At 67.1% G+C, this 56,957-nt stretch carries 51 protein-coding genes and 1 pseudogene (2 of these 52 cut by a window edge); 29 read left to right on the forward strand and 23 right to left on the reverse strand.

Annotated features, from left to right (window positions below):
- The 3 genes from FHS96_RS13085 to FHS96_RS13095 form a co-directional block, all read left to right on the forward strand.
- Positions 1–1,885 carry the 3' portion of a transglutaminase family protein gene (locus FHS96_RS13085; protein ID WP_429591937.1) on the forward strand. The gene continues 1,457 nt to the left of window position 1, outside the view, so the window shows 1,885 of its 3,342 coding nt (coding positions 1,458–3,342); the start codon falls outside the window, past its left edge; it ends in the stop codon at positions 1,883–1,885.
- Positions 1,886–1,965: 80 nt separating this feature from the next.
- On the forward strand, positions 1,966–4,368 hold the full coding sequence (locus FHS96_RS13090) for a hypothetical protein (RefSeq protein ID WP_429591940.1): 2,403 nt from the start codon (positions 1,966–1,968) through the stop codon (positions 4,366–4,368).
- Positions 4,365–5,420 (forward strand): DUF1176 domain-containing protein, encoded by a 1,056-nt coding sequence (locus FHS96_RS13095; protein WP_429591943.1) that lies wholly within the window; start codon positions 4,365–4,367, stop codon positions 5,418–5,420. Before FHS96_RS13090 ends, FHS96_RS13095 begins: the two co-directional genes overlap by 4 nt.
- A 9-nt stretch (positions 5,421–5,429) precedes the next feature.
- Here the strand turns inward: FHS96_RS13095 and FHS96_RS13100 are convergent, their stop codons facing one another.
- Together FHS96_RS13100 and FHS96_RS13105 are read right to left on the reverse strand one after the other, a co-directional pair.
- Complete coding sequence (locus FHS96_RS13100; RefSeq protein ID WP_429591946.1) at positions 5,430–5,735, reverse strand: hypothetical protein; 306 nt, start codon at positions 5,733–5,735, stop codon at positions 5,430–5,432.
- 312 nt (positions 5,736–6,047) lie between these two features.
- Positions 6,048–7,037 carry a MarR family winged helix-turn-helix transcriptional regulator gene (locus FHS96_RS13105; RefSeq protein ID WP_429591949.1) on the reverse strand — a complete coding sequence of 330 codons (990 nt, stop codon included), beginning with the start codon at positions 7,035–7,037 and terminating at the stop codon, positions 6,048–6,050.
- Between the two features lie 31 nt (positions 7,038–7,068).
- On the opposite strand from FHS96_RS13105, the gene FHS96_RS13110 reads away from it, so the two are divergent.
- Complete coding sequence (locus tag FHS96_RS13110) at positions 7,069–7,638, forward strand: hemerythrin domain-containing protein (protein ID WP_429591951.1); 570 nt, start codon at positions 7,069–7,071, stop codon at positions 7,636–7,638.
- A 35-nt stretch (positions 7,639–7,673) separates the two neighbouring features.
- On the opposite strand, the gene FHS96_RS13115 is transcribed toward FHS96_RS13110, so the two are convergent.
- On the reverse strand, positions 7,674–9,089 hold the full coding sequence (locus FHS96_RS13115; protein WP_429591953.1) for an NAD(P)(+) transhydrogenase (Re/Si-specific) subunit beta: 1,416 nt from the start codon (positions 9,087–9,089) through the stop codon (positions 7,674–7,676).
- A gap of 72 nt (positions 9,090–9,161) precedes the next feature.
- Complete coding sequence (locus FHS96_RS13120; protein ID WP_429591956.1) at positions 9,162–9,443, reverse strand: NAD(P) transhydrogenase subunit alpha part 2; 282 nt, start codon at positions 9,441–9,443, stop codon at positions 9,162–9,164.
- A gap of 266 nt (positions 9,444–9,709) precedes the next feature.
- Between FHS96_RS13120 and glmM the strand changes: the two genes are divergently transcribed.
- Together glmM and thiD are read left to right on the forward strand one after the other, a co-directional pair.
- Positions 9,710–11,050 (forward strand): phosphoglucosamine mutase, encoded by a 1,341-nt coding sequence (gene glmM, locus FHS96_RS13125; protein WP_429591958.1) that lies wholly within the window; start codon positions 9,710–9,712, stop codon positions 11,048–11,050.
- Positions 11,050–11,859 carry a bifunctional hydroxymethylpyrimidine kinase/phosphomethylpyrimidine kinase gene (gene thiD / locus FHS96_RS13130; RefSeq protein WP_429591961.1) on the forward strand — a complete coding sequence of 270 codons (810 nt, stop codon included), beginning with the start codon at positions 11,050–11,052 and terminating at the stop codon, positions 11,857–11,859. The genes glmM and thiD overlap by 1 nt, the downstream gene beginning before the upstream one ends.
- On the opposite strand, the gene FHS96_RS13135 is transcribed toward thiD, so the two are convergent.
- Positions 11,860–12,498 carry an SGNH/GDSL hydrolase family protein gene (locus FHS96_RS13135; protein ID WP_429591964.1) on the reverse strand — a complete coding sequence of 213 codons (639 nt, stop codon included), beginning with the start codon at positions 12,496–12,498 and terminating at the stop codon, positions 11,860–11,862. It abuts the gene before it with no gap.
- Between the two features lie 107 nt (positions 12,499–12,605).
- Here FHS96_RS13135 and rnhB point away from each other — a divergent pair, with 107 nt between their 5' ends.
- Entirely contained in the window at positions 12,606–13,199 is a 594-nt protein-coding gene (gene rnhB / locus FHS96_RS13140) for a ribonuclease HII (RefSeq protein WP_429591966.1), read from the forward strand.
- Positions 13,200–13,251: 52 nt separating this feature from the next.
- Here rnhB and FHS96_RS13145 read toward each other — a convergent pair whose 3' ends face one another.
- The gene (locus FHS96_RS13145; protein ID WP_429591969.1) at positions 13,252–13,686 is read right to left on the reverse strand and encodes a GNAT family N-acetyltransferase; all 435 of its coding nucleotides are present in this window, start codon (positions 13,684–13,686) and stop codon (positions 13,252–13,254) included.
- Between the two features lie 251 nt (positions 13,687–13,937).
- Between FHS96_RS13145 and FHS96_RS13150 the strand changes: the two genes are divergently transcribed.
- Together FHS96_RS13150 and folP are read left to right on the forward strand one after the other, a co-directional pair.
- Positions 13,938–15,056, forward strand: a complete 1,119-nt coding sequence (locus tag FHS96_RS13150; RefSeq protein WP_429591972.1) for a site-specific DNA-methyltransferase — start codon at positions 13,938–13,940, stop codon at positions 15,054–15,056.
- 52 nt (positions 15,057–15,108) lie between these two features.
- The gene (folP, locus tag FHS96_RS13155) at positions 15,109–16,182 is read left to right on the forward strand and encodes a dihydropteroate synthase (RefSeq protein WP_429591975.1); all 1,074 of its coding nucleotides are present in this window, start codon (positions 15,109–15,111) and stop codon (positions 16,180–16,182) included.
- Positions 16,183–16,191: 9 nt separating this feature from the next.
- Here folP and FHS96_RS13160 read toward each other — a convergent pair whose 3' ends face one another.
- Entirely contained in the window at positions 16,192–17,010 is an 819-nt protein-coding gene (locus FHS96_RS13160) for a LytTR family DNA-binding domain-containing protein (RefSeq protein ID WP_429591978.1), read from the reverse strand.
- Between the two features lie 172 nt (positions 17,011–17,182).
- Between FHS96_RS13160 and FHS96_RS13165 the strand changes: the two genes are divergently transcribed.
- The 6 genes and pseudogenes from FHS96_RS13165 to FHS96_RS13190 all read left to right on the forward strand — a co-directional run bounded on the left by FHS96_RS13165 (position 17,183) and on the right by FHS96_RS13190 (position 21,544).
- Entirely contained in the window at positions 17,183–17,716 is a 534-nt protein-coding gene (locus tag FHS96_RS13165; protein WP_429591981.1) for a DUF2306 domain-containing protein, read from the forward strand.
- Between the two features lie 72 nt (positions 17,717–17,788).
- A complete protein-coding gene (locus FHS96_RS13170) occupies positions 17,789–17,920 on the forward strand; it encodes an aa3-type cytochrome c oxidase subunit IV (RefSeq protein ID WP_429591984.1) in 132 nt (43 codons plus the stop codon).
- Positions 17,921–17,928: 8 nt separating this feature from the next.
- The gene (locus tag FHS96_RS13175; protein ID WP_429591987.1) at positions 17,929–19,053 is read left to right on the forward strand and encodes an NAD(P) transhydrogenase subunit alpha; all 1,125 of its coding nucleotides are present in this window, start codon (positions 17,929–17,931) and stop codon (positions 19,051–19,053) included.
- Between the two features lie 115 nt (positions 19,054–19,168).
- Positions 19,169–19,516: pseudogene (locus FHS96_RS13180) on the forward strand (YciI family protein); the annotation flags it as partial.
- Between the two features lie 130 nt (positions 19,517–19,646).
- On the forward strand, positions 19,647–20,906 hold the full coding sequence (locus tag FHS96_RS13185) for an RNA polymerase sigma factor (RefSeq protein WP_429591990.1): 1,260 nt from the start codon (positions 19,647–19,649) through the stop codon (positions 20,904–20,906).
- Positions 20,903–21,544, forward strand: a complete 642-nt coding sequence (locus FHS96_RS13190; protein WP_429591993.1) for a class I SAM-dependent methyltransferase — start codon at positions 20,903–20,905, stop codon at positions 21,542–21,544. Before FHS96_RS13185 ends, FHS96_RS13190 begins: the two co-directional genes overlap by 4 nt.
- Here the strand turns inward: FHS96_RS13190 and FHS96_RS13195 are convergent.
- Both FHS96_RS13195 and FHS96_RS13200 read right to left on the reverse strand, forming a co-directional pair.
- Positions 21,541–22,866, reverse strand: a complete 1,326-nt coding sequence (locus FHS96_RS13195) for an MFS transporter (RefSeq protein WP_429591996.1) — start codon at positions 22,864–22,866, stop codon at positions 21,541–21,543. The two genes, FHS96_RS13190 and FHS96_RS13195, sit on opposite strands and share 4 nt — an antisense overlap.
- Before the next feature lie 62 nt (positions 22,867–22,928).
- Complete coding sequence (locus tag FHS96_RS13200; RefSeq protein WP_429591998.1) at positions 22,929–24,131, reverse strand: TetR/AcrR family transcriptional regulator; 1,203 nt, start codon at positions 24,129–24,131, stop codon at positions 22,929–22,931.
- Positions 24,132–24,246: 115 nt separating this feature from the next.
- Here FHS96_RS13200 and FHS96_RS13205 point away from each other — a divergent pair, with 115 nt between their 5' ends.
- Both FHS96_RS13205 and FHS96_RS13210 read left to right on the forward strand, forming a co-directional pair.
- Complete coding sequence (locus FHS96_RS13205) at positions 24,247–26,544, forward strand: TonB-dependent receptor (protein ID WP_429592001.1); 2,298 nt, start codon at positions 24,247–24,249, stop codon at positions 26,542–26,544.
- A gap of 20 nt (positions 26,545–26,564) precedes the next feature.
- On the forward strand, positions 26,565–27,428 hold the full coding sequence (locus FHS96_RS13210) for a tyrosine-protein phosphatase (RefSeq protein ID WP_429592004.1): 864 nt from the start codon (positions 26,565–26,567) through the stop codon (positions 27,426–27,428).
- 55 nt (positions 27,429–27,483) lie between these two features.
- Here the strand turns inward: FHS96_RS13210 and FHS96_RS13215 are convergent, their stop codons facing one another.
- On the reverse strand, positions 27,484–28,335 hold the full coding sequence (locus FHS96_RS13215) for an MlaA family lipoprotein (protein WP_429592007.1): 852 nt from the start codon (positions 28,333–28,335) through the stop codon (positions 27,484–27,486).
- A gap of 418 nt (positions 28,336–28,753) precedes the next feature.
- On the opposite strand from FHS96_RS13215, the gene FHS96_RS13220 reads away from it, so the two are divergent.
- Positions 28,754–29,632: a DUF2306 domain-containing protein gene (locus tag FHS96_RS13220; protein WP_429592010.1), complete on the forward strand. Its 879-nt coding sequence runs from the start codon at positions 28,754–28,756 to the stop codon at positions 29,630–29,632.
- 131 nt (positions 29,633–29,763) lie between these two features.
- The gene (locus FHS96_RS13225) at positions 29,764–30,339 is read left to right on the forward strand and encodes a class I SAM-dependent methyltransferase (RefSeq protein ID WP_429592013.1); all 576 of its coding nucleotides are present in this window, start codon (positions 29,764–29,766) and stop codon (positions 30,337–30,339) included.
- Between the two features lie 53 nt (positions 30,340–30,392).
- Here FHS96_RS13225 and FHS96_RS13230 read toward each other — a convergent pair whose 3' ends face one another.
- From FHS96_RS13230 to secG, 6 genes are all read right to left on the reverse strand, one after another.
- The gene (locus FHS96_RS13230; RefSeq protein WP_429592016.1) at positions 30,393–32,558 is read right to left on the reverse strand and encodes a xanthine dehydrogenase family protein molybdopterin-binding subunit; all 2,166 of its coding nucleotides are present in this window, start codon (positions 32,556–32,558) and stop codon (positions 30,393–30,395) included.
- A 28-nt stretch (positions 32,559–32,586) separates the two neighbouring features.
- A complete protein-coding gene (locus FHS96_RS13235; RefSeq protein WP_429592018.1) occupies positions 32,587–33,255 on the reverse strand; it encodes an Isoquinoline 1-oxidoreductase subunit in 669 nt (222 codons plus the stop codon).
- On the reverse strand, positions 33,252–33,725 hold the full coding sequence (locus FHS96_RS13240; RefSeq protein ID WP_429592021.1) for a (2Fe-2S)-binding protein: 474 nt from the start codon (positions 33,723–33,725) through the stop codon (positions 33,252–33,254). Before FHS96_RS13240 ends, FHS96_RS13235 begins: the two co-directional genes overlap by 4 nt.
- Before the next feature lie 130 nt (positions 33,726–33,855).
- Positions 33,856–34,353 (reverse strand): GNAT family N-acetyltransferase, encoded by a 498-nt coding sequence (locus tag FHS96_RS13245; RefSeq protein ID WP_429592023.1) that lies wholly within the window; start codon positions 34,351–34,353, stop codon positions 33,856–33,858.
- A gap of 45 nt (positions 34,354–34,398) precedes the next feature.
- Positions 34,399–36,033 (reverse strand): CTP synthase, encoded by a 1,635-nt coding sequence (gene pyrG / locus FHS96_RS13250; RefSeq protein WP_429592026.1) that lies wholly within the window; start codon positions 36,031–36,033, stop codon positions 34,399–34,401.
- 103 nt (positions 36,034–36,136) lie between these two features.
- Positions 36,137–36,526 carry a preprotein translocase subunit SecG gene (gene secG, locus FHS96_RS13255; RefSeq protein ID WP_429592029.1) on the reverse strand — a complete coding sequence of 130 codons (390 nt, stop codon included), beginning with the start codon at positions 36,524–36,526 and terminating at the stop codon, positions 36,137–36,139.
- Between the two features lie 193 nt (positions 36,527–36,719).
- Between secG and FHS96_RS13260 the strand changes: the two genes are divergently transcribed.
- From FHS96_RS13260 to pth, 4 genes are all read left to right on the forward strand, one after another.
- Entirely contained in the window at positions 36,720–37,634 is a 915-nt protein-coding gene (locus tag FHS96_RS13260; RefSeq protein ID WP_429592031.1) for a TraB/GumN family protein, read from the forward strand.
- Between the two features lie 40 nt (positions 37,635–37,674).
- Positions 37,675–38,553, forward strand: a complete 879-nt coding sequence (locus FHS96_RS13265) for a TraB/GumN family protein (protein WP_429592034.1) — start codon at positions 37,675–37,677, stop codon at positions 38,551–38,553.
- Between the two features lie 135 nt (positions 38,554–38,688).
- Positions 38,689–39,312: a 50S ribosomal protein L25/general stress protein Ctc gene (locus FHS96_RS13270; RefSeq protein WP_429592037.1), complete on the forward strand. Its 624-nt coding sequence runs from the start codon at positions 38,689–38,691 to the stop codon at positions 39,310–39,312.
- A 122-nt stretch (positions 39,313–39,434) separates the two neighbouring features.
- Positions 39,435–40,007, forward strand: coding sequence for an aminoacyl-tRNA hydrolase (pth, locus tag FHS96_RS13275; protein WP_429592040.1), 573 nt, complete (start codon positions 39,435–39,437; stop codon positions 40,005–40,007).
- Between the two features lie 9 nt (positions 40,008–40,016).
- On the opposite strand, the gene FHS96_RS13280 is transcribed toward pth, so the two are convergent.
- Together FHS96_RS13280 and FHS96_RS13285 are read right to left on the reverse strand one after the other, a co-directional pair.
- Positions 40,017–41,450: a nucleoside hydrolase-like domain-containing protein gene (locus tag FHS96_RS13280; RefSeq protein ID WP_429592044.1), complete on the reverse strand. Its 1,434-nt coding sequence runs from the start codon at positions 41,448–41,450 to the stop codon at positions 40,017–40,019.
- Between the two features lie 142 nt (positions 41,451–41,592).
- Positions 41,593–42,423: a transglutaminase-like domain-containing protein gene (locus tag FHS96_RS13285; protein ID WP_429592047.1), complete on the reverse strand. Its 831-nt coding sequence runs from the start codon at positions 42,421–42,423 to the stop codon at positions 41,593–41,595.
- 140 nt (positions 42,424–42,563) lie between these two features.
- On the opposite strand from FHS96_RS13285, the gene FHS96_RS13290 reads away from it, so the two are divergent.
- Positions 42,564–43,715, forward strand: coding sequence for a zinc-binding metallopeptidase family protein (locus FHS96_RS13290; RefSeq protein ID WP_429592050.1), 1,152 nt, complete (start codon positions 42,564–42,566; stop codon positions 43,713–43,715).
- A 3-nt stretch (positions 43,716–43,718) separates the two neighbouring features.
- On the opposite strand, the gene gluQRS is transcribed toward FHS96_RS13290, so the two are convergent.
- Entirely contained in the window at positions 43,719–44,657 is a 939-nt protein-coding gene (gene gluQRS / locus FHS96_RS13295; protein ID WP_429592052.1) for a tRNA glutamyl-Q(34) synthetase GluQRS, read from the reverse strand.
- 98 nt (positions 44,658–44,755) lie between these two features.
- Between gluQRS and FHS96_RS13300 the strand changes: the two genes are divergently transcribed.
- Together FHS96_RS13300 and ppc are read left to right on the forward strand one after the other, a co-directional pair.
- Positions 44,756–45,322, forward strand: coding sequence for an HNH endonuclease (locus FHS96_RS13300; RefSeq protein WP_429592055.1), 567 nt, complete (start codon positions 44,756–44,758; stop codon positions 45,320–45,322).
- A gap of 351 nt (positions 45,323–45,673) precedes the next feature.
- Positions 45,674–48,349 carry a phosphoenolpyruvate carboxylase gene (ppc, locus tag FHS96_RS13305; RefSeq protein ID WP_429592058.1) on the forward strand — a complete coding sequence of 892 codons (2,676 nt, stop codon included), beginning with the start codon at positions 45,674–45,676 and terminating at the stop codon, positions 48,347–48,349.
- Between the two features lie 34 nt (positions 48,350–48,383).
- Here ppc and FHS96_RS13310 read toward each other — a convergent pair whose 3' ends face one another.
- Both FHS96_RS13310 and FHS96_RS13315 read right to left on the reverse strand, forming a co-directional pair.
- Positions 48,384–50,060: a cation:proton antiporter domain-containing protein gene (locus FHS96_RS13310; protein ID WP_429592061.1), complete on the reverse strand. Its 1,677-nt coding sequence runs from the start codon at positions 50,058–50,060 to the stop codon at positions 48,384–48,386.
- Positions 50,061–50,225: 165 nt separating this feature from the next.
- Positions 50,226–53,096 carry an ATP-binding protein gene (locus FHS96_RS13315; protein WP_429592064.1) on the reverse strand — a complete coding sequence of 957 codons (2,871 nt, stop codon included), beginning with the start codon at positions 53,094–53,096 and terminating at the stop codon, positions 50,226–50,228.
- 139 nt (positions 53,097–53,235) lie between these two features.
- Between FHS96_RS13315 and FHS96_RS13320 the strand changes: the two genes are divergently transcribed.
- Together FHS96_RS13320 and FHS96_RS13325 are read left to right on the forward strand one after the other, a co-directional pair.
- Entirely contained in the window at positions 53,236–54,351 is a 1,116-nt protein-coding gene (locus FHS96_RS13320; protein ID WP_429592067.1) for a GGDEF domain-containing protein, read from the forward strand.
- The gene (locus FHS96_RS13325; protein WP_429592070.1) at positions 54,352–54,903 is read left to right on the forward strand and encodes a DedA family protein; all 552 of its coding nucleotides are present in this window, start codon (positions 54,352–54,354) and stop codon (positions 54,901–54,903) included.
- Between the two features lie 6 nt (positions 54,904–54,909).
- On the opposite strand, the gene cls is transcribed toward FHS96_RS13325, so the two are convergent.
- Together cls and FHS96_RS13335 are read right to left on the reverse strand one after the other, a co-directional pair.
- Complete coding sequence (cls, locus tag FHS96_RS13330) at positions 54,910–56,307, reverse strand: cardiolipin synthase (RefSeq protein WP_429592073.1); 1,398 nt, start codon at positions 56,305–56,307, stop codon at positions 54,910–54,912.
- Positions 56,308–56,334: 27 nt separating this feature from the next.
- Entirely contained in the window at positions 56,335–56,859 is a 525-nt protein-coding gene (locus FHS96_RS13335) for a hypothetical protein (RefSeq protein WP_429592076.1), read from the reverse strand.
- Between the two features lie 94 nt (positions 56,860–56,953).
- Between FHS96_RS13335 and FHS96_RS13340 the strand changes: the two genes are divergently transcribed.
- Positions 56,954–56,957 carry the beginning of a twin transmembrane helix small protein gene (locus tag FHS96_RS13340; protein WP_429592079.1) on the forward strand. Its footprint extends 227 nt past the window's final position, so 4 of the gene's 231 nt are visible here — the first part of the coding sequence; it begins with the start codon at positions 56,954–56,956; its stop codon lies off the right edge, out of view.

Genomic DNA, 56,957 nt, shown 5'->3' on the forward strand with positions numbered 1-56,957 from the left:
GACGTTCGAGCGCGGGCTCGGCAACGCCGTCGGCTACGTGCTGCCGGTGCAGCGCTGGCAGACGAAGCAGGCGCAGGGCTGGCTGAGCGAGCTCTGGTCGGTGCGCCGCGGGCGGCTGTTCGCGGTGCCGGGCGATTCGGCGCTGGGATATCGCCTGCCGCTGGAATCGCTGCCCTATGTCGCGCCCGCCGACTATCCCTATATCAATCCGCGCGACACCAGCGAGCCGCTGGAACCGCTGCCCGACTTCCGCACGGAACGCGGGCCCGGCGGCAACGCCGTGGCCCCGCGCGTGCAGCGGCCGGCCTCCGCGCCACCGCCGCCCCAGCAGCCGCGCGTGGAGCAGGGCCCGGCGATCGGCGGCGCGGTGCGCACGGCGATCACCGTCGAGCCCAAGGCGCACTACCTCACCATCTTCATCCCGCCGACGCGCGCGCTGGAGGATTATCTGGAGCTGATCGCCGCGGTCGAGGAGACAGCGGAGGCGCTGCAAATTCCCGTGCGGATCGAAGGCTATCCGCCGCCGTCCGATCCGCGGCTGAAGGTATTGCGCGTCACGCCCGACCCCGGCGTGATCGAGGTCAACGTCCACCCGGCGGCAAGCTGGGCGGAAACGGTGGACATCACCGAGGAACTCTATGCGATGGCGCGGCGCCACGGGCTGACCGCGGACAAGTTCATGGTCGATGGCCGCGCGGTAGGCACCGGCGGCGGCAACCACATCGTGCTGGGTGGCCCCAGCATCAATGATTCGCCCTTCATCCGCCGGCCGGACCTGCTCAAGAGCTTCATCCTCTACTGGCAGCGCCATCCCTCGCTCAGCTATCTGTTCTCCGGCCTGTTCATCGGGCCGACCAGCCAGGCGCCGCGTATCGACGAGGCGCGGCATGACGGGCTCTACGAGCTCGAGATCGCGCTGGCGCAGGTGCCCGCCCCCGGCGACGGCGATACACCGCCTGCATGGCTGGTCGACCGGCTGTTCCGCAACCTGCTGGTCGACGTGACCGGCAACACCCACCGCACCGAGATCTGCATCGACAAGCTGTTCTCGCCGGACGGGCCGACCGGCCGCCTCGGCCTCGTGGAATTCCGCGGCTTCGAAATGCCGCCCGACGCGCAGATGAGCCTGGCGCAGCAACTGGTGCTGCGCGCGCTGACCGCCTGGTTCTGGCGCGAGCCGCAGCAGGGCAATCTCGTGCGCTGGGGCACTGCACTGCATGACCGCTTCATGCTGCCGCATTTCGTGTGGACGGATTTCGTCGAGGTGCTCAGCGACCTGCGCGGTGCGGGCTACGCCTTCGACCCCTCCTGGTTCGAGGCGCAGCGCCAGTTCCGCTTCCCGGTACACGGCACCGTCGAGGCGGGCGGCGTCAAGCTGGAGATCGCGCATGCGCTGGAACCCTGGCATGTGCTTGGCGAAACCGGCGCCATCGGCGGCACTGTGCGCTATGTCGACAGCGCGACCGAACGGCTGCAGGTTCATGCGACCAACCTCGTGCCCGGCCGCCATGTCATCGCCTGCAATGGCCGCCGTGTGCCGCTGACCTCCACCGGCGTGCCCGGCGAGGCGGTGGGCGGCGTGCGCTACAAGGCGTGGTGGCCCGCCAACACGCTGCATCCGCGCCTTCCCGCCAATGCCCCGCTGACCTTCGACGTGCTCGACCAGTGGAGCGGCCGCTCGTTGGGCGGCTGCGTCTATCATGTCGCGCATCCCGGCGGCCGCAATTACGACGATGTGCCGATCAACGCCTATGAGGCGGAGGCGCGGCGCAAGGCGCGGTTCCAGGATCATGGCCACACTCCAGGCCGCATGGCGATCCCGCCGGAAGAGCTTCCGGGCGAATTCCCGATGACGCTGGATCTGCGCCGCGCGGCGTGGATCTGAACGCGCGATTGGCCCCTTCCCGTTCAGGGGAGGGGCCAGTATTCGCTTGATCTCCCCGCCTCATCCTGCACCTTAAGGCCATGCGTTCCTTCGTTTCCCTGTCTGCGCTGCTGTTCGCGGCAGCCGCCGTTCCGCTCGCCCCTGCTCGAGCCGATGCGCCGCCGTTCGATCTGGCGGGGCCCACCTTGCGCGCCAAGGTCACGCGCGACGGCGTCACCTTGCCGATCGGCCAGGTCCCCGCGCTCGCCGCCGGCGATACGATCGAGATCGGCGCCGACCTCCCTTCGGACCAGTCGGCGAAATATATGCTGGTCTCCGCCTTCCTCCACGGCGCGACCAACCCGCCCTCGACCAAATGGATCGACAAGGCGGAAACCTGGAAGAAGAAGGACAAGGATCGGCTGCTGAAGCTGACGGTGCCTGAAGGCGCGCGGCAGCTCGTACTGTTCATGGTGCCGGAGACCGGCGGCGATTATGGCAGCGTCACCAAGGCGGTACGTGGCAAGCCCGGCGAGTTCGTACGTGCCGCGCAGGAACTCAACCAGGCCTCGCTCGATCGCTCGCGGCTCGACACGTTCATGGCGGCGATCCGCGCGCAGGAAAATCTGCACCCGGAATATCTGAAACGCGTCGCGCCGGTGCTTGCCAGCAGCCTCAGCACCAAGCTCAACGCCGAATGCCTTCAGAAGGTGATCGAGCTTCAGGCCAACTGCCTGCTCGAAAATCGGGAGTCGCTGGTGCTGGCGGACGTCCACACAAGCTCGATGACCGAGACGCTGGTCGGCGCACCCACCGACCTTGCGCTTCAGATCAGTTCCACCCGCGTCGGCGGGCAGGGCTATTACAGCGCCTATATCGCGGTGGCGCGCGATCTCGCGAAGATCTTCGGTGCCTTCAACAGCCCGCAATTCGATTATCTGCCCGCGCTCGGCCTGCAGCGTGACGACAAGGTGTCGCTGATGCTCAACAGCGCGCCATCCTTCACCGCGCCCAAATCGGTGCTGGTCGTCGCGATGCCGACGGTAGAGGCGGATCAGCCGCCGCCGCTGCGCAATGGCGCGGATGGCGCGATCTGCGCGACGCGGCCCGGGCTGGTGTTGCCGGTGGAAGGCGCCCCGCTGATCTATTCGACGGGCTATGCGCGGGATGCGACGCTGCAACTGACCGCCGCCAATGGCAGCAAGGTAGAGGTGCCGCTGACCGCGCGCGCCGATCGCGGCGGCTATGTGGTGAGCGATCCCAATTGGCGACCCGAGGGCTTTGGCACCAGCGCCACCGGACATCTGCGGGCGATCTGGGGCTTCAAGCCCTTCGACGGCCCCGATTTCGCGTTGCAATTCGCGACCGACGCGCCCTGGCGGCCGCTCGACGAGAATGTCGTAGTGGGACGCGACAACGTGCTCCGGCTCAAGGGCGATGCGGCGGCCTGCGTCGACAGCATCAGCCTGCGCCAGCCCAATTCGGCGCCGCGCCCGCTCACCTGGAAGACGGTGGGCGGCGACATGATCGCGGTCGACCTGCCGCTGAAGGACGCACGCCCCGGCGAACTCACGCTGGAGATCCGCCGTGCCGGGATCGACAAGACTGCGGCCATCCCCGTCCGAGCCTTTTCCGAAGCCAGCCGGCTCGACACGCTGACGCTTCACGCCGGCGACGACTGGGCGGTGCTCGCCGGACGCCGGCTTGATCAGGTGGCGAATGTCGAGATCGGCGGCCGCCGCTTCCGTCCCGACGGACTGACCCGCGAAGGCGACAGCGATCGGCTGCGCATCGTCGCCGAAGGCGGGGCGGGCACCGCGAAGCCCGAGGCCGGCGCCAGCCTGCCGGCGAAGATTGCGCTCGATGACGGGCGCAACGTCGGCCTGTCGGTGCGCGTCGCCGAACCGCGCGTCCAGGTCGCGCTGGTCGGCAAGAGCATCGCGCCCGCGGGAGAGGCACCCGCGCTGCCGCTGGTGCCCGGCAGCCCCGACGTGCTGCCCGATACCGCCCGCCTCACCTTCTCGCTGCGCGCGCCCGCCGGCATCCGTTTCGGCACCGGCGACGCGATCGACATCGCCACCGCCGACGATCGCATTGCCGCGAAGCTCTCCGCTGGTCGCGGGCTTCAGTTGGAAAGCGCCGAAATCCTGATCGCCAACGTCGATGCCGCCGCTCTCGGGCCGTCCTCGTTCGGTCCGCTGCGTTTCCGCGTCGTCCGCCAGGGCGTAACCGGCGATTGGCAGCCGCTCGCGACACTCGTTCGGCAGCCGCGGATCGATGCAATATATTGCACAGCCGAAAATTGCGAGATCCGCGGCAGCCGGCTTTTCCTGATCGATGCGGTGTCTGCCACTCCGGATTTTTCAGGGGCAAACCGGGTGCCGCAGGGGTTTACCGGGGGGGTATTTACGGGGCCGCTCGCGGCCGATGGAAAGCTCTATCTGCGGCTGCGCGACGCACCCGAGCTCGTCCACAGCATCGTGGTGCCGGCGGCAAAGCCATGAAGGCGCTGGCCGCCGCGATATCGCTGATCGCCACCCCCGCTCTCGCGCAGGATGCAAAACCGGGCGAGCTGCAGGTCTTCGCCGACTGGGTGGTCGGTTGCGACAATGTGAGGGATTGCGAGGCGCAGGCGCTCGCCACCGAGGGTGAGGAAGTGCCCGCCTTCGTCACGGTCTCGCGCCGCGCCGGCGCCGGCGGCCAGGCGACGATCGCCATCCCGCTGGTCGAGGAACGGCGGCCGATCGCGCTGCTGGTCGATGGCAAGCGCTGGCCCCAGCCGCTGCGCATCGAGAATGGTGCGGTCCGCTTCGGCACGGTCGCCACCGACATGCTGCTGCCCGTGCTGCTGAAGGCCGACCGCATTGAACTGATCGATGTTCAGGGCATCGTCGTCGGCCGCGCCTCGCTGGCGGGCATCACCGCCGCGCTCAGGCAGTCAGATGCCGTGCAGGGGCGCACCGGTACGCCGACCGCCATCGTGGACAAGGGGGATCGCCCGGCGATCGAGGTGCCCGCGCGGGAATTGCCGCCGCCGATCGCCATTCCCGTCGCCACCCGCATCGCGCCGCCCGACCGGCTGAGCCCGCGGTCGGTGACAGCGTTGCGGGAAGCCAATGCCTGCGATATCGGGGCGGACGCCGCCACTCGACAGGAAGACTGGTTCCGGATTGACGAGCGGCGCAGCCTGCTGCTGCTATCCTGCGGCGGCGGCGCCAACAATCGCTCCGCGCTGCCTTTCCTCGTCACGAGTACCGGCCGCAAGAAGGGGCTGGCGGCGGACTATGTGCGGTTCGACCACCCCACCGGCTACGCCGCCGAGCACGGCCAGACGCTACTGCTCAACCCTGAATGGGACAAGGATATGGGCACGATCACGAGCCGTCTCGCCGGCAGCGCAAACGGCGATTGCGGCACCAGCCAGCGCTTCGCCTGGGATGGCGAGGCGTTTCGCCTGATCGAGCAGCGCGCGATGAGCGCGTGCCGTGGCAGTGTTCAATGGATCCGGGTGTGGGCTGTGCCGACCGCCGCGCCGAACACGTTAATCGGTCGCTGATCCCGGCCGTCAGGCCGCGACGTTCACCGCGAACAGCGTCGTGCCCTCATAGCGGGGCTCGGCGGGATTGAACAAGGACTGCGGCTCGAACGCACGATCGGAAATGGCGAGGTCGTTGAGGCCGGTCAGCTTGAAGGCGCCGAGCTTCAGTTCGCGCGGCGGCCGACCGTCGCGCTCCAAGGTAACACCATCGACATAGAGTTCGCCATGCTTGGTGTAGAGGATGTGAGGCGCCAGAACGACAGCCATCTTGTTGTAGACGGCCGTTACGCAGACCTGGCGGGCGATGCCCTCGAGAATGAGCTTGCTCGACATATTTGCGCGCATTTGGGCGTTCGCGTCTTCCCATGCAACCCGTTTTTGCACCGCAGCACATGTGATCCGTGCAACCCCTGATGCAGGATATGACATCCGCACAGGAAGGGAAAGATGCCGGAGCGGGGGGAACCGAACAGATGGGGGGTATCGGTTCATCGACGCGCGGTGGGGGGCCCGCCACGATCAGACCCGGCAATCTGATCATCCCGCTTGGTTAACAGCTACCAGCATAATTGCGGTGGGTGACAGTGCAGCGGGGGTAACACGCGACGAAGCGACCTAAAAAGGCGGCGTGTAACCAGTATCGTTTCACTTGCGATCCGGCAGCTGCTCTAGATAGGCAGACATCGCCGCGGCGCCGCGCGCGGTAAGCGTTATCAGCACGCGGCGCGCATCGTCTGGATCAGGCCGACGCTCGAAAAACCCTGCTTCGGTCAGCGTGCCGATCGCGCGCAGCGCGGTCGTGGCCGGCACGGCCGCAGCGATGCACAGGCTGGAGACCGAGACCGGCTTGCCCTCGATTCGCGCCGCCATCAGGTCGAGCAGCATGTCCCACGCGGGTTCACCAAAGATCGCCGCGTCGAAGAAGCGTTCACGCAGCCGCCGTTCGCGGATGATCGCGCGGATCGTCGCGGCACCGATCGTCGGCGCAGCGACGTTGGATTCCGGCACCGTCGGGCCTGGAACGCCCCAGCCATCGACGATGGCGTCACCCGACATCTCGGCAAGCGCGCCGGCGATGCGCGCCACCTCCGCGCTCAGCGCCTTGAGGCGAGCGACGTCGCGGGCGTCATCATCGGCGACGCCGCTGCGTCGCGGACGGAAAAGCGCGATGCCCAGCGCCGCGGCGTGCTCCGCCACTGACGGATTGCAGAGAAGTTCGACCGGTCCCCCACCGACCCGCGCGAACACCGGATCGAGCAGCGCGGGCACGACACCAACGACGGCGGCAAACGCCCCAGCCCGCGCGCCCGCATCCACGCGATCGAGCAGGCGGTCGAGAACCGCGCCGTCATCCTTGCTGAGATCGATCAGCACCGCGCCGATACCGGGCCGCTCCGCCAGCGCAGCCTCCGCCTCGGGGGGCGCAACGATGCCAACGACCCGCGCCCCCGCGGCCCCAGCCGCCACCTCCGCACGCACCGCCGCCCCCTGCGTATCGGCGACGATCAGCAGCGCGACACCGCCCGTGCCCCATGTCTCCGCACTATCGGCCCCAGCTTCGTCGTATCGCACCACCACCACCTCGCTTCGGCTCGCTGCCACCGCGCCCGGCGGGAACCTCAGGCCACCTGCCATCGTTCGTCTGCCGAACCTGAGGAGCATCGCAATGTCCGGAGATTATGCCAAGCGTAACAGCCAGGGCGATCATCGCCTGAAGCAGGATGATCCCGCTGCGATCCGCCTGCTGAAGGAAGAACACCATGTCTTCCGAGAGCTTTTCGACAAGGCGGAAGCCAGCGAAGGTGAAGCCCTGGTGCCGATCGCACAGGAATTGTGCATGCGATTGGCGGTGCATATGACGATCGAGGAGGAGATCCTCTACCCTGCGCTCAAGCCGGTGATCGGCGAGGAAGAGGTGGACGAGGGCATCGTCGAACACCAGTCGGGCAAGCGGATCATCGCCGAGCTCGAGAATCTCGATGGGACCGAAAAGCTCTACAAGTCCAAGGTCCATGTCCTGGGCGAAGAGACCGTCCACCATATCGACGAGGAGGACGAGGACCTGTTCGAGGATGCCAAGGAGGCCCACGCCGCCGGCAAGATCGACCTCGACGCGCTCGGCGAAAAACTCCGCGCTCGCCAGGCGGCCCTTTATGACGAGATCGCGACGAAGGGCGAGGCAGAGAAGACCGGCGACGCGGTGGCCGAGGAACTGGAAACCGTCGGGCGCGGTTGAGGGGCGGCTGCCCCTCTCCCACCCTTAAGCCATCGTCAGTGCGCCATGGATTTGACGATATCCTCGACCATCTTCTTGGCGTCGGCGAGCAGCATCATCGTGTTGTCCATGTAGAACACGTCGTTGTCGACGCCGGCATAGCCGACACCGCCCATCGAGCGCTTCACGAACAGCACGGTCTTGGCCTTTTCGACGTCGAGCACCGGCATGCCGTAGATCGGTGAGGTCTTGTCGGTCTTCGCCGCTGGATTGGTGACGTCGTTCGCGCCGATCACGAAGGCAACGTCCGCCTGCGCGAATTCGGAGTTGATGTCCTCCAGCTCGAACACCTCGTCATAGGGCACGTTCGCTTCGGCAAGCAGCACGTTCATATGGCCGGGCATGCGGCCCGCCACCGGGTGAATCGCATATTTGACCGAAACGCCTTCCTTCTTGAGCAGGTCGCCCATCTCGCGCAGCGCGTGCTGCGCCTGTGCCACCGCCATGCCGTAACCCGGCACGATGATGACGCTTTCGGCCTGCTGCATCAGGAAGGCGGCGTCCTCGGCCGAACCACGCTTCCACGGCCGATCGACCTTCGCGCCGCCGCCCGAGGCCGCCGCCTCGGTGCCGAAGCCGCCAGCGATCACGCTGATGAAGCTGCGGTTCATCGCGCGGCACATAATGTAGCTGAGGATCGCGCCCGAGCTGCCGACCAGCGCGCCGGTGATGATCATCGCGGAATTGCCGAGCGTGAAGCCCATCGCCGCGGCCGCCCAGCCCGAATAGGAATTGAGCATCGACACGACGACCGGCATGTCCGCGCCGCCGATCGGGATGATCAGCAGGAAACCGATGACGAAGCTGAGTGCGGTGATCGTCCAGAACACCCAGTGGCTCTGGTCGGTGAGGAAATAGCCGATCAGCCCCAGGATCGCGGCGAGCGTGCCGAGATTGATGACGTGCCGCGCCGGCAGCATGATCGGCGCGCCGCTCATATTGCCGTTGAGCTTGAGGAAGGCGATGACCGAACCCGAGAAGGTAATCGCGCCGATCGCGATGCCCAGCCCCATCTCGATGCGGCTGACGGTGAAGATCACGCCTGCGCTGTCGGCGATGTGGAACGCCTGTGGGTTTAGGAACGCCGCGGCTGCGACGAGCACTGCCGCCATCCCGACCAGAGAGTGGAACGCGGCGACAAGCTGCGGCATCGCGGTCATCGCGATGCGCCGGGCGATGACGAAGCCGACGATGCCACCGATCGCGATTGCGACGAGGATTTCGGGCAGGCTGGCGATCTCGTGCGTCACCAAGGTGGTGACGATCGCAATCGTCATGCCGATCATGCCATAGCGATTGCCCTGGCGGCTGGTCGACGGACTGGAGAGCCCGCGCAACGCTAGGATGAAGCACACCCCCGCGATGAGATAAGCAAGCGCCACCCAGGGATTGACAGGTGCGGCCTCATGCATCGAACGTTTTCCCCCAGTTCAGTCCTGTGATCCGGCGCGCTCACGCGCGCCCGGCGGGCACCGCAGCGCCGCTTACTTCTCTTTCTTCTTGTACATGGCGAGCATCCGTTCGGTGACGGCGAAGCCACCGAAGATGTTCACGCTCGCGAACACCACTGCGATCAGCCCCAGCCATTTGGCGGTGGGCGATCCTGCGGCCGCGCTGGCGATCAGCGCGCCGACGATGATGACCGAGGAAATCGCGTTGGTCACCGCCATCAAAGGCGTGTGCAGCGCCGGAGTGACCGACCACACGACATAATAGCCCACGAAGCAGGCCAGCACGAAAATCGAGAGGATCGAGATGAAGTCCACTTTAGCCTCCCCCTGATTGGCTCAACATCGTTATCCACCATTGCTGTTGTCGCATGGTCTTACTGTTAGCCCGTCGCATCGTTGGAGGGATGGCGCAAGCCGGTTTCAGCAACAGACTGCGACAAATCGAACCAAAGCGTGCATCGCATGCTGCGTCGGGCGCGGTTCCCGCGCAACACAGCGTGCCCGAACCGCCACACCGCCACCACCAGCTTCACCTCGCGGCGCCCCGGGTGTAAGGGCCATGGCTTGCTTCGGGACAAAAGATGACGCGCAGATATTTCGGTACGGATGGCATCAGGGGGCGCACCAACACCGCGCCGATGACGCCGGACATCGCGATGAAGGTGGGTATGGCGGCGGGCGCGCATTTCCGGCGCGGCGCGCATCGCCACCGGGTGGTGATCGGCAAGGACACCCGCCTTTCCGGCTATATGATGGAATCGGCGATGGTCGCGGGCTTCACCGCGGTCGGCATGGACGTGGTGATGGTGGGGCCGATGCCCACGCCCGCGATCGCGATGCTGACGCGTGAGATGCGCGCCGATCTGGGCGTGATGATCTCCGCCAGCCACAATCCCTTCGCAGACAATGGCATCAAACTGTTCGGGCCGGACGGCTACAAGCTGTCCGACGAGGATGAGCTGGCGCTGGAAGCGCTGATCGAGGCGCCGGCGCCGCTCGCCGCCTCCCCCGATATCGGCCGTGCCCGCCGCATCGAGGATGCGCGCGGCCGTTATATCCACGCCGCCAAGAACAGCTTTCCCCAGCATCTTCGGCTCGACGGCCTCAAGATCGTGGTCGATTGCGCGAACGGCGCCGCCTATTCGGTGGCCCCCGCCGCGCTGTGGGAACTGGGTGCCGAGGTCGTCTCGATCGGCGTCACCCCCAACGGCACCAACATCAATGACGGGGTCGGATCGACCGCGCCGGCGACCTTGCAGGAAACCGTCGTCGCCAGCGGCGCCGCGATCGGCATCGCGCTGGATGGCGATGCGGACCGGCTGATCGTGGTCGATGATGAGGGCCGCGTGGTCGATGGCGATCAGTTGATGGCGCTGATCGGATCGCGCTGGGCACGCTCGGGGCGCCTCAAGGGCGGCGGCGTGGTCGCCACGGTGATGTCCAACCTGGGGCTCGAACGCTTCTTCGCGGGCGAAGGCCTGTCGCTGGCGCGCACCAAGGTCGGCGACCGCTATGTGCTCGAGGCGATGCGTGAGGGCGGCTACAATGTCGGCGGCGAGCAATCGGGCCACATCATCCTGGCGGACCATGGCACCACCGGCGACGGGCTGGTCGCAGCCCTTCAGGTGCTCGCCGCGCTGGTCGAGAGCGGCAAGCCGGCAAGCGAGTTGCTCCATCTGTTCGATCCGGTGCCGCAACTGCTGAAGAATGTGCGCTTTGCCGGCGGCAAGCCGCTGGAGGCGGACAGCGTGAAGGCGGCGATCGCGGCGGGCGAGCGCGAACTGAACGGCTCCGGCCGGCTGGTCATCCGCCCCTCGGGCACCGAACCGGTGATCCGGGTGATGGCGGAGGGCGACGATGCCGGGACCGTCGAGGCGGTGGTCGATTCGATCTGCGATGCGGTGAAGGCGGCGGCCGCCTGATGGGCGGCGAAGCGGGCGCGACGCCACGCGTGCTGATCGTTGCCGGATCCGATTCGGGCGGCGGCGCCGGCATCCAGGCCGATATCAAGACGGTGACGATGCTGGGCGGCCACGCGATGACCGCAATCACCGCGATCACCGCACAGAACACGCTGGGGGTAACGGGCGTCCACCCGATCCCGACCGCGATGGTGATCGAGCAGATCGATGCCTGCGCGTCCGACATCGGCGTCGATGCGGTGAAGATCGGCATGATCGGTTCGGCGGCGACCGCCGCCGCAGTCGCCGACCGGCTCGCGGCGATGCCGGGCGTGCCCGTGGTCTTCGATCCGGTGATGATCGCGACCAGCGGCTCGGTGCTGGCGGATGCCGACACCATCGCCGCGTTCGAGCGGCTGATGATCGGCGCCGCGCTGATCACCCCCAACGCCCCGGAACTGACCGCGCTGACCGGCCTGCCCACGGGCGACCATGCCGAACTGGCCGAGGCGGCGCTGGCGCTCGCCCGGCGTACCGGCACTGCGGTGCTCTCCAAGGGCGGGCATGTCGAAGGCGATACGGTGCGCGACATCCTGATCCTGCCCGATGGCGGCCGCACCGACTTCACCGATCCGCGCATCGACACGCGCCACACCCACGGCACCGGCTGCACGCTGGCGAGCGGGATCGCGACCGGGCTCGCCGAAGGGCTCCCCCTGCCTGCCGCGGTGGCGCGGGCGCGGCGGTTCGTGCGCCTTTCGCTGCTTAACGCGCCGGGGCTGGGCCGGGGGCATGGCCCGATGGGTCAGCAGGCGGCGCGGCTGGACTGATCAGCGGCAGGCGGCCTCGATCGACGCCTGCCATGCCCGATCCCCCGCAGCGTTGAAGTGCAGCCCGTCAAAGGTCAGCCCCGTCGTCGATCCGAGCGCCGGCACGAAGGTCGCGCCGCCCTCGGCCGCAACCTTCGGGAGCAGGGCGTTGAACGCCGAGATCCGCGCCTCATCGAACCCGCTGCCCCACCGCTTGCCGGGCTCGATCGGCGGGATGCCGACAACGATCAGCCGGCCGCCGCGCTTTACCGCGGCGAGCAGCCGCGCATAGTCATGCGCGAAATCGGCGGGCGAGGTGGCCACCAGCCGCGCGCTGTCGTTGACGCCCACCGCAACGATGGTCACCGCAGGCTCTGCCCGGCGTATCACCATTCGCGCGGGCTCGATCAGCGCGGCCGTCCTGATTCCGGAAATGCCCGCGTTCAACACCGGCTTTCCGCACAATGTGGCGAAGATCTGCAGTTCGACATTGCTGTCGCCCAGCACCACCGCGCCGCCCGGGCGCACCTTGGCCGATTGTTCCCAGAGCACGCCACCGCGTCCAGTGCCTATGCGCCCCTTGCGCAGACCGTAGTCATAGCCGAGCCATGCAGCGCCGGCCGCCACCGCGGCGATCCCGGCCGCCCATCTGAACCACATGCCCCTTTTCACCAGGCCCTTCTATCGACTGCGGATGATGCCAACAACGCTCCCCGATATGCCAGCCGGTTCACAAGCCTGCCCCGTCTCGGCTAGGAGCAACAATCATGACTGCCCCCTCCCCCCACAGCACATCCAGCGCGATCATTGCCGGCGTTGACGAGGCGGGGCGAGGCCCGCTCGCCGGGCCGGTGGTCGCCGCCGCGGTGGTGCTTTGCCCTCAGGGCATCGTCGGGCTGGACGACAGCAAGAAGCTGACGGCGGCGCGGCGCGAGGCTCTGTTCGTGCAGATCCGCGAGCATTGCGTCGTTGGCGTCGGCATCGCGACCGTCGCGGAGATCGATGAGATCAACATATTGTGGGCGACGATGCTGGCGATGACCCGCGCGGTCGAAGCGCTGGGTCGCGAGGTGGACGAGGTGCTGGTGGACGGCAACCGCTGCCCCGACTGGCGCTGGCGTTCGCGCGCGATCGTCGGCGGCGATGCGCTGGAACCCAGCATCTCCGCCGCTTCGATCATCGCCAAGGTGACGCGCGACCGGATGATGGTGGAGGCCGACGCGCACTATCCGGGCTATGGCTGGTCATCGAACAAGGGCTATGGCGCGCCAGTGCATCTGGAGGCGCTTCGCCGGCTGGGCCCGACGCCGCTGCATCGGCGATCCTTCGCGCCCGTGGCGCAGGCGCATCTGGTTTTCTGACGGGTTTGGTGCGGGTTTCCGAGCCGAGAACAGAGATCCGCTCCGCCCTTCCCTACAATTCCAGCTTCATGAACATGCTGAACGGATCCAGCACATAATCCCCGAACGGCGCGCATTCCACGAAGCCGTGCCGCGCATAGAGCCGTTGCGCCGGCAGGAAGGCCGCCGGTGTTCCCGTCTCGAGGCTCAACCGCTTGTATCCCCGCGCCCGTGCCACACCGATGATGTGCACCAGCATCGCCGCCCCCACGCCGCGCTTCAGATAGGCCTCGTCGGTGCGCATCGACTTGATCTCGCCCTGCGTCGGATCGATCTGCTTGAGCGCGCCGCAGCCCGCCAGCCGATCCCCGTCCCAGATCGACCAGAAGCTGATTTCGGGCGCGCGCAGCCCGTCGATCGGCAGCACGTGGCAGCTTTCGGGGGGCGAATGTTCGAACATGCTGGCGAAGTGGCGGGCGAGCAGCGCGCCGATTTCGGGTCCGGTCAAATCGTCTTCGATGATCCGCATGGTGGGACTTTAACCCGCTCCGATCATTTTTGCGACGAGTTGAGTCATTTTTCCCACACCACAAGGGATGGGGCGGCCGCGACTCCGGGTGACTCCATATTTCGTGGCGGACTCCTTACGTTCTCCGTGGTTAACGGATTATTTGGAATCGCTGTGCCCCAACCCCGTATTGACCGCGGACTCCGGCTCGCCAAAGGGTCTGCCCGCAACAAAACAGGGGGCGGCAGTTCATGGGTGTTATCGGCAAACTCAGGGTTCAGAAGACGGAGCGGACGGTTGAATTGCCGCTCGACCGCATCCTGATGGACGATTGCATTGCCGCCATGGCCTCGCTGCCCGATCGTTCGATCGACATGATCTTCGCCGATCCGCCCTACAACCTGCAGCTCGGCGGCGACCTGCACCGCCCCGATGGCAGCCAGGTCGACGCGGTCGACGATGATTGGGACAAGTTCGACAGCTATGCCGCCTATGACGCCTTCACCAAGGCGTGGCTGAAGGAGGCCCGCCGCATCCTGAAGGACAATGGCACGATCTGGGTGATCGGCAGCTATCACAACATCTTCCGCGTCGGCGCTGCCGTTCAGGATGAAGGGTACTGGATCCTCAACGACATCGTGTGGCGCAAGGCCAACCCGATGCCCAATTTCAAGGGCACGCGCTTCACCAACGCGCATGAGACCCTGATCTGGGCCTCCAAGTCCGAAGGATCGCGCTACACCTTCAACTATCGGGCGATGAAGACGCTGAACGACGAACTGCAGATGCGTTCGGACTGGTCCTTCCCGATCTGCTCCGGCCAGGAGCGCATCAAGCGAGGCGGCACCAAGGCGCACCCGACGCAGAAGCCCGAGGCGCTGCTCTATCGCATCCTGCTGGCCTGCACCAAGCCCGGCGACGTCGTGCTCGATCCCTTCTTCGGCACCGGCACCACCGGCGCCGTCGCCAAGCGCCTCGGCCGCCGCTTTATCGGCATCGAGCGCGAGGCGACCTATGTCGAGGTCGCGTCCGAGCGCATCGAGGCGGCACTGCCGCTGGATGAATCGGCGGTGATGACGATGATGTCGCCCAAGGCGGCGCCCAAGGTGCCGTTCGGCACGATCGTGGAGACCGGCATGCTGGTGCCCGGCACGCTGTTGTCCGACGCGAAGCGCCGCTGGCAGGCGATCGTCCGCGCGGACGGATCGCTGCAGACCGAGGGCGAGGAAGGATCGATCCACAAGCTGGGCGCCAAGCTGCAGGGCGCGCCCTCATGCAATGGCTGGACCTTCTGGCATTTTGAGGATGCCGGCAAACTGACCCCGATCGACGCGCTGCGCCAGCGCTACCTCCTCGGCACCGAGCCCTGATCCGATCGGGCGGGGGTTTGGCAGCCCCCGTCGCCCGCGATAAGGCGGGCGGATGACCCGGATCTATCTTCGCCCCACCGCCTTCGTCGATCCGCCCGCAGCGCCTGACGCGCAGATCGACCGGCTGGCGGGCGGCGCGCTGCACTTCGCCGCCTACGAGTTGATCGCGGTCACCGACGGCCGGCGCACGCGGCAGGATCTGGTGCCTGTCGCCGCCATCGACGATGCCATCGCCTCGCTGCCCGATGCGCAGGCGATGGCGGCGGCGAAGATGCGTTGCCGCCTGCTCGCGGCGCGCGCGCCGATTGAGATGCGCGGCGCGACCGTGGCGATGGATGCGCCACAGGTGATGGCGATCCTCAACATGACGCCGGACAGCTTTTCCGATGGCGGCCGCCATATCGGCGATGCCGGCGCCGCGGCGGCATCGGGCATGGCGATGGTCGCGGCGGGCGCTGCGCTCATCGACGTCGGCGGTGAATCCACCCGCCCAGGCGCCGAGACCATTTCCGACGCCGACGAGATCGCACGCACGGCACCGCTGATCGAGCGACTGGCCGCCACGGGCGCCGCGATCTCGATCGACACGCGCAAGGCCGCGGTTATGGAAGCCGCGCTGGCGGCGGGCGCGGGGCTGGTCAACGATGTCGCCGCGCTGCTTTATGACGACCGCGCGCTGGAGGTTGTCGTCACTGCGGGCTGCCCGGTGGCGCTGATGCATTTTCCCGGTACTCCGCAGGATCCGCACGGCAACGCCCGCTACGGCGACACGTTGATCGAGGTCTATGACTGGCTGAACGCGCGCGTCGCGGCTGTCGAGGCGGCGGGCGTGCCGCGCGACCGCATCATCGTCGATCCCGGCATCGGTTTCGGCAAGGCCCCGCATGAGAATATGGCGTTGATCGATGGCCTCGCGCTGTTCCACGGCCTCGGCTGCCCGGTGCTGCTGGGTGCGAGCCGCAAGCGGCTGATCGGCGCGCTCGCCGGTGAGGCCGCCGCCGACCGCCGCCTCGGCGGATCGATCGCGCTGGCGCTGAAGGGCGCGGCGCTCGGCGCGCAACTGCTGCGTGTGCATGACGCGTTCGAGACGGTGCAGGCGCTGCGGGTGTGGCGCGGCGGCGCCTGATCGCTACGTTCAGCTCAGCCAGCCGAGATTCTGCAGCGGCGTGACCATGCTGCGCGCCACCGGCGCCTCGATGCCGCCGGCAAGCAGCAGCCGATAGTTGCGGCCATCGCGGCGGACATCCTCGACCGCGCCGCGTGCCACCCACCAGCTTCGATGGACCTGCGCGCCCTCGATCCCGTCCAGCTCGGCCACCGCATCGCGCATCCGCATCAACAGCAATGAGGATCCTTTCGGGGTGTGCGCGCGGACATAATGATCCTCCATCTCCAGCGCGATCAGGTCGCGCCCGAGATGCGGCGGGAGGCGATCGAGCAGGCGCGGCTCGCTGGTAGGACGTTTGGGTGCCGAAGGTTCGGGTGCTGGCAGTTCGGGGAGCGGCAATTCCGGCGCCACCGCCTCCGGTTGCGCCCTCCGCGCCATCGCAGCACGGCGCGCGGCGGAGCCGAACCAGAAGAGGGTGCAGGCAATGCCCGCCACGATCAGCACATGGGTGTAGGTGCCAGCCAGTTGCTCCAGGCTCGGCCAGGCGAAAGGCAGCCCCAACGCGAAATTGGCGCACCAGATAATCAGCGTCATCGGCAGCGCGGCGAGCGCGCAGGCGGCGGCCCACAGCGCCTGTACCGGCAGGTCGAGCCGGGCCGCGGCGCGCGTCGCCAGCACCATCGCTGGCATGAACAGCGCATAGCCTGGCAGCGCGAGCAGCAGCCAATAGATCAGCCGCGCGGCAAATGGCACCGCATACATGCCGAACGGGCCGAGAAGCGCGAGCGCGAGGGCCAGCGCCAGCATCACGCCAAGATCGATCGTCAGTCTGCGTGCGTCCGGCATCGGCCCCCTCATGTCCCGCCCCCTTCCCCTACTGCCCGTTCGCGCTTCGCGAAATGGCAAAGGCCCGGAAATGCGCGCGTTTCGCGAAGCACCCGGCCCGCCGGCGCAGCTTCGATTGCCGGTAAACGGGAAGGCGCCAGCTTGGCCATCGACACCTCACAGGAGATCGATGATGACCAGCCGCACCGCCCCCACCCCTGCCCGCGCCAACGCGTTCAGCGACGTTTCCGCCACCCAACGCCGTCTCGCGATCGGCGTGGCGATCGTGCTGACGGCGTTGGCCACAATCGCGGTGGGCAAGGGGTTGGCCGGCTTCGCGCCGACCCCGGCGGAGGCGAAAGAGATCGCGGTCGTCATCCATATCACGGCGGTGCTGCCGGCGGTGCCGCTGGGCCTCTATGTGCTGCTCACCCGCAAGGGCGACGCCCGCCACCGCCTGCTCGGCAAGATCTGGATGCTGCTGATGCTGGTGACGGCGCTCTCGGCCCTGTTCATCCGCCATATGAACGGCGGCAATTTCAGCTTCATCCATCTGTTCGTGCCGCTCGCCATCGTCACCATGGTCCGCGCGATTTCGGCCGCGCGGCAGGGCCGGATCGACGCGCACAAGCGCCATCTGGTCGGCCTTTTCCTGTTCGGCCTGCTGCTGCCGGGGCTGTTCGCCTTCCTCCCCGGCCGCCTGCTGTGGCAGTGGCTGGTGGGCTGAGCCGTTCACAGGGGTTGAGGGGCGTGCGCGGGCCGATTAAGCAGGGCTCGAATCACAAGCGCAGGGGTGGATATGGCAAGCGAGAACAGCGGCGACTTCGCCCAGCACCGGCAGACCTATGACGGCTTCATGGTGATGGTGAAATGGGGCACCGCGGCGGCGGTGATCGTCGCTGCCGTCGTCATCGCCCTGATCGCGAGCTGAGCGCGACCATGAAGATCGCGATCCTCAAGGAGGGTGCCGACGGCGAGAAGCGCGTCTCCGCCACCCCTGAAACCGTCAAGAAATTCAAGGCGCTGGGCGCCGAGATGGCGGTGGAATCCGGCGCCGGTGCGACCGCATCGATCGCCGACGCCGATTATCAGGCGGCGGGCGCCACCGTGGCCGATCGGGTGACGGTGCTGAAGGATGCCGACATCGTGTTCGGCGTGCAGGGCCCCGATCCGGTGAGCATCGCCGGCACTAAACCGGGCGCGTGGATCGTCGCGGGGCTGAACCCGTTCGGCGAGCGCGCCCGCGTCGATGCCTATGCTCAGGGTGGCTATGAGGCGCTGGCGATGGAATTCATGCCGCGCATCACCCGCGCGCAGTCGATGGACATCCTCTCCTCCCAGTCCAACCTCTCGGGCTACAAGGCGGTGCTCGACGCGGCTTCCGAATATGGCCGCGCCTTTCCGATGATGATGACCGCGGCGGGCACGGTGTCCGCGGCGCGCCTGTTCGTGATGGGCGTGGGCGTCGCCGGACTGCAGGCGATCGCCACCGGCCGCCGCCTCGGGGCGCAGGTCTCCGCCACCGACGTCCGCTCCGCCACCAAGGAGCAGATCGAATCGTTGGGCGCCAAGGCGATCTTCGTCGAGAATGTGAAGGGCATCGAGGGCGAGGGCTCGGGCGGCTACGCCACCGAGATGTCCGACGAGTATAAGGTGGCGCAGGCCGAGCTGGTCTCAAGCCATATCGCCAAGCAGGACATCGTCATCACCACCGCGCTGATCCCTGGGCGTGCCGCGCCCCGGCTGATCAGCGATGCGCAGATCGCCTCGATGAAGCCGGGCAGCGTGATCGTCGACCTCGCGGTCGAGCAGGGCGGCAATGTCGAGGGCGCGATCGCCGGGCAGGTGGTCGAGCGCCACGGCGTCAAGATCGTCGGCCACCGAAACGTGCCCAGCCGGCTCGCGGCGGATGCCTCCGCGCTCTATTCGCGCAATCTGTTCAACTTCCTCTCAGCCTTCTGGGACAAGGAAGCCGGCCGGCCGGTGCTGGACGAGGAGATCGGCAACGCCATTCGCCTCACCCAGGGCGGCAAGGTGGTCCACGAACGGCTCCTGGCCGCCTGATCGGGGCCTGATTTCGCAGCCGGCGTGAAAAATCTCGCGCCGGCTGTCGATCCCGTGCCGGCTCGTTCGTCGTGAGGGTGAGGCGCTGCTGCCTCGCGATCGAAGGAGACGAAATATGCGTGTGATGGTGCAGATCCGGGCGACCGCGGACAGCGAAGCCGGCGTGATGCCGGAAACCGCGATGCTTGAGGCGATGGGCAATTTCAACGAGGAGCTGGTCAAGGCCGGCGTTCTGGTGGCCGGTGAAGGGCTGCACCCCTCCTCGCGCGGCAAGCGCGTGGCCTATGACGGCCCCAACCGCATCGTCATCGACGGCCCTTTCACCGAGGCGCGCGAACTGATCGCCGGCTTCTGGCTGTGGGAGGTCAAGGATATGGACGAGGCGGTGGCATGGGCGAAACGCTGCCCCAATCCCATGCCCGGCCTCAGCGAGATAGAGATCCGCCCGGTGTTCGAAGCCGCCGACTTCGGCGACGCGATGACGCCGGAACTGCACGCGCAGGAAGACCGGCTCCGGAATCGGGTCGCGGAGCGGTGATCGCCTGAGCCGGGAGGGGCTTTTGGCCCATCGAAAACCCCTCTAATCCCGCCATGTGCCCCCGAACGACACCCAGCGGACCATCGAGGCGGTCTTTAGGATCGAGCAGCCCCGCCTGATCGCGGGGCTCGCGCGGATGCTGCGGGATATGAGCCTGGCCGAGGAATTCGCACAGGATGCGCTGCTCGCGGCCCTGGCCGAATGGCCGGCGACCGGCATCCCCGCGAAGCCCGCCGCCTGGTTGATGGCCACCGCCAAGCGCCGCGCGCTCGATCGCATCCGCCATGATGCGATGCGAGCGCGCAAGCAGGAGGAGATCGTCCGCGAGATGGACGCGGAAGAGGATGGCGGGTTCGGCGCCATCGAGGCGGCGATCGACGACGAGATCGGCGACGATCTGCTCGCGCTGATCTTCACCGCCTGCCATCCCATCCTCAAGCCGGATGCACGCGTCGCGCTGACCTTGCGACTGATCGGCGGGCTGACCGTGCCGGAGATCGCCCGCGCCTTCCTGAGCGCCGAGGCCACGATCGCGCAGCGCATCGTCCGCGCGAAGAAGGTGATCGCCGCCGCCGGGCTTGATTTCGAGGTGCCGCGCGGCGCCGAGCGTAAGGCGCGGCTCGCGGCAGTTCTCGAGGTCGTCTATCTGATCTTCAACGAGGGCTATGCCGCGACCGCAGGCGACGATCTGATCCGCCCCGGCTTGTGCGCCGAGGCGCAGCGGCTGGGCCGCATCCTCGCCGATCTCGCGGCCGACGAACCCGAGGTTCAAGGCTTGCTCGCGCTGATGGAGATCCAGGCATCCCGCTTGCCCGCGCGCACCGCCGCGGACGGATCGGTCGTGCCGCTGCCCCAGCAGAATCGCGGGCGGTGGGACCGGTTGCTGATCCGCCGCGGGTTGGCGGCGCTCGCCCGCGCCGAGGCGCTGGGCGGCGCTGACGGCATCTATGCGTTGCAGGCAGCACTCGCCGCCTGCCATGCCCGGGCGCGCCGCGCGGAGGAGACCGACTGGCGGCAGGTCGCCGCGCTCTACGATCGGCTGCTCGCCCGCCTCCCCTCCCCCATCGTCGCGCTCAACCGCGCCATCGCGATCGGCATGGCGTTCGGCGCCGAGGTCGGGCTGGTCGTGCTCGAAGCGCTGGCGGACGAGCCGGCTCTCGCTGGCTATGCGCCATTGCCCGCCGCGCGCGGCGACATGCTGGCACGCGCCGGCCGCGCGGCGGAAGCCCGCGCCGCGTTCGAGGCCGCCGCGGCGCTCACGCGCAACGCCGCCGAGCAGCGCCATTTCCTGGCGCGCGCCGCCGCCTGCGCGTGATCTTGGACGACGCGGCGATCGCCGCCTTCATTACGGCCAATCTGCCACTGGTGGAGACGCCCGGCGTTCCCGAAATCCGATTGCATCAGGCCGCACCTACCAGCGGGCTCCGCCGGCTGGCGGCGGGGACCGGCGCCTTCGCGTCGCCCTACTGGGCCTATCGCTGGGGCGGCGGCCTCGCGCTTGCCCGGCATGTGCTTGATCGGCCGGAAAGCGTCGCGGGACGGCGCGTGCTCGATCTCGGCACCGGATCGGGGCTGGTCGCGATCGCGGCGGTGCTGGCGGGCGCGCCCGAGGTGCGCGCGGTGGATGTCGACCGCCATGCAACGATCGCAGCGGGGCTCAATGCCGCGGCGAACGGCGTCAGCATCGCGGCGGAGACAGTGGACCTCACGCGCAGCACGGCGCCGGATACCGATCTGATCCTCGTCGGCGACCTGTTCTATGCCGCTGGGCTGGCGCGACGGGTGACGCGCTTTCTCGATCGATGCGTGGGTGCCGGCGTCGACGTGCTGGTCGGGGATCCGGCGCGGACGCATCTGGCGCTGGCGCGGCTGGAAGAGATCGGGCGCTATGCGGTGGCGGAGACCGGCGTAGCCAAGCCGGGTTTCGTGTATCGGTATCGGGTGAGGAGCTAAGCCGCCGCAACCACGCCCGCCGGCACCCCGGCGGCGGCCCGGCGCCGCCCCTGCCCCAGCACCAGCAGCGCGGCGAGCCCGCACAACACCGGCGGTAGCGCATAGGCCAGGCGGATCGCCCACAGACTGGCGTCGGCGGCGGCGCCCGACGCGCTCGTGCCGCCGATCGCGGCCAGCGCCATCCACGCGCCAAGCCCCATCGCCAGCTTCAACGTGATGTTGCTCACCGAATAGCAGCTCGCGCCCTGGCGCAGCCCGGTGAGCGCGGCGGCGCGGGTGATTTCGGAAACCATCGTGCGCAGCAGCAGATAGTCGACGCCCATGAACAGGCTGCGCGCGATCAGGAAGAGGATGGCGGGGGCGATCTGGCCAGCGGGCAGCAGCAGCGCGAGCGGCATTACCGCCACCTGCCAGCCATAGGCCAGCATCAGCAGCCGGCGATGGCCGATCCGGCCGGCGAGCTTCCCCCACAGCGGCAAGGTGAGCAGCGGCACTGCCGATTGCGCGAGAAGCAGGCTGCTCGCCCAGCCTTCCAGCGCCAGCCCGCGTTCGATGAACAGCAGGAAGGTGGCGAACATCGCCGAATCCGAAAGGCCGGCGAACAGATAGAGCAGCAGCACCGGGTGCAGCGAGCGCGTGCGCAGGATCTGCCAGAACAGCCGCAGCGGGTTGCCGAGTTCGGCGCGACGATCGTCGGCGATCATGGGTTCGGCGACGAAGCGCAGCACCAGCGTCATCGAGAGGGGCGTGAACAGGATCAGGCTCAACCCGAGTGCCGCGACCTGCCCTTCGCGGCCGATGCCCAGCATGCGTTCGAGCAATGCCGGCAGGAAGAGGATCGCGATGCCGCCGGCCACCGCAAACCAGGTCTTCGCGCCGATGATCCGCAGCCGTTCCGCCGCATCGCGGCCCAGTTCGAGCGCCCAGCCGCCATGCGGCGTGACCATCATCATATAGCCGAGATGGAGCAGCAGGCAGGCCGCGATCAATGTTGCAGGGCCCGTCCACGGCCAGACGAAGAAGGCGCCGAGCGCGCCGATGACGATCAGCGGCGTGCCCGCCACCAGCCAGGGCCGGCGATGGCCATAGCGCGTAGGAAAACGGTCGCTCGCCCAGCCGATCAGCGGGTCGATCAGGCTGTCGAACAGCCGCGCCGCCATCAGCACGAAGCCCGCCATGCCCAGCGACAGGCCGAGCGTGGTCGAGAAGAAGTTGGGCAGATAGACGCGCCACGCCGTCTCGATCGTCTGCACGACGACCATCGGCAATGAGAATGCGACGAGCCCGACCAGGCTCAGCCGCTCGGCCGATTCGCTCCGCACGGTAGCGCCCCTTTCGAGCGCGCCTGTGCCGACCGGCTATGACGGGGATATGACGGCCCGGTTCAGCCCGCGCCGCGATCCAGCCGCGCGAGCAATGGCGCATAATCGCTGTCCGGCCCCGGCGCCCTGCCTGAGCAGATGCAAGCGCGGTTGCGGCCGCTGGCGAAGGCCGAGATGATCGCGCCGTCGATCACCGATGCCGGACGGTCCGGCCCGAGCATCCCCTGCAGCATCCGGCCGGAGGTACGCCCGCGCAGATAGCGCAGCCGCGCGGCGAAGGGCTGCAGCGCCGGATTGCGCGCGCAGGCCATGAACAATTCCTCCGCGGCCAGCATGTGCGTGCGTTCAGGCAGCAACCCGTCCATCGCCGCGAGCGCTTCCGCGCGGTTCGGCAACGGCGCGTCCAGCCCGCTCTCCTGCGTCATTCGGCGGTAGATCGCCTCGAACGCGCCCTGCAACAGTTCCGCGCTGGTACGGAACTTGTAGGAGACGACGCCCAAGGTCACCCCCGCCTCCGCCGCCACCGCACGGTGGGTTAGCCCGGCGACGCCGCGCGCCGCGATCGTCCGCGCCGCCGCCGCCGCGACCGCGTCCGCCACCGCATCGTCGGGCGGCGGCGGCGGCAGCAATTCACCGGCGCCGGCGCGCGCGCGTTCGAACCAGGGCGCGGCGCTGCCGATCCGGCCATCGAGCCACCCCGCCCAGCCCTGGCACAATTCGGTAAGCGCGGCGCGGTCGACCGGGCGGCGCCAGCGCAGCAGATGCAGGCCGGTCACCCCGTCGAACAGCCAGGCGAGCGCATTCGCCATGTCGGCCAGGCCGAGCCGCGCGGCGAGGTCGTCCCAGAAGCCCTGCCACAGCGCATCCCACTTCGCGGATCCCGCGATGTGGCGCGGGTCGCGCAGCGCCGCGAGCTGCGCCTCGCGGCGCGCGAAGGCGAGCGGGCGCTGCATCTCGCACCAGTCGTCGGCCAGCGCTGCGAGCACGGGGCCGATCGACGGCGCACCGGTGCCGATCGCGGACAACTGCTCCTCACACCAGCGAGTCGCGGCATGTCGCGCCGCCTGCTGCGTGCTTTCCAACAACTGTTCCAGATCGCCGAAGTGATAGTAGATCGAGGAGACCGGCAGCCCGGCAGCGGCGGCCAGCGGCCGCGCGGAAATTGCCGCCGCCCCTTCCCGCTCAAGCACGGAAAACACCGCTGAAACCAGCTTTTCCGGGGAAGTCGGCGCCGCGACGGCCGGCGGCAGAGGCGTGTCTGGCATATGATCTTCCTGTGGTCCGGCGCGCATAATCCAGGGTTCACTTCCAAGATACAAGTGTCACAGAGCTTACATACATCCGTTCTAATTGCCCGCCGACACAAAGCGGGGATTCACGATGACACGCAGTTCTTCGGCCCGGATGCGAACGTTCGTGCTGACCGGCGCGGCCTTGCTCGCCAGCGTTCCGGGAATGGCCGCCGCAGCCGATGAAGCCGCCGCCGACGCCGCGCCCGAACAGGCCGCGCAGCAAGATCCCGAAGGCGGCCTTGTCGACATCGTCGTCACCGCCGAGAAGCGCGAGACCAACCTGCAGAAGACGCCGATCGCGATCTCGGTGCTCGGCACGCAGGATCTCGCCAACCGCCACGTCCAGAGCCTGTCGGACCTGATGGACGGCGCGGTGCCCTCGCTGCGCATCGCGCCGTTCTTCTCGCGCAACTCGGCGCTGACCGTCGGCATCCGCGGCATCGTTCCGTTCGATGCCAACCAGCCGAGCCGCGACTCTGGCGTGGGCGTCTATATCGACGGCGTCTATCTCGGCCGTTCGCAGGGCCTTGGCATGGCGCTGATGGACGTCGAACGGATCGAGGTGCTGAAGGGGCCGCAGGGCACCTTGTTCGGCCGCAACTCCACCGGCGGCGCGGTGAGCATCGTCACCAAGAAGCCCTCGGGCGAGTTCCAGCTTCGCCAGACCGTAGGCGTGCGCAATTTCGGCGGCTATTCCAGCGAGACGCACCTCGATCTGCCGTCGTTCGCCGGGATCAGCCTGAAGTTCGACGGGCTGATTTCCAAGCGCGACGGCACGGTGAAGAACACCCTCGCCGACGAGAAGGATTTCAATGCCTTCGACCGCCGCGGCATCCACGGCGCCGCGCTGTGGGAGCCGAGCAGCCGCTTCAGCGCGCAGCTCGACGCCGATTATACCTATGACGTCACCACGCCCTATTACGTCCAGTTGCTCAACAAGAACCCGGCGGCGCCGGCGCTGGCGCCGATCGTGCAGGTGCAGCCGGATCGCGCGAAGACCGTCGATATTGGTGTGCCGCAGCGAGGCAATGTCGGCGAGACCTGGGGCATCGGCCTGCACATGAACTTCAAGGCGATGGATGGCCTCGAACTGCGCTCGATCACCTCCTACCGCCATCTCGAGCAGGACCAGTGGGACAATGGCATCGGCGCGCATGCCGGCGTGTTCCGTCCCAACGCCAATTTCGCGCGCTACAGCCTTGCCTCGCTGCGGCAGGAGCAGTTCAGCCAGGAACTGCAGGCGCTCGGCAGCGTCGGCCGGCTCGATTATGTCGGCGGCCTCTATTATTATCATGAGGCGGGCGACGACGACGCCTGGAGCCCCAACACGATGCGCTGGAATGCGGACGGCACCGCCGCCACGCCGCTGCCCTCGCTCGAAGCCGGCGCCACCGGCCCCTTCCCCGACCGCGCGAGCACCGCGAAGGCGGACAGCTATGCCGTGTTCGGCCAGGCGACGTGGACGCCGCCGGTGCTGGGCGACATGCTCAAGCTGACGCTTGGCGGCCGCTACACGCATGACGACAAGAGCGGCCGGCTCTACAAGGTTAACGGCGCCGATGCGCCCTACAGCTTCACCTTCACCGCCGATCGTTTCGATCCGCAGGTGACGGTGGCGTTCGATCCGAGCAACGCCGTGCAGCTCTATGGCAAGTGGGGCACCGCCTATCGCGCCGGCGGCGCCAATTCGCGCTCGCTGAGCTATCGCGCGTTCGGGCCGGAGAAGGTTTCCACCTTCGAGGCGGGCATGAAATCCAGCTTCTGGGATCGCAAGGGCCGCTTCAACATCGCCGCCTATACGACGCGCTACACTGACATCCAGATCGACTTCAGCGCCACCAATCTCGACAACAGCAACCGCACCACGCTGGAAACCGTCAATGCGCCGGGCCATGGCACGATCCAGGGCATCGAGGTGGATGGCTCGATCGCGCCGGTGCGCGGCCTGACGATCTCGGCGGGCTATGCCTATACGCATGGCGACCTGCCGCAGGCGGCCAACCCGTTCCGCGCTGGCGCGATCCAGGACGTGTATGTGGTCTATACCCCCGAACATGCCGGCAGCGCCTCGATCGACTATGAGCTGCCGCTGACCGGCGACACCGTCATGCGCGCGCATCTCGATGCCAATGTTGCGGAGGGCTATCGCGCGCTTTCGGGCGAGGACACGATGACCGACAGCTCGTTCGTGGTGAACGGCCGGCTTTCGGTGGCGGGCATCTCGCTGACCCGCGGCGCCAGCCTCGAGCTGTCGCTGTGGTCGCGCAACCTGTTCAACGAGCAGCACCTCTTCCTGCGCAGTTCCGCCGCCTACGCCGCCGGTGGCGACTACGGCATCTTCAACGAACCCCGCACCTTCGGCCTCGACGGCACGATCCGGTTCTGATCCTTTCGGAGATTCAATCCATGCATAACTTCCACTTCGCGGGCGCGCTCGGCGCGCTCGCCCTCCTCACCGCCGGCTTCGCCGCGACGCTGCCGGTCGATGCCCGCACCCCGGTGCAGGCCGCGCCGGCCCACCAGCGCCTGCTGCCGCTGGAAGGCGGGCAGAATTTCCGCGATCTCGGCGGCTACCGCACGCGTGGCGGCAAGACGGTGCGGTGGGGCGTGCTGTTCCGCTCGGGCGCGATGAACGGCCTGACCGCCAACGACTACGCCTATCTGGAAAAGATCGGCATCCGCACCGTCTGCGATTTCCGCAGCACCGCCGAGCGGACCTCGGCCCCGGTGCGATGGCCGGGCGGCCAGACGCCGGCGGTGTTCGCCGACGATTATGTGCTGGACATGGGCGGCATGGATTTCCGGGCCGCGGCAAGCTGGTCCGCCGAGGATGCCAAAGGCAAGATGGCGGCGCTCTATCCGCACCTGCTGAACCAGTTCAACGGCCAGTATCGCCGCATGTTCGCGCAGCTTCTGACGGGCAACGTACCGCTTGCCTTCAACTGCTCGGCGGGCAAGGACCGCACCGGCGTTGCCGCCGCGCTGATTCTGACTGCGCTCGACGTGCCGCGCGAGACGGTGATCGAGGATTATCTGCTCTCCAACCGCTATTTCGACCCGAAGAAGATCGAGGCCGATCCGCCGTCCGCCGCCTGGACGAAGCTGCCGCCGGCGGTGACGAAGGCGTTCATGGGCGTCGACCGCAGCTATATGGAAGCGGTATTCAAGGCGATCGACACGCATCCCGGCGGCGCCAAGGCCTATCTGCGCGACAGGCTGGGGCTTGGCGATGCCGAATTGACGCAGCTTCGGGCGCGCTACACCGCCTGATCCCGTCTCCGGCAGTGCGGCAAGCCAGCCGCTTCCCGCACTGCCGAAGTTCTGCTCAGCGCTCCGTCGGGGTCGGCGAGGCCGTGCGGCCATGCAGCGCGTCGATCTCCGCCTGCCGGGTGCGGAGGTAGTTCTCGCGGACGGCGGCATAGGGGTCGGCAGCACCTTCCCGCACCCTGCGGATCGCGCCATCGGCTTGCGCACGCTCGTCGACCAGGCGGATGGTGGTGGTCGGCAGAACGAACGCCGGATCATCGAACGGGCGCCCGACCGCCACCGGCAGTACCGACAGATCGCCGATCCGCCCGACAAGATCGCGAACCGTCGTCGGGCCCATCAGCGGCAGATAAAGATAGGGGCCCGGCTTCACGCCATAATAGCCCAGGGTGTAGCCGAAGCCGTTGTTTCGCCGCGGCAGATTGAACGGCTGCCGTTTCGCCACATCGAACAGCCCGGCGACGCCGATCGTCGAATTGATGGCGAAGCGCCCCAGGGTTTCCGCGCTCTTTCCCGGCTTGAGCTGCAGCAGATAGTTGAGCGCGACGATCGGTTCCTGAAGATTGCCCAACGCGTTGCGTAAGCCGCTGCGCACCGGCGACGGCACGACGCGACTGTAGGCGCGCGCGACCGGCCCCGTGACCGCTTCGTCGACCGACTGAACGACCGCGAATGACTGCGCGTTGATTCCGCGCAGAGGATCGCTCGGTGGCGCCTCGGACCGCGCGGTCACGACGATTGTACCATCCTGGGGCTGGGCTGGTTGCGGCGGCTCTGCGGACGGCAGATCACCCGCCTCGATCTGTGCCGCCTGCACCATGACCGCCGGCGCGGGCGACGCGGGGACCAGCACGAGATCCGCGTGGATCCCGACCAGCGGCACCGCAATGATTGACGCAAACAGGGTCATTCGCTCTTCCTTCGGGAGACGCAGGCGCGATGCATTCGAACAGCGCCACGGCCGATGTCGTGCCGGCGAGAAGTGGAACCGCAAACAGTGTGGCGACGCCCCATTTTAGGAAGTCGGCGCGATCCGATCCTTCGAGGCTGCGCAATGAACCCCGCGATGCATCCATTGACCGGGCGCCGGTTTCCGTCATGCTGACCCTCGTTCCTCGTTCGGCTTGCCGATCGGATTAGAAGGCATGTTTGATGATCGGAATGCCCGATGCGGGAATTAACCTGCCCATTCGTGCAGACGCCCCGCTCCGACGTTTTGCAGGATCGTGCAGCTTCTGTGTGAGATCGGGCATGGCGCTCCAGCCTGGGATGCGCATTCTTGGCGCTTGATCGATCAACAAGCGCACGATGAGCGAGCCCCGTTCGAAATGACGAGCACCAGCATCCCGATCCCGCTCTCCCAAGGTTTCAATTGTGACGACGCCGCGGCGGCCGGAACCTTGTCGGCCTTGGCACTGCGCTGGAGCGCCCGTTGCCTGATGGCGACGAGTTGGGTCAGCGGCGCCATCTTCGCGGGCTATATCATCACCTTCTTCGGCGGTGTGGCGCTGGGCGGTGCTGGCGCGCGCTGGAACGAGTCCCTGCCCGACCTCTATGATGGCCGTTCGCTGGCCACGACCGTAGCGATCGGCGCCCATTTCATCGCCGGCGGCGTGCTGCTGCTGATCGGCCCCATCCAGTTGATCGCCGGCGTGCGACAGCGCCTGCCCACGCTCCACCGCGGGCTGGGCCGGATCTACGTCGGTTCGGCCGGGCTGGCCGGGCTGGGCGGGATCGGCTTCATCCTGGGGCGCGGCACGATCGGCGGGCCGCTGATGGATATCGGCTTCGGCATTTATGGCGCGTTGATGGCGCTGTGCGCCGCGATGGCCTACGTTCACGCCCGGGCTCGCAATATCGGCGTGCATCGTGGATGGGCGATCCGGCTGTTTGCTCTGACCGTCGGCTCCTGGCTCTACCGGATGGAATATGGCGCCTGGATTGCGCTGACCGGCGGCGCGGGTATCGGCGACAGCTTCAACGGCTGGTTCGACGCGATCATGATGTTCTTCTTCTACGTCCCCAACATGATCGTCGTCGAACTGTTCATCCGCGGTCGCCGGCGAGATCGCGGAACGGCGATCGGGCTGGGGACGACGCTTGTGCTGCTGCTCGCCAGCTTCTTCATCGTCTTCGCGACATGGACCTTCACCATGCGAAGCTGGGGCCCGCGAATGATCAGCGGCATCGCCACGGCAACACGATAGGCGTGCCGGCGCACCCGAAACATGGCCAAATCACGCACATGGATTGACAATGGGCACCACTACGGTGCTGACAGACACACCCCTCCTCAGGCTTCGAAACCATGCCCCGTCCCGCTTCGAGAACCCTTTCCATGAATCGACAACCCGTCGCCGAAACCTTCGGCTTCTTTCGGGCCTGGCTGAGGAATCCGCTTGGCGTCGCCGCCATTGCGCCATCGGGCAATGTTCTTGCCGAACTGATCACGTCGCGCATCTCGCCGGAAACCGGCCCCGTAATCGAGCTTGGCCCAGGCACCGGCGTGTTCACCCGGGCGCTGGTGGCGCGCGGCGTGCGGCAGGAGGATCTGGCGCTGATCGAGTTCGAGGCGCATTTCGCAGCGGCGCTGAACCTCCGCTATCCGCATGCGAGCACGCTCAGGATGGACGCCGCCCGGCTGCACATGGTCGAACTGTTCGGCGGTCGACAGGCCGGCGCTGTGGTCAGCGGGCTACCACTTCTATCGATGCCCGTGCGCAAGGTTGCCGCCATTCTGGCCGCCACGTTCCGTAAGCTGACGCCCGAAGGCGCTGTGTACCAATTCACCTATGGGCCACGCTGCCCGGTGCCGCCGCTCGTGCTCGATCGGCTCGACCTGCGTGCGCAGCGCATCGGCGGAACGCTCGCGAACCTGCCGCCCGCGTCGGTCTATCGGATCGATCGGCGGTAGGAGAGGGAAGGATCTCCGCCCCGGCGCGCAGCGTCGGGACGGAGATCGGTTCGTTATCCTGCCAGGAACGGCAGCTTACGGGTGGGCGCACCCGTCAACGCAAGCATCGCATTTGCCACGGCCGGCGCGATCGGCGGAACGCCCGGTTCGCCCATGCCGGTCGGGCGGTTGGTGGAGGGCAGGATGTGCGTTTCGATCGCCGGCATCTCATTCATCCGCAGTACGCGGTAGCGATCAAAATTGGTTTCCTGGACGATACCGTTCTTCAGCGTCACCGCGCCATAAAGCGCTGCCGAAAGGCCAAACCCGATCCCGCCTTCCATCTGCGCCCGGATCTGGTCGGGCGCGATCGCGATGCCGCAATCGACCACCGCGGTCACGCGGCGGACGATCGGGCGGCCATCCTCGATGCGCACTTCGGCGACCTGGCCGACCACCGTGCCGAACGCCTCATGGATCGCCATGCCACGCGCCCAGCCCGACTCCAGCGGCGTGCCCCAGCCGGCCTTGCGGCAGAGTTCGTCGAGCACGGCCAGCCGGCGTGTCGCGCCGGCCTTGCGATAGAGCGCGCGGCGATAGTCCGCCGGGTCCCGACCTACACGGCGCGCGAGCTGGTCGACGATATGCTCCATTACCATGCCGTTGTAGGAATGGCCGACCGATCGCCAGAAGCTGACCGTTACGGGATAGTCCGGCGTGAAAAGTTTGCCGTCGACCAAGGTGGCGGAGGCGAAATAGGGTGAATCCTTGACGCCCTCCGAAGCGACATCATTGCCGACGGGCAACAGCGATTGCGCCACGATATGGTGGCGCCAGCGCGCAGGGAAGCCATCCGCCCCCAGTTCTATCCAGGCGCGCTGATGGACCATCGGCCGGAAGCAGCCCGCCGCCATCTCATCCTCACGAGTCCATATCAGCTTGATCGGACGGCCTTCGACGCGTTTGGCGACGCGCAGGCATTCGACGAGATAGTCGGAGGTCATCAGTCCGCGCCGCCCGAAGGATCCGCCGGCGGGCAGCACCTCGATATCCACCTTGCCGGGCAGCGTGAGCGCCACCCGGGCAGCATGGACCTGATCGACCGTCGGCAATTGGCTGGCCGAGACGATCTTGACATCCCAACCGTTGACCTGCGCGACGCAGTTCATCGTCTCCATCGGCGCGTGGGCAAGATAGGGGAAGTCCATCACGAATTCGATCGCGTCACTGCCGAATGCCGCTGCTTCGGGATCGTCGCCCTTGTCCTGAAAGCGACGCGGCTCGAGCTCGGTGCGTCCGGCCGCCGCGTCCTGATAGTAGCGGTTCAGTTCGTCCGACGAGCGCATTTCGGCTGCGCTGTCGTCCCATTCGACGCGCAAGGCGTCGCGGCCCCGGCGGGCAGCGAACATCGTCTCGGCGACCACGGCGACGCCAGTCTCGATCGCGAACACGCCGACGACGCCACTGATCCTGCGCGCGTTGCTTGCATCGAAGCGTGCCAGCTTGCCGCCGAAGCGCGGACTGTGTGCAACAAGCGCGGTGAGCATGCCCGGCAGTTGGACATCCTGCACATAGAGCTGCGTGCCGTGGCTCTTGGGCGCGCTATCCTTCCGCCGCACCCGATCGGTGCCGATGAGGCGATACGCGTCCGGCGCCTTGAGCACCGGCTGCTCGGGCGGCGTCTGGCGCGCGGCCTCGGCGAGCAGTTCAGCGAAGCTCGCCGCACGCCGCGACGACGGGTGCATCACCACTCCATCGCGCACCGCGATCGCTGCGGCTGGCACGTTCCATCGCGCGGCGGCAGCGGCAACGAACATCGCGCGCGCGGCGGCCCCTGCCTGGCGAAGCGTATCCCAATTGCCCGCGACCGATCCCGAGCCCGCCGTGATCTGCGCGCCATAGGCCCGGAAATTGCCGTGCGCGTCGATCACCCGCACCCGATCCCAGTTCGCATCGAGTTCCTCGGCCACCATCGCGGCGAGGCCGGCATGGATGCCCTGCCCCATTTCGTGCTGCTTGTTGACGATCGTCACCCAGCCATCCTGCGCGATGCGGATGAACGGGCCGAAGACGCTCGGCTCGGGGTCACTGCCGCCGCCTTGCAGGATCGCTCCGGCGACCTGCATCGGATGCGTCGCGGTATAGCCGACGACCAGCGCACCTCCGACAAGGGTGCCGCCAAGGATCATGCGGCGGCGCGTCATCGCGAAGCGTCGGCCGGGGGTGGAGGCTGCGGTCACAGGCGGTCTCGCGCGAAGGAGGGAAAGATCATGCCGGGCAGCGCCCGCCGGTTTCGAGCCATGCCGCAATCAGCACGCCGAATTCGGCCTGGGTGCCGGGGGCCGGGGTGCGGCCGCCGCCGGGATGCCAGGCCCAGCCGACCAGCGCATCTTCCGCCATGTGATGGAGCAGTGCCTCGCGTCCCATATGCGCCCGCGCGGGATCGAGCAGTTGGCGGCAGATGTCGCCGAGCGACTTACCCTGCCAGGCCATCTCGATCGGTGCGAGCCGCCACTTCGGGTTGCCAGGCACGCCCGCGGCGTCGAAATTCGCCGCCTGATGGCAGGTCGTGCACCGCAACGTCTGCGTTCCACCACCATCGGTGCCGCGCACCACCAATGGCGAATGCGGGCGCATCGCGTCGGTTTGCGTCGGGCTATCGGTGCGGGGGTGGCAATTGAGGCAACGCGGGTGGCGGATCACGCGGCCGGCTTCCTCGAACAGCGCGACTGAGCGCGCCGCCGGATCTTCGATCGCCGCGAAGTCGGCAACCGGCCTGAGATGCACTATCTGCGCCTCGGTCCGGGCGGGCGGCACTGCCTCGCTTTCAGGCATGGTCTGCGGCCACAGCGCGACGGCAAGGAAAAGAATGCCGACGGCGACCAGCGCTGCGACGATGGAGAGGCAGCCGAAGCGGCGGCGGCGGCTGGCGTTCATACCCGCGATGGCCCGTCGAGCGCCGCGGCGGCATCGTGGATGGCGGCGCGGATGCGGTTGTAGGTGGCGCAGCGGCAGATATTGCCGCTCATCGCCAGATCGATGTCGGCATCGGCGGGTGCCGGGGTGGTGCGCAGCAGTGCCACCGCGCTCATGATCTGGCCGGACTGACAGAAGCCGCACTGCGGCACGTCGCGTGCGACCCAGGCGTTGCGAAGGGCATCGGCCTCCGCACCGGCGACCGCCTCGATCGTGACGACCTTCGCGCTGCCGACGGCGGCCAGCGGGAGCGAACAGGATCGCACCGGCCGGCCATCGAGATGCACGGTGCAGGCGCCGCATTGCGCGACGCCGCAACCATATTTGGTGCCCGTGAGCCGCAGCGTATCGCGCAAAACCCACAGCAGGGGCGTCTGTCCGTCCTCATTCACGCGATGCGAGCGGCCGTTGATGGAAAGATCATAGGACATGGGGGGTGATTAGGCCGGGCGGCGGCGCCGGCGAACACCGGTTCCTTCAGAAAATTTGCCCGATCCTACGGCGTCGAGCCACCATCGGCGCGGATCGGTGCAGGCTCTCGCCTACCCCGGGGGATTTCGTTCAGAGCAGATAGAGATCGGTGTCCGGATCGCCACCATGGCGGCGTTCGGCCAGCCGGAAGCCGCGACGCGTAAGAAGACGGATCGACGCCGCGTTTGCCGGGTCCACGGTGGCGCGCAGTGGCGCAATACCGCGTTCCACCGCGATCGCGATCAACGCGTCGAGCAGTTCGCCGCCGAATCCCTGCCCCCAATGGGCAGCGCCGAGCCCGTAGATAATTTCCTCGCTGCCATCGCCAGGGCGCGCAAAGCCGGCCCAGCCGATCGGTGCGCCACCGCTGCGCCGCACGACCGCTCCGGTGCCAAAGCCGTGAAGCTCAAGGTTGACGCGCGATCGCTCCACCCACAGCGCGGCGTCGGCAGCGCTCAGCGGCCCGCCATCGCCCACGAAGCGGTAAACCTGCGGATCGGCGAACAGCGCCACCAGAACGGGCGCATCACTGGGCTCGAAGGGCCGGATAACCAGCCGCGGCGTTTCTATTGCGGCAGCGAGGATCATCACCGCCCCTCCCCGTCCCCTCCCGCAAAGCGGAAGGGAAACCGATCAGACCAGCCGGCTCTGCTTGACCGCGGCTTCGATGAAGCTCTTGAACAGGGGATGCGGGTCGAACGGCTTGGACTTGAGTTCCGGATGGAACTGCACGCCGACGAACCAGGGATGATCCGGCCGCTCGATGATCTCGGGCAGCGCGCCGTCGGGCGACATGCCGGAGAAGATCAGCCCGCCTTTTTCGAGCGGCTCGCGATAGTGGACGTTGACCTCGTAGCGATGGCGATGGCGTTCCGAGATGTCGGTGCCGCCATAGATCGCCGAGACGTGGCTGTTGCCGTCGAGCACAGCCTCATAGGCGCCCAGCCGCATGGTGCCGCCCAGATCGCCGCCCGCCTCGCGCTTCTGCAGGCCGTCCGCCGTCATCCATTCCTCGATCAGGCCGACAACGGGCTCGTCGGTCGGGCCGAACTCGGTGGTGGAGGCGTTGGCGATGCCGGCGGTATTCCGCGCGCCTTCGATGCAGGCCATCTGCATGCCGAGGCAGATACCGAAGAACGGTGCCTGGCGTTCGCGGGCGAAGCGCACCGCGGCGATCTTGCCTTCCGAACCACGTTCCCCGAAGCCGCCGGGCACGAGGATGCCGTGCATCGGTTCAAGATAGGCTGCGATATCCGAATCATCCTGCTCGAACAGTTCGGCATCGAGCCACTGGATGTTGACCTTCACCCGGTTGGCGATGCCGCCATGGACCAGTGCCTCGTTCAGCGACTTGTAGGCATCGGCCAGCCCCACATATTTGCCGACGACGCCGATCGTGACTTCGCCTTCGGGATTGGTGAGCCGATCCATGATGTCGGTCCAGCGGCCGAGATGCGGCGCCGGGCCGACCTCGACGCCGAATGCGTTGAGCACCGCTAGGTCAAGACCTTCGGCATGATATTGCACCGGCACGTCGTAGATGCTGCGCGCATCGAGCGCGGGGATCACGGCTTCCTTGGGCACGTTGCAGAACAGCGCGATCTTCGCGCGCTCGCTGTCGGGCAGCGGGCGTTCGCAGCGGCAAACCAGCACGTCCGGCTGGATACCGAGCGAGGTGAGGTCGCGCACGCTGTGCTGGGTCGGTTTGGTCTTCAGCTCGCCGGCGGCCGCAATGTAGGGCACCAGCGTGACGTGGACGAAGATCGAATTGTTGCGGCCGAGATCGTTCCGCAACTGACGGATCGCCTCCATGAACGGCAGCGATTCGATGTCGCCGACGGTGCCGCCGATCTCGCACAGCACGAAGTCGACATCGTCGGTATCGGCGCGCGCGAATTCCTTGATCGCGTCGGTCACGTGCGGGATCACCTGCACGGTGGCGCCAAGATAGTCGCCACGCCGTTCCTTGGCGATGATCTGCTGGTAGATCCGGCCCGAGGTGATGTTGTCCGCCTGGCGGCTGGGAACGCCGGTGAAGCGCTCATAATGGCCGAGGTCGAGGTCGGTTTCGGCCCCGTCATCGGTCACATAGACTTCGCCATGCTGATAGGGGCTCATCGTCCCCGGATCGACATTGAGATAGGGATCGAATTTGCGAATTCGAACCTTGTAGCCGCGTGCCTGGAGCAATGCGCCAAGGCTGGCTGCCATCAGGCCTTTGCCCAAGGATGACACCACGCCGCCGGTGATGAAAATGAACCGCGCCATGGGAATCAACGCCTAGCCCGAGTTGGTCGATGGGGACAAGCGCGCGAATCCGCGCGCCTGCATTTTTACGGTCGAAAGAGCGCCCGAAAGCGCCGAACGATGCTTATTGCGCCGGCGCGGAGCCGTTGGCCGGAGCCGCAGCGTTGTCCGCGCCCGCGCCCTGTGCCGCGGCGGCGAGCGGATCGTCGCTCACAGGTGCGGGTGCCGCCGGCGCGCTCTGCTGCGACGGCTGCCGGGCGAGCGAAGTATCGATGTCGCCGGTGCGATTGCTGACCGAGGCCAGCGCCGCGATCGCGATCGAAAGCACGATGAAGATCGTCGCGAGTATCGTCGTCGACCGCGTCAGGAAGTCCGCCGCGCCGCGCGCCGACATCAGCCCCGTGGGGCTGCCGCCCATGCCGAGCCCGCCGCCTTCGGAACGCTGGACGAGAATCACGCCCACCAATGCGAGGGTAATCAGCGCGTGAACGACGAGGAGAAAGGTGAACAGCATGGGGCTCGATCTGACGATGCGTGGGATTGCCGGCGACATAGCGAGAGGGGGGCCACTGTTCAACCGGCATCGTTCACATGCGTTGCCCGCGACTGATGCGGTGGGTGCCGGATCGCCCCTTCGCCTTTGCCCTTGCATCCCCTATCTGCGGAGTACCCGTCGCCGATCCCCGACCCTTTGCCAAGGAGACTGCATGAACCGCATCTATCGCGCCGTTGCCGCGACAGCCCTGTCCCTGGGATTGTTGTTCGGCCCGGCCGCGGCGGCGCAGGCCCCCTCGGCACCTGCTGCTGCGCCGCGCCGCGCCAATCCGGCGCTGTGGGTGGTGAAGGACCGTGACACCACCATCTACCTGTTCGGGACTTTCCACCTGCTGCCCTCCGGCTACAGCTGGTTCGACGGCGGCGTGAAGAAGGCATTCGATTCGTCGAGCGAGCTCGTCACCGAAGCGATCGACCCCGATGCCAAGACGCTACAGCCGCTGATGATGCGGCTGGCGATCAACCGTGACGGGCCGCCGTTGACGCAGAAGCTCTCGCCCAAGGCGCAGGCCGATTACCGCAAGGCGATGGCGGAACTGGAACTGCCCGTCGATATGTTCGAGCCGTTCGATCCCTGGGCGGCCGCGCTGAACATTCAGGTGACCCTGTTCCAGAAGATGGGCTTCGGCCCGGATTCCGGCGCCGAAACCATTCTCAACGACGCGGCGAAGGCGGGCGGCAAGACGCGCAAGGAACTGGAGGGCGCCGAGCTTCAGATCCGCATCTTTGATGCGATGCCCGAACGCACGCAGATCGCGCTGCTCGAAAGCACCGTGCAGTCTATCCCCGAGCAACGCGCGGTACTCGACCGGATGCTGGCAAGCTGGGCAAGGGGTGATGCCAAGACCTTGAGCAGCTTGATGAACGAGTCGCTGGAGGAAACGCCGGAACTCTACAAGATCATGGTGACCGACCGGAACGCACGCTGGGCGCAATGGATCGAGCGCCGCATGCAGCAGCCCGGCACCGTGTTCGTCGCAGTAGGCGCCGCGCATCTCGCCGGCACCGGCAGCGTGCAGGATTATTTGAAAGCACGGAAGCTGAGGGCCAAGCGCGTCAAATATTGACGGCCCGCCCTGCCCAGCCCGCCCGAAACAAGGTTCCCCGATGCCGCGTATCCCCTTCGCCTCCGCCTTGCTGCTGTTCCTCGCCGGCTGCGGTACCTCCACCCACGCCGAGCCAGCCCACCCCGCGCTCTGGTCGTTCGCCGATGCGGACACCACGGTCTATCTGTTTGGCACCATCCATGTGCTGCCCGATGGCGTGGAATGGGATGGCGGCCGGGTTGGCAAGGCAATCGGCGGTGCCGACCGGCTGGTGCTGGAGGTAACAGACCCGGCGGGCCAGGCCGGGCTACGTCGCAGCTTCGAAGCGATGGCGAGCGCCCCCGGCCTGCCGCCCCTTGCCCAGCGCGTGGCGCCCGAGCATCGCGCTGAACTGGCTGCAATGCTCGCGAAGGCCAGCATTCCCGCAACCGCGCTCGACGGCATGGAGACCTGGGCGGCGGCGCTGACGCTGGCCGCGACGCTTTACCCCGAGATGGGCGTCAGCGCCGACCAGGGCGTGGAAGCCCGGCTGACCGCGCGCTTCGCCGATAATGGAAAGCCGGTATCCGGTCTGGAGACCGCCACCGAGCAGTTCGGCTATTTCGATCGCCTGCCCGAAGCGGCGCAGCGCACTTTCCTCACCAGCGTGATCAGCGAGCGCAAAGAGGCCGGCAAACAGTTCGACGCGATGATCGCGGCGTGGCGCAAGGGCGATGTCGCGACACTGGCGATCACCGAGGATGACGAGCTCAGCCTCTCTCCCGAACTCGCCGACGCGCTCAAGCGCCAGCGCAACGCCGCTTGGGCCAGCCGCCTGGAAAAGGCACTCGAGCAGCCCGGCACGGTGCTGGTGGCGGTGGGCGCCGCGCATCTGGCGGGCAAGGATTCGGTGCAGGAGATGCTGGCAACGCGCGGCATCAAGGTGAAGCGGCTTCAATAGCATCGCCTGCGCCGCTGAAACGAGGCGGAGCATGCTTGCATTCCCGCCCTTCCCCCGCTATGCGCCCCGGCTTCCGTCATGGTCATCCCTGGAGGCGTGGCGGAATGTTTAACCCAAGCGAATTGGAGATATGCGATGAGCGATCAGCTGACGCTGTCGGCCGAAGCGCGTGAGCGGAACGGCAAGGGAGCCTCCCGCGATCTGCGCAACAACGGCCGCGTGCCTGCCGTGATCTACGGCAACAATGAAGAACCGGCCTCGATCCACGTCGAGGAAAAAGCGCTGTTCAAGCTGCTGCACACCGGCCACTTCATGAACTCGGTGGTGATGGTCGAGGTTGGCGGCAAGGCCGTCCGCACCCTGCCCAAGGACGTCCAGTTCCACCCGGTCACCGATCGCCCGCTGCATGTCGATTTCCTGCGCATCTCCGAGCACGCCACCGTCACGGTGCAGGTGCCGGTGATCTTCACCAATGAAGATGCCTCGCCGGGCCTCAAGCGCGGCGGCGTGCTCAACATCGTCCGCCACGAGCTGGACCTGGTGGTCGACGCGGCGCAGATCCCGGACGACATCACCATCGACCTCGCCGGCTATGAAGTGGGCGACTCGATCCACATCTCGAACATCGCGCTGCCCAAGGGCGCCAGCCCGGCGATCGAGGATCGTGACTTCACCATCGCGACGATCGTTGCCCCCTCCGCGCTGAAGAGCAGCGAAGGCGACACCGACACGGCCGCCGAGGGCGAAGCCGAGGCTTGATTTCAGGCCCGCCTGTCCTTGCGGCAGGCGATCGGATAGCAGGATGCCCGGCGCCGCCCTTGCGGTGTCGGGCATCTTCTTGTGTATCGCCCGGCGGACGGGCGCTGATCGGGGAATCGGCGATGCAGATCTGGGTCGGCCTGGGCAATCCGGGCGCGCGCTATGCGCTGCACCGGCACAATGTGGGCTTCATGGCGATCGACGCCATCGCCGAGGTCCATCGCTTCGATCCGCCGCGCCAGCGCTTCCAGGGCTGGGCGCAGGAAGGCCGCATCGGATCGAGCAAGATCCTGCTGCTGAAGCCCGCCACCTTCATGAACGAAAGCGGCCGCGCAGTGGGCGAGGCGATGCGCTTCTACAAGCGCGAGGTGGGCGACGTCACCGTCTTCCACGACGAGCTCGATCTCCCGCCGTTCAAGGTGAAGGTGAAGACCGGCGGCGGCACCGCCGGTCATAATGGCCTGCGTTCCACCGAGGCGCATATCGGCAACGCCTTCCGCCGCGTGCGCATCGGCATCGGCCATCCCGGCCATAAGGATCGGGTGACCGGCCATGTGCTGGGCAATTACGACAAGCGCGAAATGGATCCGCTGGCCGACTTGCTCGGCGCGATTGCCGCGGAAGCGCCGCGCCTCGCCGACGGCGACGATGCGCGCTTCATGAACGACGTCGCACTGCGGCTGCAGGACGTCTGATCACCGCCCTCAGGGTACGACGTTGACGATGACGCGGCGATAGCGCGTCAGCGCGGGCGTGCCGCTGTCGGTGACCGCGAGGATGACGTGCATCGTGCCGGTGTGCAGCACCCGGTCGGTCGGCACCGTCAGCACCGCTTCGGCCTTGTCGGCCCCTTCGATCTGCACCGGAGAGGCGGCGCGCGCCGACGAGACGGTGAAACTGCCCGGCTCGGGATAGTGGAACCATTGATAACGCAGCGTATCGCCATCGGGATCGCGCGATCCGGCGGCGCTCAGCCGGACCTTCTGACCCAGCTTGGCGCTGATTTCCTCGGGCACGCCGAGCCGCGCGACAGGCGGATGATTGGCCTCGCGATACGGCTTCACCGTCCAGTCCATCCGCGCGGCGAAATCATTCTGATAGGCGCTGCGCCACCGCCAGATCGTCGCCTTGTTGCTGGTGTACCACTGGCCGTCGACGCCCATCACCTCATCCTCGCCATCGGACCACAAGGCGCGGGTTTCGGGGCGCAGGAACCATTTACGGTAGCGCGGCTGATAATATTCGTAGCGCCCGCCCCAGCTTCCCCAGTCAGGATGTTCGGGGCTGCCGAGGCCGTTGGGAATCAGATAGAGGAAGGTGGGCGTATCGCCTTCCATGATGAATTCGGTGTGCGGATATTCGGCACCCAGCGGCCCCTTCGCGCGGACGTGCGTGTCGAGCCAGGGATTGTCGACGATCGAGAAATCGGCGCCACCGAAGCGGCCGTGGAAGCGATCGCCGCTGATCCCGCTCCAGATCGCCGCATGGTAGGCGCCGCCAGCGTGCATGCCGGGGCTGGCGATGTAGAAGAGATCGGGGAACGTCGTGCGGATCCAGGGGCCGCTGTCATCCTGGTCCGAGACGGTATAGACGCGCAGCTTGGCCACGAAGCGCGCAACCTCCTCGGGTGAGCGCGTCTCCCGCACCCTCCACAGCGCCTGCGCGAGCACATTGGGACCACCCCATACGATCACCCACACCGGTCGCGGATCCTTGGCGTCAACGCGATCGATGATGAGTTGCGCGCCGGGCGAATCATGGCCCTTCCCCACCGCTTCGAGGCCATAGCGCGGGATGCCGGCGCGGATCACCGCCGCCAGCGCAGCCTCGGTCGGAAAGCCACGCTCATGCCGCTCGAGATTATCGCGGACCTTGCCGTAGGCTGCGACGATCCGGCGGATGCGTTCCGGCGCGATGCGGTCACGCTGGTGGATCGAGGTGGTCGCAACCAGCCCCTCGACATCCCACTGATTGGCATAGGTCAGGAAGCGGACCAGCGACTGCGCGTCATCCGGTTCATTCTCGATGTCGGTCAGCACGATCAGGCGCAGCCGATCCGCCTTTGCCGGGGGCTCCGCTGCGGCCGCACCCGCCGCCAGCGCGAGCATCGCGCCGATCACCCATCGAACCCAACCCATCACCACTCTCCCGCGTATCGGACGCTCTTAAGGGGCCCGATGGGGGAGTTATGCGGCGTTTCAGAGCATCGTCAATGCGAATACGAAGATAATCGAAGGGCCATCGCAAATTTTCGGATGCGTCAGACCGGCATCACCCCAGCTATGCGGCGAGCGGCATTTCGCCGGGCTTCAACTCGTCAGTCACGACATCGAACATCTTCAGCGTCGTCGCGCCGAACGCGGTCGTGAGTGCGACGTCGGTAGCGTCGCGGCCACGCGCCATCAGGATACGGCCGATGCGCGGCTGGTTGTGGCGCGCATCATAAGTATACCAGTCGCCATCGACATAAACGTCGAACCAGGCACTGAAATCCATCGGTGCGTCGACCGGCGGCACGCCGATGTCGCCCAGATAGCCGGTGCAGTAGCGCGCGGGGATGTTGACGCAGCGGCAAAGGGTGACTGCGAGATGCGCGAAATCGCGGCACACGCCCACCTTCTCGCGATACCCGTCGTTCGCGGTGCGATCGCAGCGGGCGTGATGATAGCCGAACTCGATATGGTTGTGGACGAAGTCGACGATCGCTTCCACTCGATCGCGGGCCGACGGGATATGGCCGAACATCGCCCAGGCGTCGTCCATCAGATGCTGCGTTTCGCAATAGCGGCTGCCCATCAGATAGACGAGCACGTCGTTGGGAAGCGCGTCGACTGGCGTCACCGGCACGTCGGGCGCGCGCACGTCGGGCCGGCCGCTATCGGCGATCACAAAGTCCGCCTTCAGCGTTATGCCACCGGCAGGAACGGTCAACCGGGTGGCGACATTACCGAAGCCATCGATGAAATCATACATCGGCACCTGCGGTGTGGTGGTGATCCGGTGCGGTGAGCGCAAGTCGCGGTTGCGCGACGGATGGATGCTCAGCAGCGCGACCATGCTCGTCGGCGCGGCGGCGTCGAAGGCGATCTCATACCCGGCTCGGATCAGCATATTCAGGCCTCTAAGCTTTACTCGTTGGTGTGGCGGGAAAACGTACCGGATCGCGAATTGATCCGAAGTCGATCTTCGGGAACCGCGACTTCACCCGCGCGCTATGGCAGTCTGGTCTTTTCACCGGACGGAGCCTGCCCTTGCCCCCACTCGCCTGCGCCAATTGCCGGCAGCTGCTCCAGGCCGAAGCGCGGGCCTGCCCGAGTTGCGGCCACGGTGCAGGCTTCGACCCACTTGCGAACGCCTTCCTCCATCTCGACGCCGACAGCGGCCAGTGGCGCACTGCCACGGGGGAGGCGAAGCCGCTGAAGCCCTGCGACAATACGCGCTATGGCGTCTGCAACTGGCTGGTCGAGGCGGACAGCGCGCTAAACCTCTGCCGTTCCTGCCGCCACAACCGCACCATTCCGGATCTCAGCGTGCCCGGGGTACTGCAGCGCTGGGCGCAGGCCGAGAATGCCAAGCATCGCGTGATCGCAAGCCTCATCCGGCTCGGCCTGCCACTGGAAACGCGCAACGAGCATCCCCAGGGGCTTGCATTCGATCTGCTTTACGACCCCTCCGCCGAACAGGGCTATGCGCCGCAACTGCTGACCGGCCATGCCGGCGGGATCGTGACCCTCAACCTGATCGAGACCGACGATGCCGCGCGCGAACGCATCCGCCGCGACATGGGCGAACCCTATCGCACATTGATCGGCCATTTCCGGCATGAGGTGGCGCATCATTTCTGGCACCGGCTGGTCGAATTCAGCCCCGATCTTGAGCCCTTCCGCCAGCGCTTCGGTGACGAGCGCGCCGATTATGCCGCAGCCCTCGCCGCGCATTACCAGAACCGTCAGCACCCGCCGCTTGCGGACTGGGAGGAAGCCTATGTCTCCGCCTATGCGACGGTGCATCCGTGGGAGGATTTCGCCGAGACCTTCGCGCACTATCTCCACATCGTCGACACGCTGGCGACGATCGGCCAGTTCGGCACGCGCATAGATGCGCCACCAGGCGCCGCGATGCCCGAGCCACCGGTGGTGAATTTTGACCCCTATACCGCCGACACGCCGACACTGGCACGCTGCTGGATCCCCTTCGCCTTTGCGCTCAACGCGATCAACCGCAGCATGGGCCAGCCCGATCTCTACCCGTTCCGGCTGACCCCGGCGATCATGCTCAAGCTGGATTTCGTCAACCGGCTGATCGCCTTCACCGCGGGCCGCTGGGCGCCGAGCGAGAATGAGGGTGCCGATCTGAAGGCGGTGATGGCGGTGCTGGGGCTGGGCGTCGATCTCGCCTCGTGATCGTCAATCGAGATCAGCGATCCGCGTGACCTGACCGAGCGTATCGGGCGCGAAATCGGCGCCCGCGCTCGCGCCGGCATCGGCCGGCGTTGCCAGGAGGCTGCGCTGTTGTTTCCGCAGCGCCGCCACCAGCGTTGCCGGATCCACCCCATCCGAGCGCATCTCCGCCAGCGATCGCGCCCCGTCCCGCTTGGCGAGGCGACGACCCTCAGGGCCGGTAAGCAGCGGATGATGGCGGTAGACCGGGCTCGGCAGGTCCAGCAGCGCCTGCAGCAGGCGGTGGACATGAGTGGCTGCGTAAAGATCCTCGCCGCGGACGATGTCGGTCACGCCCTGCGCGGCGTCGTCGACCGTGACCGCCAGATGATAGCTCGTCGGCGCATCCTTGCGCGCGAGGACGACGTCGCCGTGGATCTCCGGCGTCGCCGGCACCCGGCCATGATGGCCATCCATCCACACCAGCGGCCCGGCCACGGCCATCGCTGCGGCGACATCGAGCCGCCAGGCATGCGCTTCGATTTTCTGGCGGCGCACACGCTCGCTAACGTCCAGCCGGCGGCAGGTGCCGGGATAGAGCGGCCCATCAGGTCCGTGCGGCGCGCTGGCACTGGCGGCGATCTCGGCCGCGATCGCCGCGCGCGTGCAGAAACAGGGATAGACCAGCCCTGCGGCCTTCAGCCGATCGAGCGCAGCAGCATAAAGCGGCAGGCGTTCGGACTGGCGGACGACCGGCCCATCCCAGGCCAGGCCAAGCCACGCGAGATCCGCCAAGATGCCCTCGACGAACGCCTCACGCGTGCGACCGGGATCGATATCCTCGATCCGCAACAGGAACCGTCCCCCTGTTTTCGCCGCGAAATCATATGCTGCGAGCGCCGAAAAAGCGTGCCCCATATGCAGCCGGCCGGTGGGGCTCGGCGCGAAACGCGTCGTCACCGCCATGGAATCAGCCTCTTGACGCAGAGTCACGCGATCTGCTGTCATGCCCCCGTCACGTTCCTTGAGCAAAGAACGCGACAAGAAGGGGGGACGAGGCACCCATGTACCATCCCGATCTGATCCGGCATCCGGACAGCTGCCCCACTCTTGTGCTGAACGCGGACTACACGCCGCTCAGCTATTATCCGCTGAGCCTGTGGCCGTGGCAGACCGCGATCAAGGCGGTCTTTCTGGACAGGGTGGATATCGTTGCAACCTATGAGCGCCAGGTGCGAAGTCCCACCAGCGCGATGAAGATCCCGTCTGTCATCGCGCTGAAGCAATATGTGAAACCTTCGCAATATCCCGCCTTCACCCGCTTCAACCTGTTCCTTCGCGACAAGTTTTCCTGCCAATATTGCGGCGTCACGAAGGATCTCACGTTCGACCATGTTATCCCCCGCGCCTATGGTGGCCGCACGACTTGGGAGAATGTGGCGACCGCCTGTGCCCCCTGCAACCTGAGGAAGGGCGGCCGCACCCCCAATGAGGCCAGGATGCCGCTGCACCTCGCGCCGATCCGGCCGACCAGCTGGCAGTTGCAGGAACATGGCCGCAGCTTTCCGCCCAATTATCTGCACGAGAGCTGGCACGACTGGCTCTATTGGGACATCGAACTGGAAGCCTGAGCGCCGTTCGCTCTCTCTCCCCTACCGCTTGCGGGAGGGGCCAGGGGAGAGCTTGTTCCAAAATCGTGCGGAAGCACAATTTACATGCCATCACCTGACCCCTCCCACAAACGGGAGGGGAATCAGGCCAGCGGCATCGTCGGCAGCTTGCTGCCGCCGGACGAACGCTCAGAGCAGGCCGGCAGCGCCAGCGCGACGAGAAGCAGGGCAAGGAACAATCGGGTTGCAGCCATGACGGTGCTGCCTTAGCCGCAAACGCCAAAATTTGAAATGACCGCGGTGGGAAAAAAGGAGCGTCCGTCCATGCAAACCCCAGTTGACCGACTCTCCGCTGCAATGCAGCATCAGCCTATGGCCGCAGCTCCCGCAATTACGCAGAACCCCGACATCCGCTATCTTGGGCGGCTGCTGGGCGACGTTATTCGCAGCTATGGCGGCGAGACGCTGTTCCGCCGCACCGAATATATCCGTTCGGCGTCCGTCGACCGGCATCGCGGCGTTGCCGGCGCCGATGCAATCGACACCGGGCTAGACGCGCTGAGCCTCGACGACACGATTGCGTTCGTGCGCGGCTTCATGCTGTTTTCAATGCTCGCAAACCTTGCCGAGGACCGCCAGGGCGTCGCGACCGACCCGGGCGCAGACGTCGCCCATGCGCTCGAACGGCTGAAGGATGAAGGCGTCGGTGCCGATGCGGTGGCGGCGATGCTGGAAAAGGCGCTGGTCGCGCCGGTGCTCACGGCGCACCCCACCGAAGTCCGCCGCAAATCGATGATCGACCATCGCAACCGCATCGCCGAACTGATGCTGCTGAAGGATATGGGCCGCACCGAAACGCCCGAGGGCGACAAGGTGGACGAGGCGATCCTGCGCCAGATCGCGCTGCTGTGGCAGACCCGCCCGCTGCGCCGCGAACGCCTCTATGTCGCCGACGAGGTGGAAACCGCGCTCGCCTATTTCCGCGATGCCTTCCTCCCTGCCTTGCCCGCGCTCTACGCACGCTGGGATCGCGCGCTCGGCCAGCGCGTGCCGAGCTTCCTGCGCCCCGGCACCTGGATCGGCGGCGACCGCGACGGCAACCCCAATGTCACCGCCGGCTCGCTGAAGCTGGCGCTCGCCCGCGCCGCCGAGACTGTGATCGGCCATTATCTCGAACAGCTCCACGCGCTGGGCGCCGAACTATCGATCTCGACCGAGTTGTCGGGCGTGAGCGAGGCGGTGCTGGCGCTCGCCGACAAGAGCGGCGACGAGAGCACCGCGCGGCGCGACGAACCCTATCGCCGCGCGATCAGCGGCATCTATGCGCGCCTCGCAGCGACCTATAGCGAGATCAGCGGCCGCGCCGCGCCGCGCGCGATCACGATCAAGGCGGAACCCTATCCCGATCCGCAGAGCTTCCGCGCGGATCTGGTGGCCATCGCGCTCGACCTCGCGCAGGCGGGCGGCGGCGTCCTCAAGTCGGGCGGCGCGCTCGGGCGGCTGATCCGCGCGGTCGAGACCTTCGGCTTCCACCTCGCCACGCTCGACATGCGGCAAAACTCGTCGGTGCATGAGCGCGTCGTTGCCGAACTGCTCAAGGTGGCCGGCGTCGAGGCGGATTATCTGGCGCTGGACGAGGCGGCTCGGGTCGCGCTGCTGCGCCGCGAGCTTGCGAATGCCCGCCCGCTGACCAGCCCCTTCGCCGACTATAGCGACGAGACGCGCGGCGAGCTGGACATTGTCCATGCCGCCGCCGCGGCGCACCGGCGCTACGGCCCGGCCTGCATCGCCAACTATATCGTCTCGATGGCGCAGAGCGTCTCCGACCTGCTCGAGGTCAACATTTTGCTCAAGGAAGCCGGCCTCTACCGACCCGCCCCGACGCCCACCGCCGCGATCATGGCGGTACCGCTGTTCGAGACCATCGGCGACCTCGATGAGGCCCCCGGCATCATGTCCGAATGGCTTTCGCTGCCCGAGATCGCCGGCATCTCGGGGTTGCGCGGTCATCAGGAGGTGATGATCGGCTATTCGGACAGCAACAAGGATGGCGGCTACCTGACCTCCACCTGGGGTCTCCACCAGGCCAGCCGCGCGCTGGTGCCGGTGTTCGAGCAGCATGACGTCGCGATGCAGCTGTTCCACGGTCGCGGCGGCTCGGTCGGCCGCGGCGGCGGCTCCAGCTTCCAGGCGATCCGTGCGCAGCCGCACGGCACTGTTGCCGGCCGCATCCGCATCACCGAGCAGGGCGAGGTGATTGCAGCCAAATATGGAAATGTCGAAAGCGCGATGACCAATTTGGAGGCGATGGCGTCTGCGACGTTGCTCGCCTCGCTGGAGCCCGATCCGATCGGCGAGGCGGATCGCACGCGCTTCGCCGCCTGCATGGACCAGCTTTCGGACGACGCGTTCAAGGCCTATCGCGGCCTCGTCTACGAGACCGACGGCTTCCGCCAATTCTTCCGGCAGATGACGCCGCTGACCGAGATCGCCGACCTCAAGATCGGTTCGCGCCCGGCCAGCCGCAAGAAATCCGACGCGATCGAGGACCTGCGCGCGATTCCCTGGGTGTTCAGTTGGGCGCAGGCGCGCGTGATGCTGCCGGGCTGGTACGGCGTGGGCGAGGCGCTGGCCGGCTTCAAGGACCAGGCGCTGCTGCGCGAGATGGTCGAGGCCTGGCCCTTCCTCCAGTCGACGCTCGCCAATATGGAGATGGTGCTCGCCAAGTCCGACATGGTGATTGCGGCCAAATATGCCGAACTGGTGGAGGACAAGACGGCCGCGCAGGCGATCTTCGGCCGCATCCGCGACGGCTGGCAGAAGGCGCATGACGGGCTGCTGACGGTCACCCGGCAGACCCGGCTGCTCGAGAAGAACCCGGCGCTCGACGAATCCATTCGCCTGCGCCTGCCCTATATCGAGCCGCTCAACCTGCTGCAGGTCGAACTGCTCAAGCGCCACCGTGCCGGTGAGGATGATGCGCGGATCCGCGAGGGCATCCAACTGTCGATCAACGCGGTGGCGACGGCGCTGCGCAACAGCGGGTAAGAAACGCGGCCCTCTTCCCTGCGTGGAAGAGGGTTTACTCCACGGTTGCCACTTCCCGCAGCACCTGCCCGTCGCGCCATTGCGCGATCGCCTCGGCATCCATGTCCAATCGCTCCAGCACCGCGACCGCCGCGTCGAGCCCCGGCATGCCGCTTTCGATCACCGGCACCAGCCCGATTTCGGCGAAGCGCGCCGCCTCGTTGGAGTCCGCGACGATCGCGACACGGGTGAGGCCCGGCAAGAAATGCCGGGCAATCGGGGTGATGCCGCTCGACGTCTCGAAGGAAGGCGCGGTGATCACGCTGATGCGGCGGCCGGCCATGCCCAGCGGCTCCCAGATGCGCGGATCGAAATAATCGCCGAACACGACATGATAGCCGTCGGCGGTCGCTTCGCGCAGGCGCTGCTCGTCATTTTCGATCGCGGCATATTTGATGTCGAACGCCGTCAGCGCGTCCGCAACGGTGCGGCCGCGCTGATTCATGCCGACGATGAGCACCGGCGCGGTCGGCCCGCGAGGCTGGAGTTCGGGATCGGCCGCGACCAGGCGGCGCTGACGCAGCCGCCCGGCCAAGGTACGACCGAATTGTGCGACGTTTGGGGTGACCGCGAGGCTCAGCGCCACCGCGGCGATCAGCACCGCGCTATGCTCCTCCCCGATCAGCGCGCGCACCGGCGGCAGGCTGAAGATCACGAAGGCGAATTCGGAGCCCTGCGCCAGCAGGAAGCCAAGCTGCGCGGATCCGGGCACCGACCAGCGGAAGGTGAGGCTGGCGATCGCGTTCAGCACCACCTTGCCGGCCACCAGCAGCGCCGCGGCGACCAGCACCCCGGGCCAAAATTGCGCCAGCGCCGTGACATCCAGCGAGAGGCCGACAGTGACGAAGAAGAAGCCAAGCAGCAGTCCGCGGAACGGCTTGATCTCCGACTGCACGATCGCGCGATAGGGCGTTTCGGTGATGATCATGCCGCCGAGGAATGCGCCCAGGGTCAGCGACAGGCCGAGCTGTCCCGTCGCCCAGCCCGCCGCGAGCGCGATCAGAAGCGCCATCGCGGTGAACACCTCTTCATTGCGATTGCGCGCGACGAGATCGAACATCGGCCGCACTACCAGCTTGGCGAGCCCGACCGCGACGAGGAATGCGCCAACCGCCTTCACCAGCGCCAGGCCCGCCGCCGGCAGGATCGCCTCCCCCGTGCCCAGTGCGGTGGCGACGATCAGCAAGAAGATTGCGGCGATATCCTGAAAGACGAGGATCGAGGTTGCGGTGAGCCCCACCGGGCAGTTCTGCTGGTGGCGTTCGGCGATCAACCGCGCGACCACAGCGGTGGAGGAGAGTGCCAGTGTCGCCCCGACCAGCGCCGCTGCATAGAACGGCAAGCCGAATGCCATCGCGATCAAACCCAGCCCCACCGTGCCCGCGATCATCTGCACCGGACCGAAGCCGAACACGTCCCCGACCTGGTCCTTCAGGTGCCGCGTCGAAAAGTGCAGTCCGATGTCAAAGAGCAGGAAGATCACGCCCAGTTCGGCGAGGATGTTGATGATCTCATTGGCTTCGACCCAGCCGGTCGCGCGCAGGAAGATACCAAGCGTGAGATAGCCGACGATCGGGCTGAGCCCGAGCATCCGCGATCCGATTGCCGCGACTACGCCACCGGCAAGCAGCAGGATCACCGGAGAAAGCGCCGTGAGAACGGTCAATTCCATCGCGGCGCCACCGGCAAGCAGGATGGATCGGGGCCGTTCATCGCGCTCATCATCCCTGTTCGCCGCCCGCGCAAAAAAAACTAGAGCATGTCGCCGGTTACGGAATGTCAAAAGATGTAAATCGGGCCACACGCGCCGATGTGCAATGCGATTCCGCTCGCGATTTCATACCGAACGCGCCTTGCCCGCCTCGGCGTGCTGTAGAAGCGCCTTCGCCGCGATCAGATCGCGCGTCGCTAGCCCCTCGTCGAACCGGCGATGCACTGGCGCGAGCAGCGCCACCGCCTCAGCGAACCGGCCCCCGTTCAGACATTGCGCGGCCAAGTCGGTTGCCGCACGCAGTTCGAACGCCAGCGCGCCGATCGCATAGGCTTCGGCGAGCGCCGCCCGACGCAGCGTTTCCGCCGTCTCCGCATGCCCCGCGCGTTCGAGGATCGCGGCCTCGATCCGCTGAGTCTCGGCGTGGCACCACCGCTCCCCCTGCTCTGCATTGTAGCGATGCGCTTCGGCGATCGTGGCCATCGCCTCTTCCAGCCGATCTTGGCGCGCGAGCGCGTCGGCGAGCATGCCGAGATGCATGCCGATACGCATCGTGAAGCGCGCTTCCACCATCGCGTCGATCGCCTCGCGCATCGCAGCGGTGCCATCGGCGCCACGCAGATCGGCGAGCGCGGCGGCGAAGAAGCGCTCCACCGGCGCCCACAGCGCAATCGGCTCGCGCTCCAGATTGGCGCGCAGCAGGGCGGTGTAGCGATCGAGCGCGGCGTCATCGCCGGTCCACAGCGCCACCGGCAGCGCGGCGAGCCCCAGCGCGTTGGACTGCGAGACGATATGGCCGAGATTGCCCGCCGCCTTCACCGCATCGTCAGCCGCCGTCACCGCTGTGTCGGCATCGCCGCCGAGCCAGGCAACGAACGGCAGGTAGCAGCGGATGCCGATGAAGCGATCGACCTGGATGCCCGCCATCCGCGAATGACCATCCGGCCGGTCATAGGTCGCAGCGAGTCGATCGAGCACCACGCGGCTTTCCGCCAGTTCGCCACCGAAAGCGCGGGCCCAGGCACGCATGCGCTCGATCTCCGGCGCGATCGTCCCCGCCGCATCCGGCGCACCGACGAACACATCCGCATAGGCCGCAGCCTCGGTCATCCGCCCGGTCTGGATCAGGAAGAAGCATAGCCCCACCTGCGCGCGCAGGCTGTGCTCGGCGCTGCCGGACCGCTCGGCGAGCGCAATCGCATCGCGCCACGCCGCCTCGATGCCGGGTAGCAGCGTGCGGGTGTAGATCATGCTCCACGCACGAAAGCCGGCGAGCTTGGCCTTCAACAGATCGTCGCACGGCACCTGTTCCGAAAGATCCAGCGCGCGTTCGACTGCGGCCTGCGCCTCGCTGAGCAGCGAGGCTTCGAACCAGAGCGGGATCGCCGCAACCGTCAGCCGGATGCCCAGCGCGGCATGGCCACCCTCGTCGAACGCCCAGGCGAGCGCTGCGCGCAGATCCGGCAGCCGCCGGCGATAGAGCCTGGTCCATAGGCCGGTGTCACGCCAATGCCATTCCTCCTCGGCCTGCGCGAAGATGTCGAGCATTCGTTCGGCATGCGCGGGCAGCGCCCGCACATCCCCGCCCCCCTCGCGCCGCCGCCGCGCGGCGTGGCGGCGGGTGCTGTCGAGCAGGCGATAGCACAGCGCCGGCCCATCGACCTGCGCCGCCAGCAGCGACTTGGCGACGAGGCCGCCCAGCGCCACTGCCACCGCGACCGGAGCCAGTGGCGCAACGGTGGCGATCGCCACTGCATCGTCCTGATCGAACGCATCCGCGAACACCGAAACCAGCCGGTAGACCGCCGCTTCGTCGCGCGACAGCAGGCGGTAGCTCCAGTCGATCGTCGCCATCAGCGTTTCTTGGCGCAGCGGCGCGGCGCCGGCCTTGCGATTGCGGAAACCGAGATGCTCGTTGAGCATAGCCGGCAAGGTGCCGACCGGGTGCTGATCCACCTTTGCGGCCACCAGTTCGATCGCCAGCGGCAACCCGTCCAGCGCGCGGCAGATGCGGGCGATCGCGGTGCAATCCCCGTCGATGAACTGGTAGCCCGACCATTCGACAGCGCGGCGCACGAACAGGTCGATCGCGGAAAAGGTCAAGGCCGTCGTGGCGACCAGCGGCAATCCGGGTGGCGGTAGCGCGAGCGCATCGAGCCACACCACATGCTCGTCGGCCAGCCGCAGTGGTTCACGGCTGGTCGCCAGCAACAGCGCCGCGCTGCCGGCAGCGATCAGACGTCCGGCGAACAAGCTCACCGCGGACAGCACATGTTCGCAGCTGTCTAGAAGCACCAGCATGCGGCGGTCGCGCAGATGATCGATGACCGCCGCCAGCATGTCACCGGCATTGCCGCGCAGCCCCAGCGCGGTCACCAGCGCGGAGGGAAGCAGCAGCGGATCGTCGATCGTCGCGAGATCGACGAAGCAGAGCCCATCGGGGCAGTCCGCCTCGAACGCATGCGCCGCGGCCAGCGCAACCGTGGTCTTGCCGATACCGCCTGCGCCAACGACGCTCACATGCCGGCGCGCCCGCAGATCGGCGAGGATCGCCGCCACCTCGGCATCGCGGCCGACCATCTCGCGCGCCGGCGGAAAGCTGCGCGGCTCGGCATCGCCGGGCGCAGCCTCATCCGCGCCGGTCGGGTGATCGCTGACCTCGACCGGCGCGACGAAGCGGTAACCGCGGCCGGCGATCGTGGCGATGTAGGTGGGCGGCATCTGCGTATCGCCCAGCGAACGCCGCAGATTGTGCAGATTCACCTTCAGATTGCTTTCATGCACGAAGATGTCCGGCCATGCGGCCGCCATCAGTTCCTTTTTGCCGACCAACGTGCCGCTGTGCTGGACGAGGAGGCACAGCAATTCGAACGCCCGGCCGCCCAGACGCACCGCGCGATCGCCGTGCAGCAGCCGCTGGCGGCTGGGGATCAGCCGATAGGGTCCAAAAGCGTAGACGCGCTCCCACCCCGTCCGTCCGCCCGACTGCCCGGCCATCCCGTTTTCCCCCGCCCCGAACGCATCGCCTGCGCCGCCCCCGCCGCAGTTTCACCCAAACCATGACGGGCGCTGCCGCCATTACTCACTGTTAACCAAAGTATGGCAAGGCAATGCTGATTTTCCGGGAAAGAGAAACGTGTTCAAGCTGCCCGACCTTGAGACGTTGCGCCTGTGCAGCACGGTTGCGACGATGGCTTTTGCCATCGTCTTCGCTGTGCTGTGGATCGCGCGCCGCAGCGAAACGCCGTTGCTCTACTGGTCGGCTAGCATGGGCATTTATGGGCTGGTGCTGATCGCGTTCGGTTATATGCCGCACGATGCCTGGCTGGGTGTGTGTGCGCTGATGATCGTCTTCGCGTTTACCAATATACTGGTGCTCGCGGGCGTGCGCCGGTTCGAGGGGTTGCCGCCCTTCCAGCTCTGGATGCTGGTTCCGATGCTGCTGCCCGCCACCGGCCATGCGCTTGCCGAACTGCTGCCGACACCCGCCGATTCGTTTTCGGCGGTGCTGCTGGACGGCGCCGACGGCCTGGGGCTGCTGATGTCGATCATGATCATCGCCGGCGCCACGCTGCTCGGGCACCGCGGGCGACCGAGCCGGGGCCGGACGATCGCCGCGGTGGCGCTGTTCGGCTACGTACCGGCCTATGTCATCGCTGCGATCCTGGGCCAGGGCGCGGCCTCTCCAGACATCGTGGCGATCATCCCCTTGCTCGCCGATCAGATCTTCCTGGGTGTCCTCAGCCTCGCGCTGCTCTCGATGGTCGGTGAGCGTGCGCTGGAACAGCTCCGCCAGGCCGCGCTGCGCGATCCGCTGACAGGGGCGTGGAACCGCGCCGGGCTGGCCGCAGCGCAGACGCGGCTGCTGATCGAGGGCACCGTGGTGGTCGCGGTGGACATCGATCATTTCAAGGCGATCAACGACCGGCATGGCCATGATGCCGGCGATCAGGTGCTGATCACGCTTTCGCATCATGCCTGCGCGCTGGCGGATCAGCTGGGCGGATCCTTCGCGCGCGTGGGCGGCGACGAGTTCGTCGCCATCCTCCCGCCGGGCACCGACGCGCATCGCTTTGCCGATCGGCTGTGTGCGCTCGGCCGCCGCCACCCGGTGCATCAGGGCGCGTGGACCATCAGCATCGGACTGGCGCTCGTCCAGGCGGGCGACACCAATTTCCACGAAGCGCGGCACCGCGCCGACGGACGGCTCTATGCGGCCAAGGCGGCGGGCCGCGACCAGGTCGCCGCCTGAGTGCTGGAAGCGCTGGTTGCCCGCTATGGTCTGATCGCGCTGTTCCTGGGTGCGGGAATAGAGGGCGAGACGATCGTCGTCCTCGGCGGAATCATGGTGCATCGGGGCAGCTTGCCGCTGCTCCCTGCCATTGCCGCAGCGGCAGCGGGTTCCTGCATCGCCGACCAGATCTTCTTCGCGCTCGGCCGCCGCTTTCGTGACCATCGCTTCGTGCGCCGCATCCGCGACCGGCACGCCTTCACGCGCGCGCTGACCACCTTCGAACGACACCCGACTGCCTTCGTGTTCGCCTTCCGCTTCCTCTACGGCCTGCGCACGGTGAGCCCGGTTGCGATCGGCACAACCACATTGCCGACCGCACGCTTCATGGCGGTCAACGCCGCCTCTGCGCTGCTGTGGGGCGCGATATTCATTTCGGCCGGCTATCTGTTCGGCCGCGCGATCGAAACGACGTTCGGCCGCATCCGGCCGCTGGAACATGTGCTGATCCCAGCGGCCGTCCTCATTCTGGTGCTGGCGGTCGGCCAGCGCTGGTGGCGGCGACGTCGATAGCCGCGCTCAAAGCAGCGGGCTGACCAACCGTGCCAGATTTTCCGCCAGCCGCGCGCTCTGCGGCCGCGCCCGCCACTCCCCCAGGGTCAGCAGGTCGCTGCGCGCGATGCAGGCCTGCTGCACCTGTTCCAGTGCCGCGCAGGCGTCCGCGTCATGGAGGATCAGGCTGATCTCGGCGTTGAGCGTGAAGGATCGCACGTCGGCGTTGCTCGATCCGACCACGCCGACCGCGCCGTCCATCGTGACGTTCTTCGCGTGGAGCAGTCGGTCCCGATAGCGATGGAGGCGGACGCCCGCTTCGAGCAGTTCGTCATAATAGGATCGCTGCGCCAGGCTGACGAGGCGCTGATCGACGACGCTCGAAACGATCAGATCCACCGCCACGCCGCGCGCCACGGCATTGCCGAGCGCCGTCAGCAACGCCTCGTCCGGAATGAGATAGGGAGAGACAATCGCGACATGATCGTGTGCGCCATGGACGATCTCTACGAGCAGCCGCTCGAAACCGGGCACGCCGAAATCGGGCCCGCTGGGCATCGCCTGCAGCAGCGCATCGCCCGCCGGGGCGGCGATTGCCAATGGCGCCGGCGCTGCCTTCGTCTCCATCGCCCAGTCGCTGGCGAAGACCGCGTCGAGCGCGGCGACCACCGGTCCTTCGATCCGCGCGACGAGTTCGTCATTGACGATGCCCGGCTTGAAATCGCGATCAACGATATTCTGCGATCCGACGAAACCTATCGCGCCATCGACCAGGCACAGCTTGCGGTGGTTGCGCAGGTCGCTGCGCGCACGGCGTAGTGCGGCGAAGCGCACCGGCAACACCAGCCGGGCGTCGACGCCGCGGTCATGGAGCATCGCCAGGCTGCGCTTCGCCCAAGGGCGTGATCCCAGCGCATCGATCAACACGCGAACGGCCACCCCCCGCCCTCGTGCCCGGCCGAGCGCGTCGGCGATCGCCCGACCCGTCGCATCGTCGGCGAAGATATAGGTCAGCACATGCACCTGGTGCGCTGCGCCATCGATCGCGGCGACCATAGCGCCGATGGCCGCCTCATAGTCCGCGATCAAGGTGATCGCGTTGCCGCTCACCGCCGGGAAGCCGCCGAAGGTGCGAGCGAGGCGCGCGAGTTGCGAGGGATCCGGCGACACTCCCCGCAATTCCGCTGCGATGCCAACCCGCATCTTGGCGGTGGCTTGGAATCGCGCGCGCCGCCATGCCGGGAAGCTGGCACGGCCGATCAGGCGATAGAGCAGCAGCGCCGGCACCGGCAGGAACAGCACCAAAAGCAGCCAGCTCCGCGCCGCCTCGGGCGGGCGGCGCAGCGGGATGACGATGATCATCACCGCGCGAATCGCCCATTCGAGCAGCAGATAGCCGAGTGCGAGATGCGACGCGGCGATCATCGCGCTCGCAAAATCAGCCTGCCCGGCTCAATCGAGCGCCGAGAAATCATCGCCGTAGCGCGCCTCAATGAAGCGCATATTGGCCGAAAAGGCATCGAGATCGCCCTGCGCCAGCGAGCGGGACATGCCGCGCAGCCGCGTCGCCATCTTGTCCAGTCCCTCGTTGAGAATGAAGCTGGCCGAATGGCCGGTCTTGCGGAAGATCTCGGCGCGATGCTCGGCCGGGATCTCGACATAGCTCTTGAGCAGGGTCGGCAGATGGTTGTCTCGCATCTGCTGGAGATCGATCAGGTCTGTGGCAGCGATACCGCGGGTCCGCGCGCGCGCCTCGACTTCGGCGATCAAGGTGCGGATCGTCAGCACGCGCGGCCGTGCGCCATCGGGCAGGCGCGGATCCTCATAGTCGAACGCCACGGGCGGGCGCGGGTCCGCCGAAGGCAGTGGTGGCGGGGACGGTGGCGCCGGCGGCGCAGCGGGGGAAGCGGACGGCGGCTCGTGCGGCGGCGTGGGCGACAATCCCAACAGGCGCGCGAAGAAGTCGGACCAGCTCATGATGCAAAGCCTTCCGGAATCCTGCCGCCGCGGTCAACTGCGATCATGGCAATGCGCGTCGGTCACACTTGGCTTCCGTTTCGCGAAGGCGTAGATGC

The sequence above is a fragment of the Sphingomonas zeicaulis genome (genome assembly GCF_050433225.1).
In the GTDB taxonomy this organism is placed as follows: domain Bacteria; phylum Pseudomonadota; class Alphaproteobacteria; order Sphingomonadales; family Sphingomonadaceae; genus Sphingomonas_D; species Sphingomonas_D zeicaulis.

What these genes read in the sequence shown, in the direction of transcription:
- FHS96_RS13090 (WP_429591940.1), top strand. Translation starts at nt 1,966, where the DNA reads ATGCGTTCCTTCGTTTCCCTGTCTGCGCTGCTGTTCGCGGCAGCCGCC.
- FHS96_RS13095 (WP_429591943.1), top strand. Translation starts at nt 4,365, where the DNA reads ATGAAGGCGCTGGCCGCCGCGATATCGCTGATCGCCACCCCCGCTCTC.
- FHS96_RS13100 (WP_429591946.1), bottom strand. Translation starts at nt 5,735, where the DNA reads ATGTCGAGCAAGCTCATTCTCGAGGGCATCGCCCGCCAGGTCTGCGTA.
- FHS96_RS13105 (WP_429591949.1), bottom strand. Translation starts at nt 7,037, where the DNA reads ATGGCAGGTGGCCTGAGGTTCCCGCCGGGCGCGGTGGCAGCGAGCCGA.
- FHS96_RS13110 (WP_429591951.1), top strand. Translation starts at nt 7,069, where the DNA reads ATGTCCGGAGATTATGCCAAGCGTAACAGCCAGGGCGATCATCGCCTG.
- FHS96_RS13115 (WP_429591953.1), bottom strand. Translation starts at nt 9,089, where the DNA reads ATGCATGAGGCCGCACCTGTCAATCCCTGGGTGGCGCTTGCTTATCTC.
- glmM (WP_429591958.1), top strand. Translation starts at nt 9,710, where the DNA reads ATGACGCGCAGATATTTCGGTACGGATGGCATCAGGGGGCGCACCAAC.
- thiD (WP_429591961.1), top strand. Translation starts at nt 11,050, where the DNA reads ATGGGCGGCGAAGCGGGCGCGACGCCACGCGTGCTGATCGTTGCCGGA.
- FHS96_RS13135 (WP_429591964.1), bottom strand. Translation starts at nt 12,498, where the DNA reads ATGTGGTTCAGATGGGCGGCCGGGATCGCCGCGGTGGCGGCCGGCGCT.
- rnhB (WP_429591966.1), top strand. Translation starts at nt 12,606, where the DNA reads ATGACTGCCCCCTCCCCCCACAGCACATCCAGCGCGATCATTGCCGGC.
- FHS96_RS13150 (WP_429591972.1), top strand. Translation starts at nt 13,938, where the DNA reads ATGGGTGTTATCGGCAAACTCAGGGTTCAGAAGACGGAGCGGACGGTT.
- folP (WP_429591975.1), top strand. Translation starts at nt 15,109, where the DNA reads ATGACCCGGATCTATCTTCGCCCCACCGCCTTCGTCGATCCGCCCGCA.
- FHS96_RS13160 (WP_429591978.1), bottom strand. Translation starts at nt 17,010, where the DNA reads ATGCCGGACGCACGCAGACTGACGATCGATCTTGGCGTGATGCTGGCG.
- FHS96_RS13165 (WP_429591981.1), top strand. Translation starts at nt 17,183, where the DNA reads ATGACCAGCCGCACCGCCCCCACCCCTGCCCGCGCCAACGCGTTCAGC.
- FHS96_RS13170 (WP_429591984.1), top strand. Translation starts at nt 17,789, where the DNA reads ATGGCAAGCGAGAACAGCGGCGACTTCGCCCAGCACCGGCAGACCTAT.
- FHS96_RS13175 (WP_429591987.1), top strand. Translation starts at nt 17,929, where the DNA reads ATGAAGATCGCGATCCTCAAGGAGGGTGCCGACGGCGAGAAGCGCGTC.
- FHS96_RS13200 (WP_429591998.1), bottom strand. Translation starts at nt 24,131, where the DNA reads ATGCCAGACACGCCTCTGCCGCCGGCCGTCGCGGCGCCGACTTCCCCG.
- FHS96_RS13205 (WP_429592001.1), top strand. Translation starts at nt 24,247, where the DNA reads ATGACACGCAGTTCTTCGGCCCGGATGCGAACGTTCGTGCTGACCGGC.
- FHS96_RS13210 (WP_429592004.1), top strand. Translation starts at nt 26,565, where the DNA reads ATGCATAACTTCCACTTCGCGGGCGCGCTCGGCGCGCTCGCCCTCCTC.
- FHS96_RS13215 (WP_429592007.1), bottom strand. Translation starts at nt 28,335, where the DNA reads ATGACCCTGTTTGCGTCAATCATTGCGGTGCCGCTGGTCGGGATCCAC.
- FHS96_RS13220 (WP_429592010.1), top strand. Translation starts at nt 28,754, where the DNA reads ATGACGAGCACCAGCATCCCGATCCCGCTCTCCCAAGGTTTCAATTGT.
- FHS96_RS13225 (WP_429592013.1), top strand. Translation starts at nt 29,764, where the DNA reads ATGAATCGACAACCCGTCGCCGAAACCTTCGGCTTCTTTCGGGCCTGG.
- FHS96_RS13235 (WP_429592018.1), bottom strand. Translation starts at nt 33,255, where the DNA reads ATGAACGCCAGCCGCCGCCGCCGCTTCGGCTGCCTCTCCATCGTCGCA.
- FHS96_RS13240 (WP_429592021.1), bottom strand. Translation starts at nt 33,725, where the DNA reads ATGTCCTATGATCTTTCCATCAACGGCCGCTCGCATCGCGTGAATGAG.
- FHS96_RS13245 (WP_429592023.1), bottom strand. Translation starts at nt 34,353, where the DNA reads ATGATCCTCGCTGCCGCAATAGAAACGCCGCGGCTGGTTATCCGGCCC.
- pyrG (WP_429592026.1), bottom strand. Translation starts at nt 36,033, where the DNA reads ATGGCGCGGTTCATTTTCATCACCGGCGGCGTGGTGTCATCCTTGGGC.
- secG (WP_429592029.1), bottom strand. Translation starts at nt 36,526, where the DNA reads ATGCTGTTCACCTTTCTCCTCGTCGTTCACGCGCTGATTACCCTCGCA.
- FHS96_RS13260 (WP_429592031.1), top strand. Translation starts at nt 36,720, where the DNA reads ATGAACCGCATCTATCGCGCCGTTGCCGCGACAGCCCTGTCCCTGGGA.
- FHS96_RS13265 (WP_429592034.1), top strand. Translation starts at nt 37,675, where the DNA reads ATGCCGCGTATCCCCTTCGCCTCCGCCTTGCTGCTGTTCCTCGCCGGC.
- FHS96_RS13270 (WP_429592037.1), top strand. Translation starts at nt 38,689, where the DNA reads ATGAGCGATCAGCTGACGCTGTCGGCCGAAGCGCGTGAGCGGAACGGC.
- pth (WP_429592040.1), top strand. Translation starts at nt 39,435, where the DNA reads ATGCAGATCTGGGTCGGCCTGGGCAATCCGGGCGCGCGCTATGCGCTG.
- FHS96_RS13280 (WP_429592044.1), bottom strand. Translation starts at nt 41,450, where the DNA reads ATGGGTTGGGTTCGATGGGTGATCGGCGCGATGCTCGCGCTGGCGGCG.
- FHS96_RS13285 (WP_429592047.1), bottom strand. Translation starts at nt 42,423, where the DNA reads ATGCTGATCCGAGCCGGGTATGAGATCGCCTTCGACGCCGCCGCGCCG.
- gluQRS (WP_429592052.1), bottom strand. Translation starts at nt 44,657, where the DNA reads ATGGCGGTGACGACGCGTTTCGCGCCGAGCCCCACCGGCCGGCTGCAT.
- FHS96_RS13300 (WP_429592055.1), top strand. Translation starts at nt 44,756, where the DNA reads ATGTACCATCCCGATCTGATCCGGCATCCGGACAGCTGCCCCACTCTT.
- ppc (WP_429592058.1), top strand. Translation starts at nt 45,674, where the DNA reads ATGGCCGCAGCTCCCGCAATTACGCAGAACCCCGACATCCGCTATCTT.
- FHS96_RS13310 (WP_429592061.1), bottom strand. Translation starts at nt 50,060, where the DNA reads ATGGAATTGACCGTTCTCACGGCGCTTTCTCCGGTGATCCTGCTGCTT.
- FHS96_RS13315 (WP_429592064.1), bottom strand. Translation starts at nt 53,096, where the DNA reads ATGGCCGGGCAGTCGGGCGGACGGACGGGGTGGGAGCGCGTCTACGCT.
- cls (WP_429592073.1), bottom strand. Translation starts at nt 56,307, where the DNA reads ATGATCGCCGCGTCGCATCTCGCACTCGGCTATCTGCTGCTCGAATGG.
- FHS96_RS13335 (WP_429592076.1), bottom strand. Translation starts at nt 56,859, where the DNA reads ATGAGCTGGTCCGACTTCTTCGCGCGCCTGTTGGGATTGTCGCCCACG.